Annotated in this window: 51 protein-coding genes (1 of these 51 cut by a window edge); 36 read left to right on the top strand and 15 right to left on the bottom strand. The window is 54.5% G+C overall.

Annotation, left to right across the window (positions count from 1 at the left end):
* From secD to HY913_08665, 6 genes are all read right to left on the bottom strand, one after another.
* A protein-coding gene (secD, locus tag HY913_08690; protein ID MBI4963341.1) for a protein translocase subunit SecD crosses the window boundary here: on the bottom strand, nt 1-1,117 show its 5' portion. It extends 488 nt beyond the left edge of the window; 1,117 of the gene's 1,605 nt are visible here — the first part of the coding sequence; its start codon is at nt 1,115-1,117; the stop codon falls past the left edge of the window.
* Nucleotides 1,118-1,130: 13 nt separating this feature from the next.
* Nucleotides 1,131-1,469, bottom strand: a complete 339-nt coding sequence (yajC, locus tag HY913_08685) for a preprotein translocase subunit YajC (GenBank protein MBI4963340.1) — start codon at nt 1,467-1,469, stop codon at nt 1,131-1,133.
* A complete protein-coding gene (tgt, locus tag HY913_08680; GenBank protein ID MBI4963339.1) occupies nt 1,462-2,580 on the bottom strand; it encodes a tRNA guanosine(34) transglycosylase Tgt in 1,119 nt (372 codons plus the stop codon). The genes yajC and tgt overlap by 8 nt, the downstream gene beginning before the upstream one ends.
* 288 nt (nt 2,581-2,868) lie before the next feature.
* A complete protein-coding gene (locus tag HY913_08675; protein MBI4963338.1) occupies nt 2,869-4,041 on the bottom strand; it encodes an acyl-CoA dehydrogenase family protein in 1,173 nt (390 codons plus the stop codon).
* Between the two features lie 368 nt (nt 4,042-4,409).
* The gene (acs, locus tag HY913_08670; protein MBI4963337.1) at nt 4,410-6,368 is read right to left on the bottom strand and encodes an acetate--CoA ligase; all 1,959 of its coding nucleotides are present in this window, start codon (nt 6,366-6,368) and stop codon (nt 4,410-4,412) included.
* 382 nt (nt 6,369-6,750) lie between these two features.
* On the bottom strand, nt 6,751-8,655 hold the full coding sequence (locus HY913_08665; protein MBI4963336.1) for a propionyl-CoA synthetase: 1,905 nt from the start codon (nt 8,653-8,655) through the stop codon (nt 6,751-6,753).
* A gap of 849 nt (nt 8,656-9,504) precedes the next feature.
* Here HY913_08665 and HY913_08660 point away from each other — a divergent pair.
* The 6 genes from HY913_08660 to HY913_08635 all read left to right on the top strand — a co-directional run bounded on the left by HY913_08660 (nt 9,505) and on the right by HY913_08635 (nt 14,196).
* On the top strand, nt 9,505-9,897 hold the full coding sequence (locus HY913_08660; protein MBI4963335.1) for a hypothetical protein: 393 nt from the start codon (nt 9,505-9,507) through the stop codon (nt 9,895-9,897).
* A 241-nt stretch (nt 9,898-10,138) separates the two neighbouring features.
* On the top strand, nt 10,139-10,453 hold the full coding sequence (locus HY913_08655) for a DUF485 domain-containing protein (protein ID MBI4963334.1): 315 nt from the start codon (nt 10,139-10,141) through the stop codon (nt 10,451-10,453).
* Nucleotides 10,454-10,467: 14 nt separating this feature from the next.
* Nucleotides 10,468-12,384 carry a cation acetate symporter gene (locus HY913_08650; GenBank protein MBI4963333.1) on the top strand — a complete coding sequence of 639 codons (1,917 nt, stop codon included), beginning with the start codon at nt 10,468-10,470 and terminating at the stop codon, nt 12,382-12,384.
* Nucleotides 12,385-12,626: 242 nt separating this feature from the next.
* A complete protein-coding gene (locus HY913_08645) occupies nt 12,627-12,905 on the top strand; it encodes a DUF4212 domain-containing protein (protein MBI4963332.1) in 279 nt (92 codons plus the stop codon).
* A gap of 54 nt (nt 12,906-12,959) precedes the next feature.
* On the top strand, nt 12,960-13,721 hold the full coding sequence (locus HY913_08640; protein ID MBI4963331.1) for a pentapeptide repeat-containing protein: 762 nt from the start codon (nt 12,960-12,962) through the stop codon (nt 13,719-13,721).
* A 124-nt stretch (nt 13,722-13,845) separates the two neighbouring features.
* Complete coding sequence (locus HY913_08635) at nt 13,846-14,196, top strand: hypothetical protein (protein MBI4963330.1); 351 nt, start codon at nt 13,846-13,848, stop codon at nt 14,194-14,196.
* 79 nt (nt 14,197-14,275) lie between these two features.
* On the opposite strand, the gene HY913_08630 is transcribed toward HY913_08635, so the two are convergent.
* The 3 genes from HY913_08630 to HY913_08620 all read right to left on the bottom strand — a co-directional run bounded on the left by HY913_08630 (nt 14,276) and on the right by HY913_08620 (nt 19,626).
* Nucleotides 14,276-16,165 carry a PAS domain S-box protein gene (locus HY913_08630; protein ID MBI4963329.1) on the bottom strand — a complete coding sequence of 630 codons (1,890 nt, stop codon included), beginning with the start codon at nt 16,163-16,165 and terminating at the stop codon, nt 14,276-14,278.
* Between the two features lie 18 nt (nt 16,166-16,183).
* Nucleotides 16,184-17,632: a protein kinase gene (locus tag HY913_08625; protein MBI4963328.1), complete on the bottom strand. Its 1,449-nt coding sequence runs from the start codon at nt 17,630-17,632 to the stop codon at nt 16,184-16,186.
* Between the two features lie 128 nt (nt 17,633-17,760).
* A complete protein-coding gene (locus HY913_08620; GenBank protein MBI4963327.1) occupies nt 17,761-19,626 on the bottom strand; it encodes a hypothetical protein in 1,866 nt (621 codons plus the stop codon).
* Nucleotides 19,627-20,208: 582 nt separating this feature from the next.
* On the opposite strand from HY913_08620, the gene HY913_08615 reads away from it, so the two are divergent.
* From HY913_08615 to HY913_08515, 21 genes are all read left to right on the top strand, one after another.
* Nucleotides 20,209-20,580 carry a hypothetical protein gene (locus HY913_08615; protein ID MBI4963326.1) on the top strand — a complete coding sequence of 124 codons (372 nt, stop codon included), beginning with the start codon at nt 20,209-20,211 and terminating at the stop codon, nt 20,578-20,580.
* 1 nt (nt 20,581) lies between these two features.
* A complete protein-coding gene (locus tag HY913_08610; protein MBI4963325.1) occupies nt 20,582-21,547 on the top strand; it encodes a CBS domain-containing protein in 966 nt (321 codons plus the stop codon).
* 169 nt (nt 21,548-21,716) lie between these two features.
* Nucleotides 21,717-22,073 (top strand): NADH-quinone oxidoreductase subunit A, encoded by a 357-nt coding sequence (gene ndhC / locus HY913_08605; GenBank protein ID MBI4963324.1) that lies wholly within the window; start codon nt 21,717-21,719, stop codon nt 22,071-22,073.
* Complete coding sequence (locus HY913_08600; protein MBI4963323.1) at nt 22,064-22,573, top strand: NADH-quinone oxidoreductase subunit B; 510 nt, start codon at nt 22,064-22,066, stop codon at nt 22,571-22,573. The genes ndhC and HY913_08600 overlap by 10 nt, the downstream gene beginning before the upstream one ends.
* The gene (locus HY913_08595; GenBank protein MBI4963322.1) at nt 22,570-23,088 is read left to right on the top strand and encodes an NADH-quinone oxidoreductase subunit C; all 519 of its coding nucleotides are present in this window, start codon (nt 22,570-22,572) and stop codon (nt 23,086-23,088) included. The genes HY913_08600 and HY913_08595 overlap by 4 nt, the downstream gene beginning before the upstream one ends.
* Nucleotides 23,089-23,091: 3 nt before the next feature.
* Nucleotides 23,092-24,291, top strand: a complete 1,200-nt coding sequence (gene nuoD, locus HY913_08590) for an NADH dehydrogenase (quinone) subunit D (GenBank protein ID MBI4963321.1) — start codon at nt 23,092-23,094, stop codon at nt 24,289-24,291.
* Between the two features lie 19 nt (nt 24,292-24,310).
* The gene (locus tag HY913_08585) at nt 24,311-24,655 is read left to right on the top strand and encodes a serine kinase (GenBank protein MBI4963320.1); all 345 of its coding nucleotides are present in this window, start codon (nt 24,311-24,313) and stop codon (nt 24,653-24,655) included.
* 20 nt (nt 24,656-24,675) lie between these two features.
* Complete coding sequence (locus tag HY913_08580; protein ID MBI4963319.1) at nt 24,676-25,479, top strand: PHP domain-containing protein; 804 nt, start codon at nt 24,676-24,678, stop codon at nt 25,477-25,479.
* A 37-nt stretch (nt 25,480-25,516) separates the two neighbouring features.
* Nucleotides 25,517-26,062 carry an ATP-binding protein gene (locus HY913_08575; protein ID MBI4963318.1) on the top strand — a complete coding sequence of 182 codons (546 nt, stop codon included), beginning with the start codon at nt 25,517-25,519 and terminating at the stop codon, nt 26,060-26,062.
* Between the two features lie 33 nt (nt 26,063-26,095).
* Complete coding sequence (nuoE, locus tag HY913_08570; protein ID MBI4963317.1) at nt 26,096-26,611, top strand: NADH-quinone oxidoreductase subunit NuoE; 516 nt, start codon at nt 26,096-26,098, stop codon at nt 26,609-26,611.
* 110 nt (nt 26,612-26,721) lie between these two features.
* A complete protein-coding gene (locus tag HY913_08565; protein ID MBI4963316.1) occupies nt 26,722-27,108 on the top strand; it encodes a (2Fe-2S) ferredoxin domain-containing protein in 387 nt (128 codons plus the stop codon).
* Between the two features lie 66 nt (nt 27,109-27,174).
* The gene (locus HY913_08560) at nt 27,175-28,971 is read left to right on the top strand and encodes an NADH-quinone oxidoreductase subunit NuoF (protein MBI4963315.1); all 1,797 of its coding nucleotides are present in this window, start codon (nt 27,175-27,177) and stop codon (nt 28,969-28,971) included.
* A 79-nt stretch (nt 28,972-29,050) separates the two neighbouring features.
* On the top strand, nt 29,051-31,693 hold the full coding sequence (locus HY913_08555; GenBank protein ID MBI4963314.1) for a molybdopterin-dependent oxidoreductase: 2,643 nt from the start codon (nt 29,051-29,053) through the stop codon (nt 31,691-31,693).
* Between the two features lie 21 nt (nt 31,694-31,714).
* Nucleotides 31,715-32,749 (top strand): NADH-quinone oxidoreductase subunit NuoH, encoded by a 1,035-nt coding sequence (gene nuoH / locus HY913_08550; GenBank protein ID MBI4963313.1) that lies wholly within the window; start codon nt 31,715-31,717, stop codon nt 32,747-32,749.
* Between the two features lie 61 nt (nt 32,750-32,810).
* Nucleotides 32,811-33,245, top strand: a complete 435-nt coding sequence (gene nuoI, locus HY913_08545; protein ID MBI4963312.1) for an NADH-quinone oxidoreductase subunit NuoI — start codon at nt 32,811-32,813, stop codon at nt 33,243-33,245.
* 167 nt (nt 33,246-33,412) lie between these two features.
* On the top strand, nt 33,413-33,916 hold the full coding sequence (locus HY913_08540) for an NADH-quinone oxidoreductase subunit J (protein ID MBI4963311.1): 504 nt from the start codon (nt 33,413-33,415) through the stop codon (nt 33,914-33,916).
* Nucleotides 33,917-33,980: 64 nt separating this feature from the next.
* Nucleotides 33,981-34,283 (top strand): NADH-quinone oxidoreductase subunit NuoK, encoded by a 303-nt coding sequence (gene nuoK / locus HY913_08535; GenBank protein ID MBI4963310.1) that lies wholly within the window; start codon nt 33,981-33,983, stop codon nt 34,281-34,283.
* A 64-nt stretch (nt 34,284-34,347) separates the two neighbouring features.
* Entirely contained in the window at nt 34,348-36,270 is a 1,923-nt protein-coding gene (gene nuoL / locus HY913_08530) for an NADH-quinone oxidoreductase subunit L (GenBank protein ID MBI4963309.1), read from the top strand.
* A 20-nt stretch (nt 36,271-36,290) separates the two neighbouring features.
* Nucleotides 36,291-37,889: an NADH-quinone oxidoreductase subunit M gene (locus HY913_08525; GenBank protein ID MBI4963308.1), complete on the top strand. Its 1,599-nt coding sequence runs from the start codon at nt 36,291-36,293 to the stop codon at nt 37,887-37,889.
* Nucleotides 37,890-37,913: 24 nt separating this feature from the next.
* Complete coding sequence (locus HY913_08520; GenBank protein ID MBI4963307.1) at nt 37,914-39,359, top strand: NADH-quinone oxidoreductase subunit N; 1,446 nt, start codon at nt 37,914-37,916, stop codon at nt 39,357-39,359.
* Between the two features lie 532 nt (nt 39,360-39,891).
* Nucleotides 39,892-40,701, top strand: a complete 810-nt coding sequence (locus HY913_08515) for a phosphoribosylformylglycinamidine synthase subunit PurQ (GenBank protein MBI4963306.1) — start codon at nt 39,892-39,894, stop codon at nt 40,699-40,701.
* Nucleotides 40,702-40,796: 95 nt separating this feature from the next.
* Here the strand turns inward: HY913_08515 and HY913_08510 are convergent, their stop codons facing one another.
* Nucleotides 40,797-42,026, bottom strand: coding sequence for an ABC transporter substrate-binding protein (locus HY913_08510; protein MBI4963305.1), 1,230 nt, complete (start codon nt 42,024-42,026; stop codon nt 40,797-40,799).
* Nucleotides 42,027-42,867: 841 nt separating this feature from the next.
* On the opposite strand from HY913_08510, the gene HY913_08505 reads away from it, so the two are divergent.
* Nucleotides 42,868-44,631, top strand: a complete 1,764-nt coding sequence (locus tag HY913_08505; GenBank protein ID MBI4963304.1) for a formate--tetrahydrofolate ligase — start codon at nt 42,868-42,870, stop codon at nt 44,629-44,631.
* A gap of 672 nt (nt 44,632-45,303) precedes the next feature.
* Here HY913_08505 and HY913_08500 read toward each other — a convergent pair.
* The 3 genes from HY913_08500 to HY913_08490 form a co-directional block, all read right to left on the bottom strand.
* Nucleotides 45,304-45,594, bottom strand: coding sequence for a hypothetical protein (locus HY913_08500; GenBank protein ID MBI4963303.1), 291 nt, complete (start codon nt 45,592-45,594; stop codon nt 45,304-45,306).
* 520 nt (nt 45,595-46,114) lie between these two features.
* Nucleotides 46,115-46,894 carry a type III pantothenate kinase gene (locus HY913_08495; protein MBI4963302.1) on the bottom strand — a complete coding sequence of 260 codons (780 nt, stop codon included), beginning with the start codon at nt 46,892-46,894 and terminating at the stop codon, nt 46,115-46,117.
* A 516-nt stretch (nt 46,895-47,410) separates the two neighbouring features.
* Complete coding sequence (locus HY913_08490) at nt 47,411-49,546, bottom strand: radical SAM protein (protein ID MBI4963301.1); 2,136 nt, start codon at nt 49,544-49,546, stop codon at nt 47,411-47,413.
* A gap of 345 nt (nt 49,547-49,891) precedes the next feature.
* On the opposite strand from HY913_08490, the gene HY913_08485 reads away from it, so the two are divergent.
* The 4 genes from HY913_08485 to HY913_08470 all read left to right on the top strand — a co-directional run bounded on the left by HY913_08485 (nt 49,892) and on the right by HY913_08470 (nt 53,112).
* The gene (locus HY913_08485) at nt 49,892-50,743 is read left to right on the top strand and encodes a hypothetical protein (protein MBI4963300.1); all 852 of its coding nucleotides are present in this window, start codon (nt 49,892-49,894) and stop codon (nt 50,741-50,743) included.
* 20 nt (nt 50,744-50,763) lie between these two features.
* The gene (locus HY913_08480; GenBank protein ID MBI4963299.1) at nt 50,764-51,594 is read left to right on the top strand and encodes a TraB/GumN family protein; all 831 of its coding nucleotides are present in this window, start codon (nt 50,764-50,766) and stop codon (nt 51,592-51,594) included.
* A gap of 53 nt (nt 51,595-51,647) precedes the next feature.
* Nucleotides 51,648-52,388, top strand: a complete 741-nt coding sequence (locus tag HY913_08475; protein MBI4963298.1) for a hypothetical protein — start codon at nt 51,648-51,650, stop codon at nt 52,386-52,388.
* A gap of 322 nt (nt 52,389-52,710) precedes the next feature.
* The gene (locus HY913_08470; protein ID MBI4963297.1) at nt 52,711-53,112 is read left to right on the top strand and encodes a cupin domain-containing protein; all 402 of its coding nucleotides are present in this window, start codon (nt 52,711-52,713) and stop codon (nt 53,110-53,112) included.
* 184 nt (nt 53,113-53,296) lie between these two features.
* On the opposite strand, the gene truB is transcribed toward HY913_08470, so the two are convergent.
* Both truB and HY913_08460 read right to left on the bottom strand, forming a co-directional pair.
* A complete protein-coding gene (gene truB / locus HY913_08465) occupies nt 53,297-54,223 on the bottom strand; it encodes a tRNA pseudouridine(55) synthase TruB (GenBank protein MBI4963296.1) in 927 nt (308 codons plus the stop codon).
* A 105-nt stretch (nt 54,224-54,328) separates the two neighbouring features.
* The gene (locus HY913_08460) at nt 54,329-55,393 is read right to left on the bottom strand and encodes a histone deacetylase (protein MBI4963295.1); all 1,065 of its coding nucleotides are present in this window, start codon (nt 55,391-55,393) and stop codon (nt 54,329-54,331) included.
* Between the two features lie 352 nt (nt 55,394-55,745).
* Between HY913_08460 and HY913_08455 the strand changes: the two genes are divergently transcribed.
* The 4 genes from HY913_08455 to HY913_08440 all read left to right on the top strand — a co-directional run bounded on the left by HY913_08455 (nt 55,746) and on the right by HY913_08440 (nt 57,564).
* Nucleotides 55,746-56,081, top strand: a complete 336-nt coding sequence (locus HY913_08455) for a hypothetical protein (GenBank protein MBI4963294.1) — start codon at nt 55,746-55,748, stop codon at nt 56,079-56,081.
* Between the two features lie 68 nt (nt 56,082-56,149).
* Nucleotides 56,150-56,593, top strand: coding sequence for a VOC family protein (locus tag HY913_08450; GenBank protein MBI4963293.1), 444 nt, complete (start codon nt 56,150-56,152; stop codon nt 56,591-56,593).
* 83 nt (nt 56,594-56,676) lie between these two features.
* Nucleotides 56,677-57,099, top strand: a complete 423-nt coding sequence (locus HY913_08445) for a glyoxalase (GenBank protein MBI4963292.1) — start codon at nt 56,677-56,679, stop codon at nt 57,097-57,099.
* A gap of 75 nt (nt 57,100-57,174) precedes the next feature.
* Nucleotides 57,175-57,564, top strand: coding sequence for a tautomerase family protein (locus HY913_08440; GenBank protein MBI4963291.1), 390 nt, complete (start codon nt 57,175-57,177; stop codon nt 57,562-57,564).
* Nucleotides 57,565-57,671 lie beyond the last annotated feature (107 nt).

Raw genomic sequence — 57,671 nt, 5'->3', positions numbered from 1 at the left:
TTCGTCCCAGTCTGATGGAATCATCACCTAAGGACGGCCCGACGCTCCGGTTTTCAAGGATCTTCACCGGCGCGGGCAGGGACCCTGCTCGCAGCACGAGCGCCAGATCATGGGCCTCTTCAGGCGAGAAAGCTCCTTCGATGATTGCCGACCCACCCGAAATTTTGTCCTTGATTACCGGCGCAGAATAGACCCTGTTATCCAGTATGATCGCGAGTCGCTCCCGCACGTGCTCGCCGGTGATCCTCTCAAACTGCTGCGCGCCGATACGGTTCAAGTCTATATGGATAATCATTTTCCCGCCGCGATCGGGCTGGACTTTGGCGTCGGTTATGACATCACCGGTCATGAGTATCTGTTTTTTCACCAGGAAAGCGCTCTTAGTCACCACCCCGGTTCTGGGGTTGCGATTCAACTGGTAAAGCAGCTCATCACCCGAGGGAATGTCACCTTTTTCGGCAGCGGCCACGTCTCCTTTTTCGTCGACAAGTTTGAACTCAAGACGAGCCGTTCGTTTGATGATGTCGATGGCTCGGTTAATGTCCTCCCGGAGTCCCGGAAGCTGCACGACTATTCTGTCAGCCCCTTGCACGACGACATCAGGTTCAGCAACCCCGAACTGGTCTACACGGTTGCGGATCGTATCCACGGCCTGCCGGACCGCCCTTTGCTTTATGCTCTCCACGGTCTTGGGGTCCAACTCGAGTTGGATCTCAAAGCCTTTATCGGCCGCGCCTGATGAGACCTTCTTGAAACTGTGCAGCTTGTCGAGGACCTTCTCGTCAAAGAGAGGCTCCTGTCCGGGGTCTTTGAGATAGACGGATAGCGCGGTGGGAGAAGTCCTGACTACGTCGCTGTACCGAATTGACGCGTCTTTCATCAAGGCCGAAGCTTCTGAAATGGTCTGATCAGTGAGGGCCTCCACGGCCAAGTCCGACTGGACCTCCAGGGTTAAGTATAATCCCCCTTGCAGGTCCAATCCTAGCCGAACCGGGTTATTGGGGAGATGTTTCGCCCAAAACTCCGGTACAGGACCGAGCGAGGGATAAACGAGAAACAGGCTCACTACTAGAATCACACCTATAATGGCACCACGCCATTGAAGGCTCTGGATCATCTATAGTTACTCCTCAGGGGTTTTGATCGTCGGTGGAAAAGGTCGGCGCCAATCCCGCCACAGAGGCACGGGTGACCCGGACACGCACTTTGTCGGCGATTTCAAGGGTAACCACCTGCTCCGACAAGCCGGCTATCTTGCCGTACAAACCGCCTTGGGTAATCACAGCGTCTCCCTTTTTGAGATTCTGCAATAACTCTCTGTGCTCTTTGGCTTTCTTCTGTTGCGGTCTGATAAGCAGGAAGTAAAAAACTCCCAGAATCAGAACCATAGGTAAGAAACCCATCAGGGTGTTCATATCGCCACCGCCTGAGCCACCACCGGGGGCCATGGCGTATGCTACGTCAATCATCGGAATCCTCCATCCTGGCTAGAAACTCCTGGGCAAACCGGCCCAGCCTGTCTTCGGTCACGGCCTGTCTAATGCTCTCCATCATCTTATTGTAAAACGCAAGATTATGAATGGTAGAGAGCGTGAGGCCGTAAATCTCCTTTTCCTGAAAGAGGTGTCTCAGATAAGCCCTGGAATAATTTCGGCACAATGGGCACTTGCAGCAAGGGTCCACCGGCCGCGAATCCTCACGGTATCGGGCGTTTCTAATGTTTATTTGACCTACGGACGTGAACAGTGTTCCGTTGCGGGCATTTCGAGTGGGGAGCACGCAATCGAACAGATCAACCCCTCTAAGCACTCCATCCATAATGTCTTGTGGTTTTCCAACTCCCATCACGTAACGAGGAACAGTCGCAGGGAGCAGAGGCACCGTGACCTCTATCATTTCCAGCATGATCTCGCGAGGTTCCCCAACGCTGAGTCCGCCGATAGCGTAACCGTCCAGTTCCAAGGCAGTAAGCGACTCCGCGCTTAACCTCCTCAGATCCGAAAACATCGAACCTTGTACTATGCCAAACAAAGCAGGGTCAACTTTTTTTTTGGCTGACAAAGATCTGCGAGCCCAGCGGGTCGTCCTCATGGCTGCTTCCTGGGCTTCAGCTTTTTCAACCGGATATCCTTTCACGTCGTCGAGGCACATTATGATGTCCGAGCCCAGCGATTCCTGGACCCTTACACTCAATTCCGGGGTGAACATGTGGGAGCCGCCGTCGATATGAGACTGGAAAAGAACACCTTCATCGCTAACCTTCCGAAGACGAGCGAGGCTGAAGACCTGGAACCCTCCACTGTCCGTGAGAATAGATCCGGGCCACTGCATGAATGCATGCAGACCTCCGTGACGCTCCACCAATTCATGTCCGGGTCTAAGGTACAGGTGGTACGCGTTGCCCAAAATCATCCGGTATCCGAGACCCCAGACTTCCTCCGGCGAGACGCTTTTGACTGTCCCGCGGGTGCCCACGGGCATGAACGCGGGCGTAGGCACTTCGCTGTGAGACGTAACAAGCATGCCGGTCCGCCCCATACCGGAACGATCCTGGTGAATAATTTCGAAAGAAAAGCTCATGGCGCGGACCCCACAACTGTCCATAGGGCTTTCTCATCCAAAGTGATCTTGCAGGCAAGAAGTTTCCAGGTCGGCATTGTGGAAGTTACTCTGAACAGGAGAGAGCAGGGAAGACCGGATTTGCCGAGGACTGCATTCTCTTTCGTGGGGCAGGCTTTCCCAGCCTGCCGGTCCTAAAATCCCCACAATGGCAGGCTGGAAAGCCTGCCCCACGACTCGCTGGCAGCTTCGTTAGTGATGCTCACCTGTCGGGAACCGAATGATTACCTCGCATTCTCCTAGATGGTGCTACCTGTTGGCCTTTTTGGTACCGAGGGCATCGGCGGCGATGATCATTTTCATTATGTTGGTGGCGCCCTCCAGAATCTTGTACACCTTCCCGTCCCTGAGGATGCGAGCTATGGGGTACTCGTTGGAGTAGCCGTATGCGCTTAGCACTTCCAGCCCCAGATTCGGTACTTCGTCGGCTGCGCGGCACGCATAGTATTTCGCCAGCACTGTTTCCCTCATGTTATTGACCAGGCCGCGGTCCTTCTGAATTGCGCATCTCCAAACAAGGGCCCTCGCCGCCTCGGTCTCCGCCACCATCCTCGCGATAACTTCCTGGACCATCTGAAAATCCGCTATGGGGCGGCCGAACTGATTTCGCTCGTTGGCATATTTTATGGACACGTCGAGTGCTGCCTGGCAGGTTCCAACCGCTCCCGCGGCCGCGGTGAGACGCGTGCTTATCAGTTCCTTCATGAGATATCCGAAGCCGCCGCCCTCTTCCCCAAGGAGGTTGCCCGCGGGGACTTTGACATCCTCCATTATTATCTCACCGGTGGGGCACGACCAGAGGCCAAGTTTGTCCTTGATTTCGATGGAGGAAACTCCAGGGGAGTGCATGTCCATGACAAAGGCGCTCATGCCTTTGTGCTTCGACTTTTTGTCCGTCATGGCGAATACGACCGCCATGTCCGCGACAGGCGCCCAGGTAATCCACATTTTGCGGCCGTTCAGCACGTAATGGTCTCCGTTGCGCACTGCTGTGGTGGACATGGCCGCAGTATCGGAACCCGCATCCGGTTCGGTAATGCCAAAGCATCCCAGCATCTTGGCCGACATGAGTTCCGGAATGTACTTCTGTTTGACCGCTTCGCTGCCCCACTTGAGGATCGAGAGCGCGGTTCCCATGGTCTGCATATTAAACGCGACCCTGAGGGAGCCTGACACGCGGCCGATCTCTTCGGTGACTATTGCGTGTGCCAAGTATCCCATCCCATTGCCGCCGTACTCTTCGGGAACAGGGCAGCCGAAGAGGCCCAGTTCGGCCATCTGTTCCACCAGATCGCGCTGAAAGCGATGCTCGTTCTCATCTTTATCCGCCCTGGGCGCTATTTCATTGTCCGCAAACTTCCGGACCGTGTCACGGAGCATGATATGCTCCTCGGTAAGTTCCACATCATATTCGTCACTCATAGGATCAGCTCCTTACACGAAAGGTTCGCCGAGACCGGCAGTCCCGAGCCTGGGCGAGTGGACGCGCGGCACACCCGCATTTTTTTGCATTGCGCGCGGCAAGGGAGCGAGGTGTCGTGTGTTCGCCAGACTGAATAGTCAGGCCCGTCCGATTAACCCCATAAACCACCCCGCGGGTAACAACACCGAAACACCGACCTACGCGGGCAAAAGTTCATTACGCTGGAAGAAATAAGACCGTGCCCCCTGTAGGAAGGATATTGATCACATAGCAAATAGCTGTGGGAAGCGTCAAGGAAGTAGGTTCCCAGGGTCTACCGATACAGTCCTCTAAGAACGTACTCGTGAAAAGTGGGGCGGTCTTACGCTCAAACGCTGATGCGATTTCTTATCAGAGCTTTAATGACAGCAGGATCTGCAACGGTGCTTACGTCTCCCAGATCGTCTATCTGACCTGCAGCTATCTTCTGGAGCAGCCGCCGCAGGGTTTTCCCGCTAGGGGTTTTCGGCAAGGCGTCGGCCCATTGGATTGCGTCGGGAGCCGCGATTCCGCCTATCTTTTTCCTCAGTAACCCGGTCAACTCCTCCTTGAGATGGTCGGAGGTAGTTCCTCCGGAGTTCAGCCTTATGAAAACATATATGCCCTCACCCTTGATTGGATGAGGGAAACCCACTACCGCCGCCTCGGCGACCGAGTCGTGACTGATCAGGGCCGTTTCAATTTCCCATGCCCCGATCCGATGACTTGACACATTTATCACGTCATCGATGCGGCCCATCATCCAATAGAAGCCTTCCGCGTCTCGTTTAGCGCCGTCTCCGGTGATGAACAAGCCGCCGAATGGCGCGAAGTACGCTTCTTTGAAGGCCTCGTGATCGCGGTAGATAGTCCTGGCCATTCCCGGCCATGGGCGCTTGATAAAGAAAGCCCCTTCCTGGTTAGGGAATTTCGTCTCCGCCCCGGTATCAAGGTCCAGAATGACAGGCTCAACCCCAAAGAAAGGCAGCGATACGGAACCCGGCTTGATAGGGCCGACACCGGGCAGCGGCGTCATCATTGGGCCGCCGCTTTCCGCCTGCCACCAAGTATCCATAATGGGGCATTTCTGCCTTCCAACAACTTGGTAGAACCATTCCCATGCTTCCCAGGTCATGGGTTCACCCGCTGTGCCCAAGATCTGAAGCGACGAAAGGTCGTACTTGGCCGGGAGATCTCCGCCTTCTTTGAGCAAAGTGCGAATCACCGTCGGGACCGTGTAGAACTTGCTCACCCGGTATTTGGATATGATTTCCCAGTATCTTCCGTAGTCGGGAAAGCTCGGTACGCCCTCGAATAGAACGGTGGTCTGTGCGTTGAGTAGGGGACCATACACGCTGAAACTGTGACCGTTGATCCATCCTATGTCGCCGGTGGACCAAAAAGTGTCATGTTCCCGCAAATCGAAGATGAGCCGAGCGGTCATCGCCGTCCACAACAAATAGCCCCCATGAGTGTGAACCAGACCTCTCGGGTGCCCGATAGCCGCGCTTGCATACAGGATGAAAAGAGGGTCTTCGGCATCCATAGGCACGGGTTCAACAAACGAGGGTAGGGCGGGATCGGACGCAGCCTCATGAGCCCACATTTCTATGCTCTTATCAAGCTCCAGGTCGGGTCCCCCGCGTTTGAAAACGATTACCCTCTCGATTTCCGGCCGAAGCTGCCTTGCCTCGTCGACGCGCGCTTTGAGCTGTACCAGCCGGCCTGCCCGGAAAGCCGCGTCCGATGTCACGACCACTTTGGCCCCGCAGTCGCTGATGCGGTTGGCAAGATATTCCGCGCTGTAACCGCTGAATACTACGCAGTGAACGGCCCCTATTCTCGCACAAGCCAGCATAGTTACGGGTAGGTCAACGGTCATAGGCATGTAGATAATAACCGGATCACCTTTCTCCACTCCCACTGACTTGAGAACCGCGGCGAACTTGTTCACCGCGTTGTAAAGTTCGAGGTAGGTGACTGTCTTTGATTCGTCGGGGCCGTCCCCCTCCCAGTGATAGGCGATTTTGTTTCCCGATGTCTCAAGGTGACGGTCCAGGCAGTTATAAGAAGCGTTTAAGATCCCCCCCCCAAACCACTCGATCCTGGCCTCTTCCCAGTCATGGCGGAGCACAAAGTCCCACTGCTTGTACCAAGACAGGTATTCTCGGGCCTGCCCCGACCAGTAAGCGTCGGGGTCGTCCAGGGAATTCTTGTAAAGCTTCTCGTATTCCTCCACGGTTCGCACGTGAGCTGTCCCGCCGAATTTGGCCAGATGGCCGTCGTACATTTTGGGGTTTGCTGTCATGCCGTGACCTCGCCTGACACTCGGCTTCCGATCTGGTGTCCTACCAGTTTGCACTCATGGACCCGATCACGCCGTCTGCGTGATTGAACCCGGAGGCTCGGTAAGCTGAGAAAATCCCCCTGTACCCCACTTTTCCAAACAAGGAGGTACGGGGGATTTGATGAGATTGGTCCCTGGACCTTGACTTTTAAGGTTACCGCCATGATCAAACATCGGCATCACTTGGCGCGGTTAGCTTGCGCCGGCGCTCGGATGATTTCACGGAGAGGTTTTCCGGGGAGCCCTTGGTTGCATTAAGAAAGGGCTCCACTCCAAGCTGTCCTAAAGGACCCCCGATGTCGGCCTGACCGGGCTTGTGCCTTCGCACGAAATGCCACAGCCATCAGTGCGAGTGCCTCATCCCGTAGCCTATTTCTTTCAAGGCCTGTTCTATTTCCTCCAAAATAACCGGATCGTCGATGGTGGCGGGAACGGTGTAGTTCTCGCCGTCCGCTATTTTCCTCATAGTTCCTCGAAGGACTTTTCCTGATCTGGTCTTTGGCAATCTGTTGACCACGACTGCTTTCTTGAAAGAGGCAACCGCGCCGATCTCGTTGCGCACCATTTGAACCAGCTCGGTAACGATTTCGTCCTTGGACCTTGAAACGCCGGCCTTGAGGACAACCAAACCCAGCGGCACTTGACCCTTGAGGTCGTCACCGGCTCCAATCACCGCACACTCGGCTACATCCGGATGCGTGGCCAGCACCTCTTCCATCCCACCGGTAGAGAGCCTGTGGCCTGCCACGTTTATGACATCGTCAACACGGCCCATGACGAAAACGTAACCTTCCTCGTCGATGTAGCCTCCGTCTCCCGTAATGTAGTATCCCGGGAAAGGATCCATGTACGATTCCACAAACCGTTTGTCATCATTCCACAAGGTAGGCAGATTGGCTGGCGGAAGCGGCAGCTTGACCGCTATGATGCCATTCGTTCCGGGCCCCAGTTCCTTGCCCGTGGATGCGTCAAGGATCTTGAGGTTGTATCCGGGCATGGGCATGGTGGCCGAACCGGGCTTTATGGGGAATTGCTCGAGGCCTCTGAAATTGCCGCAAATGGCCCACGCTGTTTCGGTTTGCCACCAATGGTCTATCACCGGCCTCTGGAGCAGGTCGGTGGCCCAATGGTAAGTATCGGGGTCTAACCTTTCGCCTGCGAGAAACAGGGTCTCGAACTTGGAAATATCATGGGCCTTCAGGTACTCCCCTCTGGGGTCTTCTCTTTTTATGGCCCGTATGGCGGTAGGTGCGGTGAAAAGGGCCTTGACGCGGTGCTGAGAAATCACCCTCCAGAATGCTCCCGGGTCGGGAGTCCCCACGGGCTTGCCCTCGTAAACGATCGTCGTCGCGCCCATGAAGAGCGGCGCGTAAACGATGTATGAATGGCCAACCACCCACCCCACATCCGACGCGGCCCAATATACTTCGCCTGGGCCTATGTTGTAGATGTATTTCATGCTCCACATCAGAGCCACTGCGTGTCCGCCGTTGTCTCTCACAACTCCCTTGGGCTTTCCCGTGGTACCCGAGGTGTAAAGAATGTACAGCGGATCGGTGGCGGCCACAGAAACGCATCCTGCCGGCTGGGCCTTGGATTCCAGCTCTTCCCAGTCGAAATCTCGTCCCGCCTTCAAATCGGCCCCGGCCTGCGGCCGTTGGTAGATGACGCATTTATCCGGCTTGTGCTCCGCAATTTCTATGGCTTCGTCCAGCAACGGCTTGTAAGGAATAATCCTCTGGACCTCAATTCCGCAGCTTGCCGAAAGGATCACCTTGGGCGCTGCGTCGTCTATGCGAATCGCAAGTTCTCTCGGGGCAAACCCTCCGAATACCACCGAATGTATTGCCCCCAATCTGGCACAAGCCAGCATTGACATGAGGGCTTCCGGGATCATCGGCATGTAGATTAGTACGGTATCGCCTTTGGCAACTCCCAATCCGCGCAAAAATCCGGCGATCTTTTCCACCCTGCTCTTGAGTTCGTTGTATGTGAACGTCTTGACCGTGTCGGAGACAGGGCTGTCGTATATCACGGCAGGCTGATCTCCCCGGCCCTGGAGGATGTGGCGGTCCACCGCATTGAAGCACGTGTTGAGCATGCCGCCGGGGAACCACTTGACGAACGGCAGCTTGGATTGGTCAAGTACGCTGTCCCATTTCTTGTCCCAATCTATTTCTTCGGCGGATCGGCCCCAGAAGGCCTCCGGATTCTCCAAGGACTCCCTGTAAACCTCTGCGTATTTCATGACTCACTCCCGGATGATGTTTCGTGCAGAAACCAGTGGTGGTGTATGTCCAGCCGGTTCGCTCGTTTCCCTTTTCAGGGCTCGGCAGTAAGTTCGCCACGAGGCCGTATGAGCTATCGGACCGGCCACGCCTCACGGTTTGCATCTCACCCCCACTGGATGAAAACAGCGCTCCACAGGCCTTAACTCTGACACCCGCCATCGCGCCTTGTGCGGACACTGGTGTTCAGAGCGTCGGAGCTGAAATGATCGGAGTTACCTTGTCTGAAATACTGGGAAAATCGTTGTACTTGCATAACAGAGTTTTGCGCCACATTGCAACCTGACCCAAGGGGAAAACAATAATGACAGCTTTCGTCATCAATCGCAAGTATTGATTTCGCGTATCGGCGAGCATTCAGGCTTTCGACAACGGATTACTTTTGTGGAGCAGGCTCTTCAGGCAACCATTTAGGACAGGCAGGTTGGAAAGCGGGCCCCACAGCTTCACGCGGTGGTCGCGATAATTTTTGCATTGACAATCCCAATTGGCACACCTTATATGTAAGAAACTTGGAACTTCCTGCGATCACCATATTACCATCGCAACCCTGGAAGAGAATATGTGCCGGGGACCAGGAAGGATCAAGCGTGGCTTATCGGCATTTCAGCCTCGAACCGTTTGTAGAGTTCTCCAAGGCCTGAGCCGCAACCTGAGGCAAGGTGGGCACTGCCCAGGATGGCGCGGACACGGAGACCATCTAAGTGGTTCAGAAGAACAGGACGAGAAGGTCTAAATGGCAGATTCGGGTCTATCGGCCCCGGACGCGCGCATTGAATCGAGGCGCTCCAGGACGTGAAGGCCCGGCAATGTCAGGGTTTTTCGTAGAGCCCTTCCCTCTGGACTTCTGGAAACTCGAAAAGTCCTTTACCAGATCCCGCGTATTCAGTCCGTTTTACCCGCCGTGGGTTAGGCGCTTCGTCAACAACATCAGGTGTTTGCCTCTCTCGCCGTATCACAGGTACGCTTGCTACACCATAGTAGCTTTCCTCGTAATCCCGTCCGCATCCCTATCAGAATCCTTCAACCAAGATGCAAAAAGCCGTTCCACTAAACCGTGCGTCTGCTACGTGCCCGAGGGCTTTCTAATTGTGGCGGTTCTGCACACTGCCAGACGTCGGTATTCTCGATCGGAGTCACCTGAAATCCTGGGGCGAATCGTTTTTTTCATTACCGCAGTCGGCCGTTCTCCTCCCGCATGATTTGCGCCGTACCGGCGCGACCCCTGATGACGTTTCTCAAAGTTCAAAACCGTACCTGACGAATGCTTTACCTTCTTAGAGCGGACAGTGTGTAATTCCGGCAGTATTGCTGCTGGGACACGACCGTCCTATTAGGCTAGGCGGCTTGGGCGCATTGATGTACGCGTGCGTACGCCGAACGAACGAAGGCAGTAAGACGGCTCCTTCGTTCAGACAAAGAAGGGAAAAGGAGTACCTGATCGTGGCAGAAAAAAAGGAAGATTGGGCGGCAATAGCCAAGAACCCAAAATTTGTAGAACTCCACCACAGAAAAGCCTATTTTCTCTTCGGATGGTGGATTTTTTCAACTGTTTACTACTTCCTCCTCCCCATTGGGGCCGGTTCCGCGACTGAGCTATGGCGGTGGAAAGTGATAGGTAACATCAATTTCGGTTACCTATTTGCACTTTCACAGTTCTTTGTGTCATGGGCATTGGCCATCTACTACGCGGTCTGGGCCAACCGGGTATCCGACAGACTCACCAATGAGCTGTTGGACGAACTCAAACTCAAATGAGGAGGACTAGGTAAATGAGCAAGGTTTACACGGCGATCATTCTAGCCCTCTCTTTGGGCTTGCTTGTCAACTTCGCTGCGCCGGGCTATGCCCTTGCCGGACCTGAATCGGTCATTGCCAATGCGGTGGTGGCTCAAGCTCCGGCTGCTCCGACGAAAGTGCAAGCGAACAGGGCGATAACCATCACGATGTTCATCATTATCGTTTTGATCACGATGTACATCGTTTACTGGGCCGCGAAACGGACCAAAACCACGGCAGACTTCTACGCTGCTAGAGGAGCAATTACAGGAGCGCAGAACGGATGGGCCATAGCGGGAGATTACATGTCCGCGGCCTCGTTCCTAGGGATCGCGGGGCTCATCTGTCTCTACGGATACGATGGTTTCATGTACTCGGTGGGGTGGCTGGTCGCTTACGTGACCGTTCTTTTGATCGTTGCCGAGCCCTGCCGGAACGCGGGCAAGTACACAATGGGCGACATACTTGCCTTCCGCTCGTCACCTAGACCGGTGCGTGCAGCCGCTGCGTTTTCCACAGTGCTTGTTTCGATCTTCTACCTGACCGCTCAGATGGTCGGAGCAGGCAAGCTGATGGAGCTTCTCATCGGTATACCGTTCAAGCTTGCCATCACTGGCGTCGGCTGTCTGATGATCGTGTACGTAGCGTTGGGCGGTATGATAGCCACCACCTGGGTCCAAATCATCAAGGCCGGTCTTCTCGTGACAGGAGCGATCGTATTGTGTCTGTTGGTGTCGGTAAAGGCAGGGTTCAACCCGGTCCAGTTTTTCCATGACATCGCCAACAGCACCCAGATTCAGGAATGGGTCCGGGTATCGCTCCTGAAAGACGCTGTGGCTAAGCCGGGATTTGATTACGGGCAGCGATTCCTTGAACCGGGGTTATATCTGAAGGACGTGTGGGACCAGATCTCTCTGGGCATGGCCCTTGTTCTCGGAACCGCGGGCATGCCGCACATACTCATGCGTTTCTTCACCGTGCCGACTGCTCAGGCTGCCCGCAAGTCGGTTATTATAGCGATGTTTATCATCGGCGGTTTCTACATACTGACGACCATCCTGGGCTTTGGTTCAGCGATTCATGTTACCCCGCAAATCTCCGCTAGCGTGGACGCGGGGGGCAATATGTCCAACATGCTGCTTGCTCAGATGCTGGGCAACCAGATCTATCCTCTGGTAGGCGACATACTTCTGGCCTTCCTCTGCGCTGTGGCCTTTGCGACCATTCTCGCTGTTGTGTCGGGCCTCGTGCTCGCGTCTGCCGCGGCCATCTCACATGACATTTATGTGAGCGTGATCAAAGGCGGTCGCGCGGACCAGCGTGAGCAGGTGCGAGCCGCGAGAATCGCGTCCATTTGTGTCGGCGCTGTCGCGGTGGTCATTGGAATCCTGGCGGAAGGACAGAACGTTGCTCACCTAGTTGCCCTGGCCTTCGCAGTGGCGTCGGCCGGCAATCTGCCGACCGTCGTGCTGTCACTGTTCTGGCGGAAGATGAACACAGCGGGCATCGTCGCAGGCCTGGTAATCGGGACGGTGGTGTCGATACTGCTGGTTCTTGTTTCGCCCAATATGCAGTACCCCAAGGCCATTGCGGCAGGCCAGTTGAAGATCGCGGCGGAACTCGAGACCAAACAGAAGGCCGGGGCCGTGCTGACGGAAAAAGAGCAGGGCACGCTCAAGACCGCCAAAGCTGCCTATGAGAAAAACAAGGACGGAACGTCCTACATCTTTGGTTTGGATAAGCCTCTGTTTCCTCTGAGGAACCCGGGGATCGTATCTATTCCGCTCGGATTCCTCTCAGCGATCGTCTTTTCCTTGCTGTTCAGGAGGAAAGAGGAAGAAGACGCGTTTGATGAACTTTACGTGCGGCAAAACACGGGGGTCGGCATAGCCAAGGCTATCGGACATTAGACCCGACAACCTGCCGATGAAATTGGGGGAGGCTTGCCTCCCCCTTTTTTCTTTCCTCCATACCACCTCGCCGGTTGCTTTTTGTCTCGCAACATTCAAAAGATCTGGTAATCTGGAAAAATCTACAGTAACGAGGAAGAGAACGCTGATGTTGCCTGGGAATAGGTTCAGTTCAGCCATAATCGGCCTTGGTATTTTTTTTGGACTGAAGCCCGTAATGGGATGATTGCCATCGAGGCGTTATGATGCAAGACAGGTTGCGCAACTATTATCGCGGCAGTGTGAGCATCGCAGCGACCTGCGTTACGGTGTTGATCATAGTTACCTATGTCATGGGCATATTTCTCGCGGCTTCACTTAACGGCTTCCACATTGCCGGATTCCCCGTCGGTTTTTGGGTTGCGAATCTGGGATCTATATGGGTCGCATGCCTCGTTTCCAGGTTTACTGCTCCCCCGCCGGAAGAAATCCAGGAACTGGTTTACTCGCTTCGCTATCCACGGGAAGCGCTGCGGCCATAATTTGCGGGGGAACTTTGTTCCCACGAAATTCCCCCGGACGGGAGGTCCACGACAGTGTCAAAGAAGTTTGTCGACGCTCAGGAAGCCTGGCGAGACATCGCCTCCGGTATGGATGACGCGGCCCTTATGAGGAAGTACAACCTGTCCATGGCAGGATTGATAAATCTATTCATGAGGCTTCGCGATTCCGGCACAATCACCCCGTCCGAGCTTGAGGCGAGAATGCCTAACCCTGCGACAAAACTCAAAATAAGAAACCAGTTCACGGACGAGGTAATTTTCCGCGAGTCAGCCCAATCCGTGAAAGACCTGGTGGAGCGTGCAATAGGATTCGGAGTGGACTTGGCCGAAGCTGATCTGGCCGGCGCGAACTTGTTCGGCTTGAAAGGCGCGGGGGCAGGGTTGTCAGAGGCCGGCCTATTCAGAGTAAACTTGGGGGACGCGGACCTTTCACGCGCCGTTCTTTTCAGGGCCGAACTCTCCAACGCGGTGCTCAAGGGAGCGACCCTGAGGAGCGCCGAATTGTCGGAAGCCAACCTGTTTTCCGCTGACATTTCCAGCGGGGACCTCGCGGGCGCGAGCCTCGTTCGGGCTAACCTCGATGAAGCAAACCTGACGAACGCAGATCTGAGCAACGCGGATCTCACGGAGGCTCGCCTGGTAGGCGCCAACCTCTCGGCAGCCAACCTCTCGGGCGCGAAACTTGTGGGAGCGGATTTGGAAGGAGCGGACCTGACCTCGGCCAAGCTTGAAACTGCGGACCTCGACGGCGCAGACTTGACCTCGGCGAAATTGGCAAACACGGTGTTGGATTAACTTGGTCTGGCCATGCTGCGCCATGCCGCCTTCTTCCACCCGCGGATTTCGTCTCGGAACCACAACCGGCCCATAGGCATCTAATTAATAGACGGATAAATTGTTCATCAGGTAGGTGAAGAAAATGAACAGGTGGGGTTTGCTTATTACGGTGCTCGGCGCCGCGACGTTGTTGATCGTGTTCGGTTTTTTCTCGTTCCTTTCGGGCCAAAACTCTGAATCGCTTCCCGCAACGGAATGCCTTGAAGAACAAATAGAGCCGTTGCAGTGGGGCGACCCTGACAGTGACCTGGCAAGCTGTGAACAGCAGTGCAGATCGCGATACGGCGTTGACCAGTACACTCTCCAAGCGGGGGGTGGCGGCGGCGGTGGCTACTCCGGCGGCTACTATGTTTATGCACGGTGTATCGCAAGCTGCAACAAAAGGTTCTGGAACAACTTTGACAGGAGAATGGACGAGATCGGACGCCAGTAGCCGGGAAGAAGCAGAAGGATTTGGGCTACTGAATCACGTTCCATCGCTGCGATGTCTTTTATCCGGATGCCGACCGGCATTACGTCTGCCGGGGATTCATCGGTAGCCAGACCGTGAAAAGGGTCCCTTCTTCATTTGATTTCACGGATATGGAACCCTTGTGGTCCTCCACAATCTTTTTGGCCAGAGTCAGGCCGATGCCGGTTCCATAATCTTTGGTGGTGACAAAGGGGTTGAAGATTTTTTGGAGTTCGTCTGGAGGCATCACTTTTCCGTGCATTTCGATCTTCATCTCGAAATATGCGTCCGATTCGAGCAGACCGACTTCCTGCGCTTTTCCACTGGGAATGGAGACCCCGGTTTCAATTCGTATCAGTTCTCCGGGAACCGAGGCTTCCACCGCATTAGCCAATAGATTCCTGACCACCTGCTCGAACCCTTCGGCATCCACCACGATCTCTTCAGCTTCGTCATCCAGATTAGCCTCCACACGGATGTTTTTCTCCTGTAACCTCCCTGCGTTGATGTCCAGCACGTGCTGGATGGCTCTGTTGGGATTCATTTTCCCGAGGTGAACGTTTCCGCGTTCAGTATATTCTACGAGGCCGCGCAAAATGTCCTCAAGCCTCTCAATCTCCTTGATGATTATCTGGAACGCTTCTTTCTGAGCGATCTCATCGATCTTATGGCTCGTTGTCAAGTCCTTCACCATCCTACGCGCGAATCCGCCGATGATGGCCAGAGGCTGCCTTAGCTCGTGAGCCACTTTTCCTGTGTGCTCCTCTATGGCCTTAGCTTTGCACGCCTGAAGCACATGCTCGTAGAGTTCATCAATTATTCTTATTTTTTCCACCAATTCTTCCTGGACGCGCTTCCGCTCGGTGATATCCTGGCGCATGCCCCAGAATTCCACCAGACGGTCTGCCCGAATAATTCCCACTAGAGTGATTTCGAAGAATCTGGACTCACCGTCGACCGCTGTCTCTCTCCATTCCAAAGAGCTGGTTGTCAAGCGCTTCTGAACCCATGTTTGGAGCAACTGACGATTCTTGGCCTCCACCGGGAACACGTCATGCAAACTGGCCCCCCTTAAATCATCCACACTGCGGAGCCCCTGTTGCTTGGCAAATTCGATGTTCGCTCCGGTCACCTTAGCGTCTGCAACCAGCGGAAAAACATCATCCATCGGCAGGTCGCACGGAACCGGCCTGACAAGGGCGAATTCCGCGATACCAATCGGGAAGACTGTTACGAGCTTTTTGTACTTCTTGTTGAGATTTAGCTCTCTCTTTTCCGTTGTCAGATCTTCTATAAGTACCAGAACCGATCTTTCGGTCCCAAAGCGTATGGATCGAAAGCTCATGCGGCACCAAATCTCGGTTCCGTCAATATTCAAGCGGCCTTCTCTGAACGCGGGCGTCCTACGCAGGAAAACGTTTGCCAACTCCTCTTCGGCCCGCCGAATAGCATCGGGATCAGGAAAAAAGGAGTAGATACAAGAGCCCAAGATCTTGGAAGTATCCTTGGTCAGGTTTAGGAATGCTTTATTGGCGAATTGTATGAACCCTGCCAGGTCAACCATGAGGATAGGCATAGGAATTGCCTCAAGCAATTTTGCAAAAGAGGCCAGACGTAGCCATCTGAGGTCGAAACTGCCGGACTCGGTGACGTCTTTGCTAAACAGCCCCCCATGCTCCATATCCCCCGGCCCATGCCGCGTGGTATCCAAAATTCTCGGGGAGTCCTTGGCTCCCAGCAAGTCATCTATGGTAGGCAAATCAGAATCTTCAAGGTCCCAATCCGGGGGTTCGAAAGACCCAGGAGAAGCGTCGTCCCATTCCGCGGAGGACAGATCGATTTCCGAATCCGACCTTCTTTCCTTTGGGATGCATCTGAGGTGGAGCAATTCTTCACGCAAGCTTGACAATTCGCTTAGAAGTTCTTCTCTGGTTTTGTCCTCGTCCCTCATGCGCTTCACCCGTACCGATCAGTCCTGGTCACCGGGCTCCTTCTGAACGTCCTTGAAGTCAGCCTCTCGCAAGACCGCTCCTATCTTCGTCAGTTCTTGACCAAAGTCGTCCACCAGTTTCTTTAAGATGGCCTGGTGCTCATCGCGGTAAAACAGAAACAGACTGATCATATTGAATTTTGCGGCCGGTGTCGTCGAACGTAGGATACCCAGCTTTTGAGCGAGAGGCTGAAGATCGTGAATTATCTGGTTCACATTTTGATATCTGGCTTCGGGCTCTTTCCGCGTTGCTACGGTGAGGAAGCGATGCAGCTCCTCCGGCAGGTCAGGAACCGCAGAGCGAGGATCACGAATGTCCTCAAATAGGTGCAGGCTCAACAGTTTGGAAACATCCTTGTCATAAAAGGCGTTTTGGCCGGTGATTATCTTGTAAAAGGCTATCCCAAGGGAATAAATGTCCGAACGCTCGTCTACGGGCCGGCCCTTGATTTGTTCCGGCGACACGTACAGCGGGGTACCTTCAATCCGGTCATAGGACGTTCCAGGGGCACAGGCCAGACCGAAATCAAGGATCTTGGCCGTTCCGTCAGGCTGCACGCAGATGTTGGCAGGCTTTATGTCACGGTGTACTATGCCGCGCTCGTGAGCGTAGGCCAAGCCCGCGCAAACCTGCAAGAGAAGATTCACAGCCTGCGAAATGGGGACCCTTTCCATCCCTTTGAGCATCTTCTCGACCGAGATCCCCTCCAAGTATTCCATAATTATAAAGACCGTGCGAAAAAGCTCTTCGATGTCGTACACCTTGACGATGTTTTGATGGTTAAGGCTGGCTATGGTTCTGGCTTCATAGCGGAATTGGTCCAAAAAAGCCGGCTCCATAGCGAGGTTGTGTTTGAGCATCTTTATTGCCACAGGCATTTCCAGACTCGTGTGCCTGCCCTTGTAAACCATGCTCCAGCCGCCTTGGCCCACAACTTCATTTATGACGTACTTCCCCACCGTACGATCAGCCGTGACGCGAGATCGAGCAAACCGGCCGGTCACAATCCCGGTAAGGAAATGCCGGACCTCGGGGTATTCCGCGCAGATCTTCTCGAACTTCTCTCTCCCTATCCGCCAAAGGGTCATATCCGTCTGAGCGTCCACATGAGCGCTGCGGATCTCTCCTGTCAGCACCGCCATCTCGCCAACCGTGTCACCGGCTCGAGATATGGCGAGAGGGTAGAAGGCTCCGTCTTTTTCCAGAGTCACGGCGCAGGTGCCGTCCTGGATAACATAGAAACAATCGCCCTCATGCCCCTGCGTAATGAACCGTTCCCCCGCACGGGCCGTCTCCCGTTGCATAGCGGCCAGCAGGTGGAATTTTGCTTGTTTGGGTATGGCGTCAAAAAAAGGGGTGCGGATCAGGAATTTCAAGTCCGGCTGGGACATTCCTTTCGCGTTTGCCTCAGGCTCGGGGTTGCTCATATAAGGCCTCGCACGCTCAAGTGAAATGTTCTTCCATTCTATATTAAAAAACGGCAAAAAGCAGGATTGTTTAACGAAGCGGTGGAGGAAAGTGGCTGCAATGCGCGTCCAGAATGGCCATCTGAATTTCAGGGCGGCCCGTTGCGCAAGAACCAGGTGGTCCTGGTTTTGCCTCTGGAATAAGCTACCTGAAGGAGCAGTTTCCCGAAGTTGTGCTCTTCCAGTTTCCCGGCCCGGATCAAGGCGTTTATGAAATGATCGTATATCCTGTCTTTGGTCGAGCCGGGATTAGCCGCGAGATAATCGCGAATTATGGTTAGGGCTTGCTCGTGAAACCCCGCCATCGGTTTTCCTGGCCCCGGACGAGGCCGAGCACTCTCGCCAACCTTCGGCTTACGGAAGTTTACGATCAGGTCGCGTTGTACCGGCTTGTCATTCACTCTTTGGTTGTACGTATTGCTCCCCGTGTCGATCGACAGCGGCAGGTCGGCGCTCCCTATCTCGAATCCGGCTTCGGCCATAACGGCCTGCACCAGTGGCCATGTGCCCCCGGATGAATCGTGGTAGCAAAGAGACAGCCACCGCGCGGGTCTGAGAACCCGGTAACATTCCCGCATGGTCGCTTTCATCATATTAGCCCAATAGTCGGCCGTCAGACCGCGAGTTCGATTCACTATGATTTCTTGATCGTGCCATGCCGTGCTGAGTCCCAGCCAAGCCTCCCACATGAAGTTCAGCTCGCCGTACTGAATCGAACCGCCATAAGGTGGATCGGTAAAAATGTAATCCACCGAACAGGAGGGGACCTCCTGCATGCTGGTCGCGGACTGGGTCGAAATACATACTTCCTGTGATCGGATCGTTTCGCTGATGGTTCGCTTGGACACGAGCATTCTTGCAAAGATTTTGCGAAGGCTGTGCAGCACGTTCCTGTGCTTGGACATCGGAGGCAAGGCCCAATTCCCTGGAATGTAGCCGCCACCTCCGCTAAGGTGCTGAGCTTTGCGGCTTGCTGCCAGCATTCCGGAAGTGATCACGGCCCTCAAGTCCTCATCATTTCCCGCAGCTTGCATGAGCGCTGCCAGGGCCCACAGATTTCGGTAACTGAACAGGTCCGAGACCTTCCGAAAATCGCGACTTGGGCGCCATTCGTCGCCCCAAGGTCCGGTGGGATCCGGGACGTTCATCATGAAGTTTTCCGGGTACGGGTAAGGAATCGAAGTTTTTTCTATTTCTTGAATGCGAGGAACGTCTATCCGGAGAAACGCCTTGCGATCCTCTTCCGCCCCTACGAGCGAGCGGGTCGCCCTCTTTGGTTTACACGAAGCCATGCAGGAAAACGCAACTCCTACCGGCTCATACCCTACGATGCTGAGCCTCGTAGAAATAGGGCTGATGACCCGGTGCTCCGAAAGACACGCCGGGCAGCACGGGGGCCGCTGCAAAGACGCCTCATACAGGGAGACCCTGCGGCCGCATCGCGAGCATTCATATATATTGGAATAGATCACATGGTGGATAAGGCCCGGCCCTCCACAGCGGTGACAGACCGTCCCGTACAAGAATTCGATGTCCGCGGACACCCTTGCGCACATGTCTTCAAATTTGCGCGCTAGTTCATCAGCATCGCATTTGGAAACATAAAAGCGACTGATAAACGTCGCAGCAGGCGAAATGTCAATCGCTACGGCCTTCCTCCCTCGCATGAGAGCGGCCAGAGCTGTGGTACCGGACCCACAGAAAGGGTCCAGGACCAGATCGCTTTCGTGAGTGTAATGCTCGACATAGGCCTGTACCGCATCGTGCGGCTTCTTGCCCAAATGATACGGATGCATGTGGTAGACGGGTGAGTTCTTCGTTGTTTCAATGGGGACGGCAAATTCTTGGACGCAGTAGTCGGCCCCCTGCGCGTCGGATGGTCGTTCGGCCAAATGAGACTGCACAAAGGCCCGGAGGTTGGGATTGGGCCTGTCGCGTGAGTAATCCGGCTTCATTCAAGGCGCCTCTTGACTATCATACACCGGTCGCAATGGAGTGTCGTGATATTATAGCAGTTTTAGAAAGTTTTCACGGATTACCTGTCGGGTGCCACGGACCTAGGCTCCGTCAGGTCCGTGCCGGCTTTCTTGGAAAACAGCAAGGTCGTCCCCAGCACTGAACACCAAACTGAAAAGCGAGCCGATGGCACGTCAAAGCTGGGGATCTTCCAAGTTGTCGTGGCGATAGAATTGGCGGGAAGCACGAACCTGGTGAGGCCCAGGTCCGTGGCACCCAATACAGAAGGCATCGCTTGACAGAAGGGACTACTATAATCTTTCTCAAAAGGCCTTCCCGAGTGAGGTCGCCCCGCGCCTGCGGGACAACCGCAAATTAATCCGTGTTTACTTTCGAGAGCGACTATAGTTCATTCTCAGTGGAGGCGATGCCGATTCGAGTTCGAATGCCGGACAGTCAAGGTTGATCGGGTATTGTTTTTGCTGATCGGTATCAGCCGCAATCCCGCGCAGATGCTTGACAATATGCGCCGGTACTGGTCAAATATGCGTTCCGGATTACCTGCCGCGTGTGGAGAATAAATGACTATCGGGGACCTCGTTGAGATATTATCGGGAAGAATCCTCGTGGAAAATCATTCATTGGACGAAGAGGTTCCCAGGGGCGGCGCGGCAGATCTCATGAGCGATGTTCTCGCCTTCGGCACCGATCGTATGGTCCTCATGACAGGACTGACTAACCCACAAGTAGTGCGAACCGCGGACATGGCAGGGGTAAACGTCATAGTCTTTGTCCGAGACAAGAAACCCCCTCATGAAACCATCGAGATGGCGCGGGATTCCGGAGTGACCCTTGTTAGCACGGGGTACACCATGTACGAGGCCTGCGGCCGGCTCTATGCGGCGGGTCTGCCCGGCCGCGGCCCGGTGAAGATCGAAAACGATTCCTGGTAGCATGACATCCCACGAAATAACATACGTCCAAGAGCTGATCTACACCACCAGAGTGGAAACGGTAATGGCCACTAATGTGGTGGTGCTCTCCCCTTCCATGACAATGGCCGAAGTCAAGACATTGATGAAGAACAAGAGGATTTCGGGAGCGCCGGTGGTAGAGGGAGATCGAATAGTGGGTATCGTCACCATGGCCGATGTGATCCAGGCCATGGAGTGCGGGAAGCTCGATTCACCGGTCACGGATCATATGGTCCGAGAGGTTATGACCGCTTTCAAAGACGCGTCGGTTGTTGAGGTCGTGAATAATCTCGGAAGGGAAGGCTTCGCTCGACTGCCGGTGGTGGACAGGGATGGCAAGTTAGTCGGCATTCTTACTAATGGAACACTGATCAGGGCGTTGCTTCGGGAGATGGATATAAGTTTCCAGAAAAAGGAGACGGAAAGGATCCAGACCTATCGCGCAAGCCACATATTCCAGGACATCCTGTCCGATGACACGAGTGTTGTGTTGCGCTTCATTGTGGATGAAAAAGACTTCTCCAACGCGGGAAAAGCGTCCAGCATGATAAAGAAATCTCTGCAGCGCCTGCAGATTCCGCCGCCCATAGTGCGCAGGGTCGCGGTAGCTGTTTATGAGGCGGAGATGAACCTTGTGATCCATACGGACGTGGGGGGCGAAATAAATGTGGATATCCGGCCGGATCGGCTTTCAATTTCCGCCATAGACCATGGCCCGGGTATAAAAGACCTTCAGCAAGTGCTTCAGCCCGGATTTTCCACCGCGCCGCAATGGATTCGCGACATGGGCTTTGGCGCAGGCATGGGGCTGGCCAACATTAAACGGTGCTCGGATGTGATGAAAATGCTTTCCGAGCCCGGCGCGGGAACGAGACTTGACATTGTTTTCATTTTTGGAGAAAATACGTCCGGTGTTGTTGGGGGACCTGGCGGGAAAAAATCTTGACGGGCTCAATACGATAACGGCATATATCAGGAATGTCGTATATGCATAGATCATAAATAAGGCTTGTGGCCTCCGATCTCATGCCCCCTCGCATCAACCGCCGTTTATAAAAAACACATCCATTTAAGCCTCCGCATGGCGGAGGATAGGTCACGGTCGGAGAAGAAGGATGATTAACAGCTACCTTCCCGTCCTGGTGATTCTTCTGGTCTCTGCGTTCATCGGTTTGGCCATAGTCGTTCTCTCCACTTTGCTTTCCCGGAGAAACCCGACGCCGATCAAGCTTATGCCGTACGAGTGCGGCATGGACCCCATCGGCGGAGCGCGCCGGCGCTTCTCAGTACGGTTCTTCATCATGGGAATGCTTTTCATAGTGTTCGACATCGAACTTATATTCCTTTTTCCGTGGGCTACCATCTATGACAAGCTCATGGTCTTTGGATTCATAGAGATGTTCGTCTTCGTGCTGGTCCTGCTCGTAGGCCTGGTCTACGTCTGGAAAAAAGGTGCTTTGGAATGGGAATAGAACGACACTTAAACGATACTGTTCACGTCACCAATCTGGAATGGTTCGTAAACTGGGCGCGCAAGTCTTCCATGTGGCCTTTGGGCTTTGGTTTAGCCTGTTGTGCCTTGGAAATGATAGCCACCTTTGTCAGCCGGTACGACCTGTCCCGTTTCGGGATGGAAGTCGCTCGGCCTTCCCCACGACACGCCGATCTGATGATAGTTTCCGGCACGGCCTCTAAGAAGATGCTTCCGGCCATCCTCAGGATTTACGAACAAATGGCCGAGCCGCGCTGGGTCATAGCGATGGGCGCGTGTGCGTGCACGGGCGGAATTTACAAGAACTACGCTGTGGTTCAAGGAATCGACCGGTGGCTGCCTGTGGATGTGTACATACCGGGATGCCCTCCTCGGCCCGAAGCGCTTCTCGATGGAATCCTCCAACTGCATGCGAAGGTCATGAAAGAGCAATCTATCCACAACCCACGCGTGACCAACATCAAGGTGGCCGGCCGATGAACCAGGAACAGATTGCCGAGAAGCTCTTGGACAAGTTCGGTCTGGATGTGGTTCAGACAGCGGTCACATTCCTAGATCAGATCACGGTTACCGTTGCCAAGGAAAAAATCTTGGAAGTCTGCACGTTCCTCAAAGAAGATCCGGAACTCGCTTTCAACTTCCTATCTTTTGTGGCCGGCGTGGACAGATACCCCAAGACCCCCCGATTTGAGATGGTTTATCAGCTTTCTTCTCTGACACGCAGACACCGTTTCAGAATAAAGGCGTTGGTAGAGGAATCCGAGCCCGGGTCGGCAATTATCGACTCGGTCTTCAGCATCTGGCCCACAGCCGACTGGCACGAAAGGGAAACGGCCGAGATGTTCGGCATCACCTTTCGGAACCACCCCGATCCGAGAAAGTTGCTGCTCCCTGAAGAGTGGACCTGTCATCCGCTCAGGAAGGATTTCTCCCTGTACGGGACGGATGAAGATACCCCGGACCTGCCTCATAAGGCAGGGTCGCAAGGAATATAGCTCATGCCAGAACAAGTGAGCCTAAAAGACTCTTCCAGAAGTGAGACCATCGAACTCAACCTAGGCCCTCATCATCCGAGCACTCACGGAGTTTTCAGGGCTGTGGTCCAGCTCGACGGTGAGATGGTGGTGGACATCGTTCCCCATCTCGGCTACTTGCACAGAGGTTACGAAAAGACTTGTGAAAACAAGACCTATCACAACGTGATCCCCCTGGCGGAACGCTGCGACTACATGGGGGCTTCGAGTAATTCGCTGTGCTACTGCCTGACCGTCGAGAAGATGCTGGACGTTGAAGTCCCGGAACGGGCTCAGGTTATTCGGGTCATAATGGCCGAGCTTTCCAGGATCTTCAGCCACCTGTTCTGGCTCGGGACTCACGGGCACGACGTGGGGGCAATGACGCCGCTGTTTTACATGCTCAGAGAACGAGAAGAAATTATGAATCTCTTTGAGCTTACAGCCGGCGGACGATTGATGCCCAACTATTTGCGAATAGGGGGACTGATCAGGGACCTGGAAGAAGGATTCGTGGAAAGGGTCCGGGCCTTCACGGGGCACTTTGATCGCCGCGTGGACGAATACGAGACCCTTCTTACCAAGAACGCCATATACATGGACCGCACCAAAGGTATCGGTATTCTGCCGCTTGAAGATGCGATCGCTCTGGGGGCCAGCGGCCCGATGGTCCGGGGGTCGGGACTGGCCTGGGACATCCGCAAGAGCGAACCTTACAGCGGTTACGAGCAGTATCAGTTCGACGTGCCGGTGGAGACCGGGTGCGATATCTATTCACGGTACCTGGTCCGCGTCGCTGAAATGAGGCAAAGCAACCGCATCCTGAAGCAAGCCGTCGACAAGCTACCGGAAGGTCCCATCAGAGCCTCACAGCCTGGTGTGATATTTCCGCCGCAGGAAGAGATCTACACCAAAATGGAATCACTGATCCATCACTTCATGCTTGTGGTTGAAGGGGTCAAACCACCGGCAGGCGAGTACTACCAGGTCATTGAATCGCCTCGCGGAGAGATGGGTTGCTATATAGTCAGCGATGGCGGTGCGAAGCCTTATCGGTTGAAATGGCGTGCCCCTGCATTCGTGAATCTTGAGACTTTAGCCAGGATGGCCAAAGGGTTTTTCTTTGCCGATCTTATAGCCATACTCTCCAGCATTGACATCGTGCTGGCGGAGGTTGACAGGTGAGACAAATCCAGGAGCCTGCATGAAGCTCGGTGAACTGGTGGAAGAGCTGAAACTGGATGTTCGTACGGCTGGCGCCGAGATGGATCGCACCGTCGAAGGCGGTTACGTGAGCGATCTGCTCAGTGACGTGATTGCCAATGCCAAAGAGGGAGACGTCTGGCTCACCTTGCAGCTCCACCAGAATATTGTGGCCGTGGCTTTCCTCAACAACTTGGCCGGAATAGTTATCGTAGGAGGACGGGAGCCGGACCCCGACACGTTGAAGAAAGCCGAAGAGCAGGGAGTTCCGATTATGGTGAGTTCTTGGCCTGCCTACGAGTTGGCCGGTAGGCTCTACGAGAAGGGCGTCCGCAGAAGAGAATAAATAGAATCCGGGGCGGGCCCATGGTGCCGCTCAAGAAACAGAAAAGAGGCCAAGGGGTCAACCTCAAGACTTACAGAATTGACCTGCACATTCACACGGTCCTGTCCCCGTGTACCGAGATAGCGGACATGACTCCCAGGGCGATTGTGAAGGTAGCCCTGGAACGGGGACTGGACATGATCGCGGTTTGCGATCACAACTCCGCAAGAAACACGGCCGCCACCAGACGTGCGGCGGCAGGCAGCGGATTGGTGGTGCTGGCAGGAATGGAGATTGCCTCATCGGAAGAAGTCCATTTTGTGGGGCTCTTCCCGTCCGATGAGGAAGCCGCAACCGCCCAGGAAGAAGTTTATGCGCATCTGTTCGGAGAAAACGACGAAGATGTATTTGGCTGCCAGGCAGTGGTCAACGAAGACGACGAAGTCGAAGATTTGGACCAGAGGCTTCTCATAAGCGCGACTACCTTGAGCGCAGAAAGAGTTGTGAGACTCATCCACGACCGCAACGGACTGGCCGTGGCATCACACGTGGACAGGCAGTCTTACGGGATCTTTAGTCAACTGGGATTTATTCCCGATGGTTTAAAGCTCGATGCCTTGGAGATTTCAAGTAGGACCGATTCCGATACGACCCTGAAGAAGTATCGCCAGTGCACGGGCTACCCGCTGATAACGTCGTCGGATGCCCACTACCTGGAGGATATCGGCAAGGCATTCACGATCGCCAGGATGGTTCAACCGTCCTTTGAAGAGCTTAGGAAGGCCCTGGCCGGAGTGGAGGGCAGAGCGATCTCGGAACTTGGAAGGATGGCTCGACGCGAGTAGGCTTTGAGGGACCGTCCGGGCCGATGGCGAACACGACATGCAGGATCTTTCACTGCACATTCTGGATGTCGCCGAAAACGGAATAATCGCAGGCGCCGACTCGATCAGGATTACGGTCGAGGAGAAGCGGAGCGCAGACGAGCTTACGATAGAAATCGAGGACAATGGTCGCGGAATGGATCCGGGCTTGCTTGAGAGAGCGTTGGACCCGTTCGTTACCACGCGAACGACTCGTAAAGTAGGCTTGGGCCTCTCGTTGTTTCGGCAGGCGGCAAGGGAGGCAGGTGGCGACCTTACCATAGACTCCGCACTTGGTGTGGGAACGAAGGTGAGGGTCATAATGAGCCACGGCCACATAGACCGAAAGCCCCTGGGCAATCTGGCCGAGACGATGGTGACCCTGATCGAAGGGAATCCGGACGTTGATTTCTTTTTCAGGCACCGGAAAGACGGAAAAGAGTATTCGCTGGATACTAGAGAAATTCGATCGGAGTTGGAAGAGGTTCCACTGAACAGTCCGGAGGTGATACGCCTCATCCGAGAAAACCTTGCTTCGGGCCTGCAAGAAGTAGAGGCGTCATGACAAAGCTGAAATTACTCACGGAGCGAAGATAAAGTGAAAGAGCGGGACGCGATACTGAAGAAGAAGGTTGAATCTTCCGTGGAGGTCATTCCTCCCGAAGAGCTTGCCAAACTAGATGGAATCGTTGACAAATATGGCGGGCGAGCCGGTTATTTGATCCCCGCGCTCAAGGAAGCCCAGGACCTTTACGGATACCTCCCTATGGAGGTTCAGCGGGCGCTGGCCGAAGGTATGCATATTCCGGCTTCTCACATTTACGGGGTGGTAACGTTCTATTCGTTCTTTACGATAACCCCGCGCGGCAGGCACACCATCAGACTGTGTCTTGGCACCGCCTGTTACGTCAAGGGCTCCAAGGAGATGCTTGAAAACATCGTCAGGGAGGTTGGGATCAACGTGGGAGAAACCTCGGAAGACGGCCGATTCACGCTGGAAGCCGTAAGATGTCTGGGCGCTTGCGGTCTGGCTCCGGTCATGCTTATAGGTGAGGACACGCACGGAAATATCCACCCACCGGACACAGTGAAAATCCTTGAAGGATATCAATAGGTCGAAAAGAGGCAGGACGAGATTTCAATCCCGTTGTGAAGCCTGCATGGCGGCCGAGAAAGCGGGACACTCTCCAGTCTAGAGGAACGTATCCTGCAGGAGGAAGCATCTTGGCAAAGATTTCGATTGAAGACCTCAAGAGGATCAAGGAGCGAGAGCGCTCAAGAATGGTCCTCAGAGAAGGTGATTTTCGGGCGAAAATCACGGTGCACATGGGAACCTGCGGGATTGCCGCGGGAGCGCGGGATGTCATGACCACCTTTCGCGATCTTCTGGCTAAGCGTGACATGATGGACGTCATGCTGACGAACTCCGGTTGTGCCGGATTGTGTGCGAAAGAGCCGATGATCACCGTCGAAGTAGTGGATCAGGCCCCGGTCAAGTATATCCTTGTGGATAAGGAAAAAGCTCTCCGCATATTCGAGGAACACGTTGTGGGAGGAAATCCTGTCGAGGATTACGCTCTGGCCAAAGGAAGCGAAACACAAGCCACATAAACTCTACCCGAGAGGAGATTACTCCGGGTTCCAGTAGCCTTTGGAGGGCCCGTTGGAGAATAGTAGATGAGTGCCAGCCCCGTTTCCAGAATGCAGTTCATGATGTGCGCAGGCACAGGATGTATGGCCAGCGGCTCCATAGAAGTGAAAGAAGCACTACTAAAGGAGTTGGCCAAAAGGAACTTGCAGGATGAAGTCCAAATCATCATGACCGGATGCAACGGCTTCTGCGCCATGGGCCCGCTCGTGGTGGTCTACCCTGACGGAGTGTTTTACAACCAGGTCAAGCCCGAACACGCGCCATTGATAGTGGAAGAACACGTGCTCAAGGGGAGAGTCGTCGAAAAGCTCCTCTTCAAGGAAGAGGCGGCAAAAGACCGCGTCCCCTTGATGAGAGACATAGGCTTCTTCAGCCTTCAGAGGCTCATAGTGCTGCGCAACCGCGGCCTTATCGACGCGGAAAACATTGACGAGTACATCGCCCGGGACGGTTACGCGGCCCTGGGCAAAGTTCTGACGGAGATGACTCCGGAAGATGTTATCGAAGAAATCAAGAAATCCGGACTCAGGGGACGAGGCGGCGGCGGCTTCCCAACAGGCTTGAAGTGGGAGGAGTGCCGCAGGTACGAGAGCTTCCCCAAGTTTACCATCTGCAACGGAGACGAAGGAGACCCCGGCGCGTTCATGGACCGGTCGGTCATGGAGGGGGACCCTCACTCGGTTCTGGAAGGGATGGCCATTTCCGGATACGCTATAGGCGCGGAACAAGGTTATATCTATGTGCGAGCTGAATATCCCCTTGCAATTCAGCGGCTCCAGAAGGCCATCGAGGATGCTCGCGATTACGGGCTTCTTGGAAAAGACATACTGGGCAAAGGATTCAATTTTGATATCGGGATCTACCCCGGTGCAGGCGCATTTGTTTGCGGGGAATCCACAGCCCTGATGTTTTCCATCGAAGGCAAACGAGGCATGCCTCGAATCAAGCCGCCCCGGAGCGCTGAAGCAGGCCTTTGGAATCAGCCCACCAACCTTAACAACGTCGAGACCTTTGCCAACCTCAATCCGATTATTCTCAACGGAGCGGACTGGTACGCCTCGATAGGTACGGAGGGCAGCAAGGGCACGAAGGTTTTCGCTTTGACCGGAGCGGTCAACAATGTGGGACTCGTTGAAGTTCCGATGGGGACTACATTGAAGACCCTCATTTTCGATATAGGCGGAGGAATTCCCAAAAAGCGCAAATTCAAGGCCGCGCAGATCGGCGGTCCATCCGGCGGCTGTATCCCTTCCGGAAGCGAAGGCGTGGAAATAGACTACGAATCCCTTCAGAGCGCCGGCGCCATGATGGGGTCCGGTGGTGTCGTGATCATGGACAACCTCACCTGCATGGTGGATACTGCGCGGTTCTTCATCGATTTCTGCGTGGAGGAATCGTGCGGAAAATGCGTGCCATGCCGTGAGGGCCTCAAGGTCATGTACGACAAGCTCACCGACATCGTCGAGGGAAGAGGCGAGGAAGGCGATGTGGAGTTCCTCTTCGAGTTGGGGCATCACATCAACAACACATCTCATTGCGGTTTGGGCAAGAGCGCTGCAAATCCGGTCCTTTCAACCATACACCACTTCCGACACGAGTATGATGCACACATACGGGACAAGCATTGCCCCGCGCTGGTGTGCCCAAGTCTTATAGATTTCGTGGTCATTGAAGAGAAGTGCAAGATGTGCGGTATGTGCTTCAGGAACTGCCCCTCGGATGCGATTATTTGGGAAAAGAAAAAAGTTGCTCGCATCGATACGGAAAAGTGCACCAAGTGCCGAACCTGCATCACGAACTGCAAGTTCGATGCTATCAGATAACTGGCGACCTCGGATGACCCCTGCCACCCGGTAGGGGGCGCCGATGTCCATTCTCAATCCTTTGTGTGAGTAAGTTTCTATGGTTACTCTGACCATTGACGGCGTTGAAGTTACTGTCGAACGCGGAGCCAGTATTCTGGAAGCCGCTCAAAAAGCGGGAGTCCGCATTCCAACTTTGTGCAATGATAAGCGGCTGGTTCCCTATGGGTCCTGTCGATTGTGCATGGTGGAAGTCACTGCCAGAGGGCGAACGCGGACCATGCCGGCCTGCTTCAACCCCGCGCGTGACGGCATGGAAGTGGCAACCCATACTCCCAAGCTGATCGCCGGGCGCCGCATCCAGCTCCAGCTTCTGCTCAGGAGCCATCCGCTTCTTTGCCCGAGTTGCGATGCCGCGGGCAAATGTGCGCTCCAAGACCTTGTGCACGAATATGAGGTGCCGGAGTTGCCCTTCTCAAGGGAATCCAGGTACTTCCATGTGGATAACGATTCTCACTTCATCCGGTTCAACATGAACCTGTGCATCAAGTGCGGAATGTGCGTGAGAATCTGCGACGAAGTCCAAGGCGAAAACGAACTCAGCTTTATCCACAGAGGGATGGAGTGTGAAGTGTCCACGGACTTCGGCCGTCCGCTGAATTGCGAATTCTGCGGCCAATGCGCTCAGGTCTGTCCTGTTGGAGCCATATGCTCCAAGTGGCTGGTGGGGACGGGTAGAGAATTTGAACTTAAGAAGACAGACACCACATGCTCGTTTTGCAGCCTCGGATGCACTCTGACCTTGGGTGAAAAGGACAAAAAGATCGTCTGGGTCAGTTCACCACCGGACAGCCCCAATGAAGGGAGCCTTTGTGTCAAAGGGCGTTACGGCTGGCCGTATGTTTACTCCGAGAACAGGCTGAGCAAGCCGTTGATACGAAAAGACGGGGCTCTGCAAGAGGTTGAATGGAACGAGGCGCTAAGCTTTGTGGCCCAGGGATTCGACAAGATCAAGAAGGCTGCAGGACCGACGAGCTTGGCCGCGTTGGGTTCCGAAAGGCTCACCAACGAAGAGGCCTATATATTCAACCGCTTCGTGAGGACCGTTTTGGGAACGCCCCACTTGGATCATGCGGGCGGTTACGCGTACAGGCCCTTGACTGACGCCTTCGAAGCGGCTCTGGGCTACCCTGCCGGCACCAATTCCATCCGGGAGATCAGGAACGCGGGCGTCATACTGTTGCTCGGAGCAGATCTGTCCGAGACCCATCCTGTCGCGAAGAACGAAGTCATAATCGCTACATCGCGTCATCGAGCGCAAGTCATAGTGGTGGACTCGGTAAGGACCAAACTCACCGATCGGCCCGGTCTGTACCTTTTGATTCCCCCCGGGTCCGAGCATCTAATCGCCAACGCGATGTTGAAGTGGATCATAGATCAAGGGCTTTTCGACAAGACAGCTCTCGACCTCAAGGCTGAAGGACTGGACGAGCTGTCCGCGTCACTGGCCGACTATACAATAGAAAAAGTGGCCAAACTGACTGGCGTTGACCCCGAACTCGTGCGTCAAGCGGCAAAGATGTATGCAGAGGCCCCTCAAGCTACAATAGTGCTCGCCCAAGGCCTGAACCGCCTTGGGAATGGCGTGGAGACGGCTAAGGCCGCTGTGAACCTTGCGCTGCTGACGGGCCGAGTCGGCAAGGAATCCTGCGGCGTGCATGTTTTCGGAGAGAAGGCGAACTTCCAGGGTGCTGTAGACATGGGCCTTGCCCCGGAACTTCTCCCCGGTTTCCACCGTATTACGGACGAAGCGGCTCGGGGCAAGTTCGAGGCAGCGTGGAACTCGCCCATCCCCCAGGAAAGAGGCCTTGACGCGCGGCAGATCCTTGAAAAAGCCGAAACCGGAGACATTAGAGGCCTGTACGTGGTCGGCGAAAACCCTCTGGATACATATCCGAATCGTCCCCAGGTCGAAAAGGCTCTGGACAATCTCGAATTCTTGGTCGTTCAAGACCTGTTCCTCACGTCGACGGCTCAAAAGGCTCATGCGGTTCTGCCGGTGGCTTCATTTGCCGAAAAGAACGGCACTTATACCAGCGCGGACCGATTGGTACAGCGGTTGAGGGCCTCTTCCAAGGCCGGTTTGTCCAAGAGTGACCTGGAAGTCTTCACTGCATTGGCCGCTCTCATGGGAACCCCGTCTTTAACCGCTGCCGGTCCTGAACGAATTATGGAAGAAATAGCGGAACTCGTGCCTGTGTACGCGGGTATCTCATACAAGAGGCTCTCTAATGGCGGCTTGCCATGGCCTTGCGTCGACGCGGAGGACCCGGGGAAAAAGCTTCTCTACGAGGGCGGCTTCCCATCCGGTAAAGCTCGGCTCCTTCCCGCCGCGTCCACGGCAGAAGCAGGCGCTAACGATGGGCTTCCCATGTACCTCATTCCCGGCATTCTGAAATTCCATTCGGGTTCGCTCTCCGCGTCGAGCCCGGCTATGATGGAAGTCTGTCCGGAAGGCGTCGCGGAGATGAACTACAAGGACCTTAAGGCACTGGGACTGAACGGCGGCGAGACTGTTAAGATCACGGCCGCATCCGGCGCGTCCGTTAAGCTGAAAGTGAAAAAGTCGCGCAGGGCCCTGGAAGGTTCCGTGATAGTTCCGTACCATTTCCCCGATCTGAAAATGAATAATTTCACCCGGTGGGAACAGCCGGTGGTGAAGGTGCAGGTTGAAAAGGCTTAATAACCCCAAGAGGTTGCGTTAATGGAATTCGCGTTACCGATCATTCTGTTAGTCGTCAAGGTCCTGTTGGTCATTGGAGCTGTGCTGACTCTTGTGGCGTACCTGACACTTATTGAACGCAAGGTCCTTGGGTGGATTCAGGTAAGACTCGGCCCAAATCGTGTGGGTCCATGGGGCCTTCTCCAGCCTTTGGCAGATGGCGCCAAACTCCTGCTCAAAGAGGAGATAACCGTTTCCGGCGCCAATAGAATAATCTATCTTGCGGCCCCCCTGATCGTGGTTGTCTGTGCGCTGATCCCGTTCGGCGTGATTCCGTTTGCCAAAGGACTCGGCCTGGAGAGCATTCTGGGGTCTGATGCAACCAAGTACGATCTTAATACAGGAGTCGTAGCGGACATCAACGTCGGGATACTCTATATATTTGCTGTTTCCTCGCTAGGTGTTTACGGTGTGGTTCTGGGCGGTTGGGCATCCAACAGCAAATACTCCCTCCTGGGCGCGGTCAGGGCCGGCGCTCAGATGATCAGCTATGAGCTGGGTCTGAGCCTGTCTGTGGTGGGTGTGCTTTTGCTCGCCGGGACGTTGAGCCTGGTAGGCATTGTGGAGGCCCAGGATTCAGTCTGGAAGTGGTACGTTTTCCGTCAACCGCTTGGATTTTTACTGTTTCTGATCGCGGGTAGCGCAGAAATCGCACGCACGCCCTTTGATTTGATGGAGTGCGAAAACGAGCTGGTAGCGGGTTATCAGACCGAGTACAGTTCCATGAAGTTCGGGCTGTTTTATCTTGGCGAGTACGCGCACCTGCTTTTCCTGAGCGCTCTGATGACTACTCTGTATTTCGGCGGGTGGCAGGGACCGGTACTGCCCCCCATCGTATGGTTCATGGCCAAGACATTTTTCTTCGTGTTCCTGTTCGTGTGGATTCGGGGCACCTATCCCCGGCTGCGTTACGACAGGGTCATGAGCTTCGGCTGGAAAGTGCTGCTTCCAGCGGGTCTGTTCAACGTGATGGCGACGGCGTTTCTGTATACCCTGTGGTTGCAGTACACACGCTGACGCAATAAAAGGGATTTCGAGTCAAGGCCGCCGCGACTGATACTTTTTACGAGGTCTAAAGATGATTCTCCCATTGCTACAGGGATTGAAACTGACTCTTCAGTATTTCTTCTCCAAGAAAATTACTCTCCAATATCCGGAGCAGAAATGGGACGTGGCTCCAAGGTGGAGGGGGCGGCATGTCCTGACCAAGCACGCGTCGGGTAAAATTCGCTGCGTGGCTTGCATGCTGTGCGCGACGGTGTGCCCTGCGGAATGTATATCCATAGAAGCTGCCGCTGAACCGGACAACAGAAAATACCCGGAAAAGTATGAGCTGGACCTCGGGCGCTGCATTTTCTGCGGCTTTTGCGTGGAAGTATGCCCCAAAGAAGCTATAGAGATGAGCACAGCCTACGAGCTGTCGGAATACAGTCGAGAGGACCTGATTTTGAACAAGGAGCAGCTCCTGGAGCCACCAGTGGCCAGGTATGAGCCCGTAAAAAAGGCCGGCTGATCCCTTTGAGCGGTAGGTAGGTATTTCCCTGGTTAGGGAACGAGCTGAAACGAAAGATTCAAACAAAGACCCTTTATGTGTAGCCGGACTGGAGACCGCATCGAGTCCGTCTGAACGGGCGCAAAGACCGGCTTGATCCGTTCATTGCCGGAGGTTTTGGAACGTAAATGGAAGCTCTCATTTTTTACGTCTTAGCCGCTATCACTGTGGTCTCCGCTTTTTGTGTCGTACTTTTGCGCAGACCGATTCACAACGTCCTCTTCATGATCCTGATGATGATCGGCCTTGCCGGGCTTTTCATTCTGTTGCAGGCCGAGTTCGTGGCCATGGTGCAGCTCATCGTGTACGCGGGAGCGGTCATGGTGCTATTCCTGTTCGTCATCATGCTCTTGAACCTGGAAAGCTTGTCATTTCCGGACGACCCAAGGGCCGTGCGGTGGTGGGGCGGCATGGTGCTCGCACTGGGGCTCCTGGTCCTGCTGATTCCCGTTTTCAAAGCCTTTGTTCCCCATGTGGTCGGAACTCTGACGCAGCAGAATTCATCGGTGCTGTCGAACACACAGGTCATAGCGAAAGAGTTGTTCACCACTTATCTTCTGCCGTTCGAAATCGCTTCGGTGCTGCTCCTGGCGGCCATCATCGGCGCGGTGGTGCTTGCTCGAAGAAGGTAGAGAAGACACGGAGAAATGCTGAGCGCGGCTTGTCCGCTCTTTACTGATTTTAGGAAAAGCAAATATGGTTACGTTACAGCACTATCTAATTTTGTCGGCGATTCTTTTCGCGGTCGGGGTCATGGGCGTGATGTTTCGTCGAAACCTCATCGTGATCCTGATGTCCCTGGAACTGATGCTGAATGCCGTGAACCTCACTTTTATAGCCTTCTCTCGATATCTGGGCTCCATAGAGGGGCAGATATTCGCTCTGTTCGTGATGGTGGTGGCCGCGGCAGAAGTAGCAGTGGGACTGGCAATCGCTGTGGCGATTTTCAGACTAGAGGGCACCGTCGACGTAAATGACATCGACCTCATGAAATGGTGAGGAGGTTCGGGCCCGCGCCGATCCGTGAGCTTTTCCTCATCTAACATCGTGTTGGGAGCCTCGAATGATTGATCTGGTATGGCTGATACCCGTTTTCCCGCTGATAGGGTTCCTGATCAACGGCCTCTTTGGGCGGAGTTTCCCCGAGAAAGTAATCGGGTGGATAGGCGCGTTGTCCGTGGGCGCCTCCTTCGTAGTGGCCGTGTCGATCTTGCTGCAACTTCTGGGGATGGACCCTGCCGCGCGCTCCGCGCAGAAGGATGTATACTGGTGGATCCTTTCCGGCGAGCTGAAAATTTCCTTCGGCTTTCTCGTGGACCCGCTGAGTACGGTCATGATGCTGGTGGTCAGCGGTGTGGGTTGCATTATTCACGTGTACTCCATCGGATACATGCATGGGGAGCTGGGATTTCGCCGTTATTTCGCATATCTAAATCTCTTCGTTTTCAACATGCTTATCCTGGTCTCTGCCAACAACTTCTTGCTGATGTTCGTGGGCTGGGAAGGTGTGGGACTCTGCTCCTATCTGCTCATCGGGTACTACTACGAAAAGCAGTCTGCCGCGGACGCAGGCAAAAAAGCCTTCGTCGTCAACCGGGTCGGTGACTTTGGCTTTCTTATTGGCATGTTCTTGATATTCGTAACCTTTGGCACCTTGAATTACACTGAGGTATTCGGGGCCGCGACCGATAAGTTGACCCAGGGTGGCGCTCTGGTAACCGCGATTACTCTGCTCCTCTTCGTGGGGGCTACGGGAAAATCGGCTCAGATCCCGCTGTTCACCTGGCTCCCGGACGCCATGGAAGGTCCCACGCCTGTCAGCGCGTTGATCCATGCTGCAACCATGGTCACCGCTGGCGTTTACATGGTGTCGCGCTGCAGCATCTTGTTTGCTATGGCTCCTATTTCGCTAACGGTGGTGGCTGTCATTGGCGGTGCCACGGCCCTTTTTGCAGCGACAATCGGCATCACCCAGTTCGACATAAAAAGGGTGCTAGCTTATTCGACCATCAGCCAGCTCGGGTACATGTTTATGGCCTGCGGCGTCGGAGCTTTCGCTTCAGGTATCTTCCACCTCATGACCCACGCGTTTTTCAAGGCTCTGCTGTTCATGGCGGCGGGGAGCGTCATGCACGCCATGTCCGGTGAGCTGGACATGCGAAAAATGGGCAATCTCAGAAAGAAACTGCGGTGGACCTACGGGACGTATCTTTTCGGCACCCTGGCAATTGCCGGGATCTTTCCCTTTGCAGGGTTCTTCAGCAAGGACGAGATACTGTTCTTTTCGCTTCAAAGGCACATGGGTTTCTGGATCCTGGGCGCGGTCGCGGCTGTCATGACATCTTTCTACATGTTCCGATCGGTGTTCATGACCTTTTGGGGCGAGTCCAGAGTGGAACCCGAAGCCGCGCATCATCTTCACGAATCCCCGCCGATCATGATCGTGCCGTTGGTGATATTGGCCGGCCTGTCATTGGTGGGCGGTTTTGTGGGCCTTCCGATTTGGGAAGGGGCCAATCGCTTCGGAGACTTCATGGCTCCGGTGTTCGCCCCGGCCCAGGCTATTCTTAATCACGGCCACCACGCGGAACACCCGAGCGTGTGGCTGGAAGTGGGCCTCATGGCAGTCTCCTTAGGTATAGCCGTGTTCGGGTACAAGTTGGCCAAGCGATTGTACCTCACCAATCCGGAATTGCCGGACCGTGTGATAGAGAAAATCCCCGAGGTGCACAGCCTCGTGTACAACAAGTATTGGATCGACGAGCTTTACGACTTCCTCTTCGTGAACTCCATCGTCAAATTCTCTCGATTCCTCTGGAAGGGCTTCGACAACCACGTGATCGACGGAATCGTCAACGGAGTGGCAACGGTCACCAGAGGCTTTGGGAGCATATTGAGGCGGCTGGAGTCCGGGCTTGTCAAAGACTACGCTCTGTCCATTCTGGTAGGAGTCCTGGTGGTAATCGGTTATCTGGTCCTTAGATAGGACATGGAGGAATACCGTTCATGGAGAATGTTTCCTTCCCTTTACTTAGCGCGATCACATTCATTCCTCTCCTAGGAGTGGTGATTCTGCTGTTCATCAACAGGCAGTCCCACGAGGCCCTTCGATGGGCCGCGCTGGTTACGATGTTGGTTGACTTTGTGGTCAGCCTTGTGGCCTATGCGCATTTCGATTCCACGAGCGCGGCCATGCAGTTAATTGAGAATCGTCCCTGGGTCAGGGACTGGGGCATCTCCTACAAAATGGGTATTGACGGGATAAGCCTTTTCCTCGTGTTGCTCACAACTCTGCTCGGGCCGCTGACGATCCTGGCGTCTTGGAAGGACATTCAGCACAGGGTCAAGGAATTCCTGGTGTGCTTGCTGTTCCTCCAGGTGGGCATGATCGGCGTGTTCGTGGCTCTTGACCTGTTCCTGTTCTATGTGTTCTGGGAGATAATGCTCATCCCCATGTACCTGCTGATCGGCGTATGGGGCAATCCGGCCAGGAAACTGTACGCGGCCATAAAGTTCGTCCTGTACACAATCGTGGGCAGCCTACTGATGCTTGTCGCCATCTTGGCCCTTTACTTCATAGCAGGGAAGGGCACGGGTGTTTACACTTTCGATCTGTTGAAGCTCTATGAGTTCCCGTTTCCCCTGCAGGCGCAATTCTGGATGTTTCTGGCTTTCTTTCTAGCGTTTGCAATCAAAGTCCCCATGTTCCCGTTTCATACATGGCTCCCCGACGCTCACACCGAAGCCCCGACTGTGGGCAGTGTGGTGCTGGCGGCCGTGCTCCTGAAGATGGGGACGTACGGTTTCATACGCTACGCTATTCCGTTGTTTCCCAACGCGGCTATGGACGCGGCCTGGTGGGTTTGTCTGCTGGCCGTGATCGGCATCATCTACGGCGCGTGGGTGGCCATGGTCCAGGATGATGTGAAGCGGCTGGTTGCGTTTTCGAGTGTGAGCCATCTCGGGTTCGTGATGCTGGGCATGTTTGCATTGACTGTCCAGGGCCTGGAGGGGAGCATAATCCAGATGATCAATCATGGGTTGAGCACTGGGGCTCTCTTTCTAATCGTCGGGATGATCTACGAGAGACGGCACACCCGAATGATCGCGGAATTCGGCGGCTTGTCGAAGGTGATGCCGCTGTTTGCCGTATTCTTCATGATCTTCACGCTCTCCTCGGTTGGTCTTCCAGGCTTGAACGGCTTTATCGGTGAATTCCTGATACTGCTGGGCGCGTTTAAGGTGTACCCCGTGTACGCAATAATCAGCGCTTCCGGTGTAATCTTTGCCGCAGTTTATATGCTGTGGATGTTCCAGAGGGTGATGTTTGGCGTGATTACCAACCCCAAGAACAGGGTGCTCGAAGACATGAGCCCCAGAGAAGTCTTGGTTCTCATGCCACTGCTGGTTTTCGTCGTCTGGATCGGGGTTTATCCGAACACTTTTCTCAAGCCGATGGAGCCTTCCGTTAAAAACTTCATCCAACAGGTTGAGCGCAAGAAGGCGGCTGTCTTGAACGTAGAGAACGCGAAAAAGCGGTCCGCGGTCGATACGGGCGGGTTCTCGGTCACCGCTTTAAATACCGAGTCGAAATCTGAACGTTGATCAATGGTATGAGGAGCAATCGGGATGATTCCAGTACCCGAGATTAATCTTGGAGGCATTCTGCCGGCGGTGATTCTGTGCCTTGCCGGTTTGGTGGTGATGTTGGCGGGCTTGGTCGTCCGCAAAGGAATAGTCACCGTGTCGGCAGTGATAAGTATTGCGGGCGTATTGCTCGCTGTTATGGCTAACAGCCCTCTCCGGGTGTTGAACAAAACGGCTTTTTCGGGGCTGATCATCCTGGATGCCTACTCCTGGTTCTTCAATATCTTGATCCTGCTTGCCGCGGGTCTGACGATACTGTTCTCGGTCCGTTACTTCACGGACGAAGGCCTGCCGTTGTACGAATACTTCGTTCTGTTGCTATTCTCCAGCGCGGGCATGATGTTCATGATTTCGGGGAACCATATTCTTACGATTTTCATTGGTCTTGAGACCCTGTCTATCTCGATATACGTGTTGGCCGGTATTCTGCCTGGGAGCCCAAAATCCAGAGAAGCCGCGCTGAAGTACCTTTTATTAGGCGGGTTTTCCAGTGGGATCTTTCTCTACGGCGCGGCGCTGCTTTACGGCGCGGCCGGGTCTCTTTCTTTGCCGGCACTTGCCAAATTCCTGCAAACCGGGCCCGTCGGTAAGATGGCCATGGCGGGAATGGGGTTGTTACTGGTCGGCTTCGCTTTCAAAGTAGCGGCAGTGCCATTCCACATGTGGACGCCCGATGTGTATGAAGGAGCGCCGTCTCCTCTGACGGGGTTCATGTCGGTGGGAGTCAAAGCGGCTGCGTTTGCCGCGTTTGTTCGTGTTTTCTTTGAGGCAATGATGCCCCTGCAAATCAATTGGGTCCACATCTTGTGGGTCCTCGCCGTGTTGACCATGGTGTTGGGCAACCTTGCCGCGCTCGTGCAGGACAACATCAAGAGAATGCTGGCCTATTCCAGTATCGCTCACGCGGGTTACATCCTGATGGGAATGGTGGCAGCAAACGAAGCAGGCACCTCGGGAGTGCTTTATTATTTGTTGGCATATACCTTTACCAATCTGGGCGCCTTCGGTATTGTCGCCATCGTGGGCAACAAAGGAGAAGCCAACGTTCAACTCGATGATTATCGAGGACTGGCAAAGGCTCACCCTCTGTTGGCGCTCTTGATGTCCATATTTCTGTTTTCCTTGGCAGGAATACCGCCTACCGCAGGGTTTGTGGGAAAATTCACCATCTTCGCCGCGGCCATTAATGCGGGATACATTTGGCTTGTCGTCATCGGTGTCCTGACGAGTGCTGCGTCGGTGTTTTACTACTTCCGGGTGGTCATGAAGATGTACATGGAGGTCCCGGAAGCAGCGCCGGCCAAACTCCAATTCGGGGCAGCCATGGCCCTCGGCCTGACCATCGCTGTTGTAGGCGTGATGTACATAGGTATTTTCCCCACCACTTACCTGAACCTGGCCGTGGAATCCGTTAAGCCGCTGTTCTAGTCGAGACATGGTTTAGTGTTCATTGGCCTTCAAACAATGACACGCTTGGTCCTGGTGGGACAGGCATCCTGCCTGTCACTTTCAGGGAGGCGGGGGCCTCCCCCACCGTTCCTTGTCTCGACATGTTATACCAATGGGCTTTCTAACAGGATATACGAAATCGCTTGCCAATGAGAAGGATCGGAACCTCTGTATGAGCGGATCCGTGTGTCCGTCCGCTCTTTGGGCGCACACGCAGGTGCGCCCCCTACCAAGTCATGTTACTGCCTTGAATGCGAAATGGTATTATACCAATGCGCTTTTGTACAAGTGAAGATAGCGGGCACGGAGGCCCGCCGCCACCGCATTATGGTAGCGGCCGGCGTCCCTGCCGGCCATTCCTAATGTCACTTCGTTGAACGCGCATTGGTATTACCCGGCTGATCACGAATTGGTATAATATGAATGCACATTCCAACAGGGAATGTCCGGGGGAGACGGCCAGCGATTTCCTCGCGTGTAAGCACCTCGACATAAAGAGAAGCGAACAGAAATGAAACTAAATGCCTTAGTGCCTACCGGTCATGGTATCAACTGCGAGCTTGAGACTCGGCGCGCCCTGGAACTCGCGGGTTTTGACCGTATTGACCTGGTCCACCTGAATCTTCTGGCCGCGGGCGAAGCCGATCCCGCGAATTACGGAATAATAGTCTTCCCGGGTGGATTTCTGGACGGTGACGATCTTGGTGCGGCTCAGGCTTGCGCCAATCGAATCAAGCATTCTCGGATCAACGGGGATCGGCTGATCGATCGGCTAATTCGGTTCGTGCAATCCGGCGGGCTGTTGCTTGGAATATGTAACGGATTTCAACTCCTTACCAAATTGGGAATGCTCCCGGCCGTGGAAGGAGACTACACCCGACGAGATTTGACCCTGATGGGCAATGACCAAGGCCGTTTCGAGGACCGATGGGTGAATCTCATTGTGGATCGCAATTCTCCGTGCGTCTTTACGCGGGGGATTGAACGCCTCTATCTTCCTGTGCGGCATGGCGAAGGCAAGATCGTGGGGCGCGATCCCGAGTTCACACGGGGAATCGTAAACAGGCATCAAGCCGCGCTCAGGTATTCTTGGCCGGACCGTGATGATCCGACCACGGAATATCCCTACAATCCCAACGGTTCAGAGATGGCCATAGCAGGGGTTTGTGATCCCACCGGCCGGGTGTTCGGCCTGATGCCCCATCCGGAATGCTTTGTCCACAGGACAAACCACCCCCGCTGGACGCGCGAAGAGCTTCCGGAGGAGGGGGACGGATTGGCAATATTCAAGAACGCGGCAGCATTTCTGAGGGAAAGCTAGAGAAACGCGCCCCTTTTTGGACCCTGGCGGGTCGGTAGTCATCCTCCTGGGACCGTGGGAGCGCACGAAAAACTGCCCGCGCTCTGCTTAACGGATCAGCGGGGCATCTTGCAGCCGGTCTGTTCTACGGGCATGGTGATCTCATCCCCGGGAAATACCTTCAAGGGTTTCAACAGCCTGCAGCGGTACTTGCTGTCGAAATCGGAGGTCAAGCCCCAAGCCGCATCAAGGACCGCCTGGTGATCCTCGGCTCGAATGAGGGTCTTGCCGATAGGAAGGTCCAGAACCAACCCCTCCAGGGCCTTGATCACGCTTTCCTTATTCGTGGTTCCCGCCTTCTGCAATGCTGCGACATAGGCCTTCACTCCGGAATACCCGCCGTGTGCATTGTAATCCGGGGGAAATTTGTATTTGCGGTAGTAAGCGTCCACGAAATCTTGGTTCACTTGTGTTCTGTTCTGCTGGAACCAGTAGAAGCCGCCGATCCAGATCCCTTTTGGCATGTCAAGCCCGAGTCCGTACATCACGTCCACTGAGCTGCCGATATTCACCAGGACCTGCCGCTTTCCATCAAAGAACCCCAAAGGTGCGGCCTGTCTGACGAAGTCAATCAGATTGCCTGCGAACAATGAAATCAGGACCCCGTCTGCATCGGTATTAATCGCCTTCTTGATGTACGGAGCGAAATCCGTGGTCGTGATCGGAGCCCAAACCACATCGGACTGTGAAGCAAAGGCAGTGTCCGACCGCTGCGGCTTGAGGTATTTCTGGAAGTATTCCCAGCACTGGTACCCGAAAAGGTAATCCGGTCCTATTGTTGTCCATTTTTTTGCCGGGAGACTCGATGCAAGAATGGCCGCTGCCTTAATGTTCTGAGGGCCGTTCATGGAAATCCTGAACGTGTACGGATTGCATTTCTCTCCTGTCACATCCGGATTCATCGCGAGCGTGATGATCAGCGGCGTCTTCAAGCTCGGGACTACGGGAACCACGGCATCTGCAACTCCACTAGACGTGATACCCATTAGTACGTCCACTTTGTCGTCGGCTACGAGTTTCTTCACCAACTCGACCCCGCGAGCCGGATTCATTTGCGTATCCTCATAGACCGCGACCAACTTCCGACCTAGCACGCCTCCTGACGCGTTGACTTCCTCAATAGCGAACTCCGCGCCCTGTTTTGCCATGTGGCCGAAGTTAGAGAGCCGTCCGGAGAACACGTAGATAAATCCGATCTTCACGGGTTCCTGGGACAAAGCGGGTGCTGAACTGAGAAATGCTGAAAACGCGAGGATGGAAACGAGACCGTACACGATTTTTTTCATGACCTCCCCCTGGAACAAATTGTTGAAAGTTGGGACGTTGAGAGCGCTTGGAGAACGACGACCTGTGCTCGGGAATTGCGCGGCATTGGACGCATGAGCCCCGCGGCTCGGTTCAATACTGGCACCGTGGCCACATTATGCCCTGTTTGTGGACCTGGGTCCCTACGATCAATTCTGTTAGTGCTGGCAGTTCCGATGCCGTGAAGGGTCAAGCCCGGAGATTTCCACAGGCGGCATGCACAGCCGCGTTGCGCCCTTATTCGGTGGGCGCCAAGCCAAACCCGGCACCACAAACTCGCCCCCTTGACGAGAAGAAGAGAGATGTCAAAGCTGTTGCAATCGGGGTACCACTTATGAGGTGTCACATAAATGTATTGTTTTTCGGCTGATGTCAACAAATTATTCTGTACAACGGCAGTGCGTGAATCACGGAAGGCTTGGCGGCAAGGCACCGCATGTGGGAGCGTTTCCCCCTTGTGGTAGTCTTACACCCAAATGCCGCGATTGTCCTCGGAAGAGGATACGGTTCAAGTCCGGGAATGTCATGGCATCTTGCAGCCACTTCGTACCTACTCTCTATGTGTGCACCCGAATGCGCGCATGGGTGTAACCGTTCCGATGGGAAAGCCTGTTCTGCGAATTACCGACATCGCCATTGATGTCGCTTTCCATGCGCACCTGAACGAGTATTCGTGTGCACTCTTTTTGCTTGCAATGTTCCGACATTAAGACTAATATAATGTGGTTTTCTCGCCGGATCTCAATAAATCGAAAATCCATTTGAGCAACCGATTGCAGCGGGGCAGCCTGCATACGGTGATCATTCGCACAGGAGGTATCGATGGCTCTTGACCCCACAAAGATGGCTGATTGGCAGATTGCCGAAGAAGCCGAAAAAACAATGAAAACCGTCTATCAGCTCGGAGAGGAGTTGGGACTGACCAAGGAAGAACTTCTCCCGCATGGGCACTATGTGGCAAAAGTTGACTTCTCGAAGGTTCTCAAGCGCCTTGCCGGCAAACCAGACGGTAAATACATTGACGTAACCGCCATTACCCCCACGCCTCTGGGCGAGGGCAAGTCCACCAGCAGCATGGGGTTGGTGGAAGGCCTGGGCAAACGAGGCAAGAACGTCGTGGCGGCCATTAGGCAGCCCTCCGGCGGTCCCACCATGAACATTAAGGGCTCAGCGGCCGGAGGCGGCTTGGCGCAGTGCATACCTTTGACGCCGTTTTCTCTGGGGCTCACCGGCGACATTAACGCCATCATGAACGCTCATAACCTGGCTATGGTTGCGCTCACCGCCCGCATGCAGCACGAATTCAATTACGATGACGAAGAATGGGCCAAGAGAGGCCAGCCAAGGCTGGACATTGATCCCCGCAACGTGGAATTCGGCTGGATCATGGATTTTTGCGCCCAGGCCCTTCGCAACATAATTATCGGTATTGGCGGGAAAATGGATGGATTCATGATGCGATCCTCGTTCGGGATCGCCGTGTCCTCCGAGATCATGGCCATCTTGGCTGTTTCTACGGATCTCAAGGACATGCGCGAGAGAATGGGACGCATCGTGGTGGCGTACAACAAGAAAGGCCAGCCGGTAACCACCGGAGACCTGGAAGTTGACGGCGCGATGACCGCTTGGATGGTGGAAGCCCTGAACCCGAACCTGCTGCAGAGCATCGAAGGCCAACCGGTCTTCGTACATGCCGGTCCTTTTGCCAACATCGCAATCGGGCAGTCCTCCATCATCGCGGACAGAGTGGGTCTCAAGCTGGGAGATTACCACGTGACAGAATCGGGGTTCGGTGCGGACATCGGCTTTGAGAAATTCTGGAACCTCAAGTGCCGTTTCTCAGGGTTGAAGCCCAACTGCGCCGTCATAGTAGCCACCATTCGCGCCCTGAAATGCCACGGAGGCGCTCCTGTTCCTCGGCCGGGCCTTCCGATGCCGAAGGAATATGAGGGCGAGAACGTGCCATGGGTGGAAGCAGGTTGTGCGAACCTGGTTAAGCATATTGAGACGGTCAAGAAAGCCGGCATTAACCCGGTTGTTTGCATCAACTCTTTCTACACGGACTCCAAGAATGAGATCGCTGTGGTGAAACGCCTTTCCGAAGCTGCCGGCGCCCGGGCCGCTGTGTCCGCACACTGGCTGAAGGGTGGCGACGGCGCGCTGGAATTTGCAGACGCAGTGGTAGACGCGTGCGAAGAAAAGAACGAGTTCAAACTCCTTTACGACCTGAGCCTGCCGCTCCGCCAGAGGATCGAGCTGATTGCCAAAGAGGTCTACGGTGCAGACGGAGTCAGCTACACCGCGGAGGCGGAAGCCAAGGCCAAAAAGATGGAAGCGGATCCGGAGCTGGCCAAGCTGGGGACCTGCATGGTTAAGACGCATCTCAGCCTTTCTCACGATCCGAACATAAAGGGCGTGCCGAAGGGGTGGATTCTTCCTATTCGAGACATCCTAACTTACAAAGGCGCCGGTTTTATGGTGCCCGTTGCCGGTGCCATTTCCCTGATGCCGGGAACAGGGTCCAACCCCGCATTCAGGCGTGTGGACGTAGACGTGGAAACAGGGAAGGTGAAGGGCGTGTTCTAAACGATTCACCAAATCACCTCATTTGTTATATGCATGACCCCGCCGATAAGGGTAACCCCCGGCGGGGTCTTTTTTCGTCCCGAGGACCTGGCTCGGAATGCATACCGGGAGGCTCTGCCTCCCCAATCACATTGAAATGACGCAGCTTCCTGGTAGAGCCTAGAAGCCAGATATAGAACAAGTAACCCCGCCGGCGGCTGCAATGCCGCCGGCGGGGTTACCGCCTGAATGACCATGTTTTCCGGACTTACCCTTTCCTGAGCAAGCCCAGCCTAAATCTCACGTCAACATGAAAGTTAAACCTCCGGGACCCCATCGCCATATCCCGGAGGTTTGAGCCCCGTTCGCACCGGGGGGAGGCGCTACGAGGGCTCGTCCTTACCATAATCACTGATTCGGTAAGAGCAAGGCGGCAAGGTCAAACCAGAAGGCATGGATCGCCAGCAACCACAGATAAGAACCGACGTGGGAGAGATCGTAGAGATTGGGCGAGATACCGAGTCTATTCGGTCAATTGAGCGTGGTGGGCGCCCTGGTCATTTTGAGGCTTCCGGAAACGCGAACTGTTCGCTACATCATCTGGCATGGCCAGACCGTGAGTAACAATGACCGTCCGCGCCCACTACGCAATTAGGGGCATGGGTTTATGTGCCTGGATTCCTGACGATCGTGTCAGTAACCATAACCGCCAAATCCGAATCCGCCGAAGGGCCTGAAGCCGCCAAATCCAAAGCCGCCTCGTTTGCCCATTCCATAGCCGCCACCCCAGCCGTAGCCGCTGTAGCCGCAACCGTAGCCACCATAGTAGGGATAATATCCATATCCGGAATAGGTGGCGGGATAAGCGCTGTAGTACCCCCCGTAGCCTCCGCCGTACCACCTGGCATCAGATGTCAACGGCAGCATGGCTCCCATCATCAGGACGGAAAGTACCATAATTCCAACCAGCAGTGACTTATACATTACTCATCCTCCATACAAGTTCGTAATTTCGCGAGACTCTTCTCGCTTGTCGGTTTTGAGCACAATAATTCGTGGCGGTTATTCCCTCCTCGGTGACACGATCACAAATAAGTGGAAGGAAAGACTCACCTACCCATAACAGTTTTAATTGATCCACAAGTTGTCAAGCACACGAACCCCCCATTTATTTGTTTAGTGACACTTCGATGTTTGAAAGGTTTCATTCTGGTGGGCGGACGAAGAAGTGTAGCGTTTTTTCAAATTCCTTTCCGAACGAAACATTCCGGTTGTCCCGCCGAACCCTCAATCGTGGTCCTTGCCAACACCCGGGATCGTGCCGCGTTCCAGGACATTTATTTCGGCCTTGACTACTGTGGCGACGTGAAATGGACTTTGCGGAACACGTCCGGAGGGCACGGCGTGCCGTGCCCGAAAAACTAGGTCAAGTTAGATAACGAAATAGTGTTCGCTCAATTCGTGCAGAAAACGGTGAAGGCAGCCGGCGCCTCGCTCTTTTCGCTCAGCCTTTTTGGGGAGGGTTGTTTCTGTAGTAAATGATACGAAGTCCTTCCATGGTCAAGTCTTCATCGATGTGATCCACCAGTCGCGTCTGGGCACAGATGGTCTTCGCGAGTCCACCCGTAGCCACCACCTTCGGCCTGGCGCCTAGTTCCTCGAACATGCGCGTAAGAATGCCGTCCACCAATGAAGCATAACCGAATACGATGCCCGATTGTATGGCCGTAGCAGTGTCTTTGGCAATGACCCTCTGTGGCGCGACCAATTCCACCCTAAAAAGCTTGGAAGCTTCGTGGAACAAGGCTTCTGCGGCGATCTTCACCCCGGGCGCGATCGCTCCTCCTTCATACTCGCCGGCCTTATTTATGTAATCAAAGGTGGTAGCCGTTCCGAAATCCACGGCTATCAAATCGCATCGCCACCTTTCGTACGCAGCCACGGCATTGACGATTCTGTCCGCGCCGACCTCCCTGGGGTTGTCGTACCTGATGGGCATTCCCATCTTGATACCTGGTCCGACAAATAAAGGAGTTACCTTGAGGTAATTCCTGCATAGATCGTCGAGGGCCCCAATTAGAGGTGGAACCACGCACGAAATTATGGCCCCGTCTATACGAAAACGCGGCATGTTCTCTATCGCAGCAAGGTCGTGCAGGATCATTCTGTACTCGTCCGCGGTGACGTCTTCGAGAGTACGAATCCTCCAGATACCGACTCGTGTATCACCCTCGTAGACCCCTATGACGGTGTTGGTGTTTCCGACATCAATGGCAAGGAGCATGAGCTTGGCACTCTCCGTTCTGACTCGTACGAGCGGGTTCTTCGGACCCAAGATTGTTCCAGTGAATCATGGATTATCCTTCGACTCCGGCGGGCGTGTCAATCCGGTTGCGGAACAAATTTCAAATGCCGCACGAACAGTCTTTGTAATCGTTTACCAGGCTCGGATTCATGCACCACGCGGGGTGGGAGCGGGATGTCGCCGCTACAATGGACCGCCGCTCCGCCGGGTATATAGCAGTTGCCAAAATTTTTGTCCGATTCGAGAGGACGCCATTCCGTCATTCCTGCGGAAGCAGGAATCCAGTCCCGCGGCACGCGGGATTTCCTGGGTTCCCGCTTTCGCAGGAACGACGGGCGTTATAACGCTCCGGCAAAGTAGGCCCCGTCGATACCAACCAAAAAACCAGACTGATTATCTTCGGGCCAAACGGACATTACTTTTGGCAACCGGTATAACGACTCAACATGTAATGATTGCCGTGATTTGTTACGAGTTTTCTTCTATCTTCCCGTATTATATGCCGTAGAGATAGTGGCAGATGGTGCACCCTTCCGGCGCTTTGGGCATTTTCTTGAGAGCCTCTTCGAGGAGTCTCTCGGGCGTCAAGCGGGCACCCCTTGTGAGCCCCGCGAGAAAAGTCTCTTCATAGGCCCGGATTCGCTCTTGGAACGTTTCCCTGAAGAGCGCGCAGGATTCAGTTTTCCACATATCGAAGAGATCGTTGTCCGGCAGACTACCGTACCGCACGGACGGCATGATCACATCCCGCCCCAGAAACGTCGTCGGACCGCCGTTGGCCAAGCTTATGCAAGGAGCCACTGTCCCGTCATGGCGGATGAACAGCGAATCCGTGGGGTCCTGTTCGCAAACCGGCCGTTCAGTGGGAGTCAAGGACAAAGCGGTTGTTTGAACGTGCAGCTTCTTTGCCAGGCTGCGCGCTCTCGCAAGGGCCTTTTGAAGTCTCTTGATTTCTCCGGTTTGCTTGGGTCCGAACAATCCGTGACCCTTCCCGTAGTCACCCCGTATTACTTCGCATTGCTTGAAATTCACCTGGTCCACTCCCAATTGGGAGGCCAACCTCACTATGTCTTCCAGTTGATGGAGGTTTTCCGACATCATCACAAAATTGATCATCACCATGGGAATTTCATTGGTTCTCAGTTTGGCAACGCTTGCCAAGTTTTCGCAAACTTTCTCAAAGCTGGACCCTTTCCGAATTCTTTCGTATTCCTCCTTTGTTGCTCCGTCAACAGACACGCAGATCCAGTTCAAGCCTGCATTGAACAGCTTTTTTGCCATTGCCTGGTTCAGCAACAGGCCGTTTGTCAGAACTCCGGTTTCGCATCCCGCGGATCTTGCATCCGCAATCCATTCAGCCAGTCTGGGCTGGAGCAGCGGCTCTCCACCACCGGTAAAGTCAACGGATCGAGCGTCCTTGAGGTGCGGCTTAATTGCCTCCCAGACCTCTTCGCTCATGGTGCCGCGATCTCGGGCGTTCTCTCTGAACTCTTTCCAGGGGCACATGATGCACCGGAGATTGCATGCCAGGGTCGATTCGACCTGCACTAGACGCCAACGCCTCTTCCCGGTGTCCCGAGCGGTTAGACTCTCGCTCCTCGATGGTCCGGTGAGACCGCTTACAAAGGTGTGCCAAAAAGTCGCCAAGGAAGAAAGCAGTCTGCCTCGGCCTTCCAACGCGGTCACTGGGAGCTTCGTTGAAGGAGACCCTGACTTCATGGAGTTTGCCATAATACCGGGTCCGATTTGTTGGCCTGTGCGGGGAAACGACATTCCCTTATCAATATCCATCACCAAACTGAATAGCCCTTTGGCCCTTCTTCTCACAAAGGCAGACGTATACGGCAGAAACTGCACAGAGCCCCATTTCTCCTTGAACCGCCTGACACCGGGACTAATGCCCAGTCCGAGGTTCATGGCCTTTTTCCCTTCGGCCTCGGCCAGGTGAGCCATCTCATAGAACAGCAGGTCGGACGCACCCGGCACGTTGAATTCGAGTGAACGGAAATTGAACAGATAAAAACAATAATCAGCCGAGCCAAGATCAACAACGTTAAACGCGACCAGGCGGTCCCCTTTCCTCGCTTCCAGGACACGCGCGGTCGAGGAATGGTTCAGATACTGGGGTATCTTACCGAAGATCTCTCGGTGGCCCGGGCCAAGGTCTCGTTCGGCAAGGAATGAGCGGACCAGCCTGTCATGGTCCTCTCCGAAAGTCCCTTCGAGGACTGAAAGCTCCCGGCGGGCCCTCCTAATCATGTAAGCCAGGTCGGCCGTCAGTGGCTTCAGGGGCAGCTCCAGTCTGTAGTACGTGTCCTCAACAAGCCCATTCAATTCAGTCGCACCAACCCATAACCTCGGAGCGATGATCGCGGCGGTAAACGGGCGGAACCGCCGACAGGCCGATTCGTAGGCTTCCGGGGCCTTGTCGGTCGCTTCATTGAACGGATATCCCACAAAAATCAAATGCCCCGCCCGGAAGAAGCACAGGTGATCTTCGTGGAGAAACGGCTCCTCTCCGGAAATCGCTTCCACATAATCCGCAATATGTTCCGGCACATACGAATGATCGCACAAAAAAGTCTGTTCCTGAGGGGTCAGCATCTGCTGATCAATCGCCTCTCTAAGCACGCTGGGCTCTTTACCGTCGAAAACTGCCGATGAAGCCTACCTCATTGTTCAAAGACCGCGGTGGCGTGAAGTCCATTGAAGTCCAATGCGGTGCCCTCTACGTTGACACTGTATCAACATGTTAGCCCTTTACGACTGCGTCGGTCAACGCCGCGCCCCGGTCCTCTGTGACGCACGCGGCTCGTTGATTGTGTGAACTCCACCTTGAAGTGATCGTGGCTTTGGACACCGACTATTCGGTTGACTGGTTCGAGAAATTGACGGAACATTGTTTTCCGATCACTCGGCACGTCGGGTGGTTTGGAGGGTATGTCAAGCGCTGTTTGGCCTTTTCGTAACTGAAGCATGATCACGAACGCGGAAGAAAGCGAGATCCTCAGTCGAGCCTATGTGCCTGAGCACATCGTCAAGCTGATGACCCTGGTTTCGGGTGGAGAGCCGTTTCTATTCCGCGACTATTTTTGTTGCCGGAAAGGCGACTTGGTAATTTTCGTCGGGTACCCCTTGGAAACGGAATTCCGAGTGGACGAATTAGAGCGTGATTTTAATGAATTAGTCAAGGCCTTTCGTCCGGCAAAGGTTTCGCTCGTCTCGCCCGAACTGCCGGTGTCGTTCAGCAAATCCTGCACTGAGCGCAACAGCGATTACTATTATACCCTGGACTTGCATGCCACGTCTATTCCACCTGACGCTCGTAGAGCCGTCAGGAGGGCCGTGGGTGGCACAGTGGTCGAGCGCGGAAGGCGCCTTGGCCAAAGCCACCATGACCTGGCATGTGAGTTCGTTGACCGGGTTGATCTGCCGGAACGGGTCGGAAAGCTGCTGTTCGGAATGTGGGATTACGTGGGGCAAGCTGAGGATTCGCTCGTGTTGAATGCCTGGGGTCCGGGAAACAAATTGGCCGCGTTTTATGTGATCGACCTTTCGGCAAAGCGTTTCGTCACCTATGTAATCGGGTGCCATTCCAAAAAGAACTACGTCCGGGGCGCGTCCGATTTGCTTTTTCTTGAAATGATCAGGATCGGCAAAGAACTGAACAAAGAGTATATTCATCTTGGCCTTGGAGTGAATGAAGGGATTCGCCGGTTCAAGAAGAAATGGGGTGGTGTTCCTTCCCGGAAATACGAAATGTCCGAACTCATGATTAGAAAGCCTTCATTTCTGGACGCCATCGTTTCCTATACTACGAAACCGTGAAGCACCGAGACGACAAGAGCATGCTCTTCCGAAGATTCAGAGACAAACGTTTCAAGATGGTTTGGCAGCTCCAAAAGAACCGCCGGAGGTCTTTTCTAGCGGGCACTGCGCATTTCTTTCCTCATAGCTTCAAGAAGTCTCTCGCTGAATTGCTGCGAGGCGCCCGCACAGCCTTGTTCGAAGGGCCTCTTGACGAAAGCAGCATGCAGCAAGTAGTCAAAGCGGGCTTGCACGACGATACGGAAGAATGCCTATTACATGGGCTTGACGAGCAGACTATACTGAGAATTACTAACGTACTCGCCCCAACAGGCTCAGACAGGGCATCTCTGACGGCTCTCCAATTCATGGCCACTGCACCGGAAAGTTTCGCGTGTTCCCTGGTGAAAGGAATGAAACCGTGGATGGCATATTTCACACTTTATTACAGGTTCCTGGAAAAGAATGGATGGAAATACTCCGTTGACATGGAAGCTTATGGCCTTGCACGAGACATGAGCAAGAATGTAGTGTTTCTGGAAACTATAGAAGAGCAGATTGAGGTACTCGAGAGCCTTTCGCCGGAGCAAATAATCGACTTCCTGAGGCGAATCCACCACTGGAAATCCTATACTCGGGATTTCGTGAAATGGTACCTCGAAGCCGACCTGGCCAAGTTTTCGGGGAATCCTTACAGGTTTCCAACCCGTAACCCCTGGATAATCGAGCGCCGCGATGCCATTTTGTACCAAAGGATGCTTGAGTATCTGCGGGAGGGCGACGCTGTGGCGTTCGTCGGAGTGCCACACGTCGCGGGCATTCTGCGCATGCTGTCCGCTGAAGGGTATGAAATCGGTAGAATGGACGCGTGATTTTCCGTTGGCCTTTCTTGCGTCACGATTCGGCATGGAGGTGAACCTCGGTAATGCCCCGGTCTTCAATAAAAATTAACTTGGTTGCCGCGAGCGCCAGGAAGGCTCTGGGATTCCTTGGCTTTCTGGCTATGGTTACATGGTTCGGCGGAGGCATCCCGGGCCAGCTATGGGCGGAACCGGCGAACCCGTTCGGATTGGACGAAAAGCATCCGCTCCAGGTGGACTCCAAGGCCGGCGAAGTGCGACTGCTGGCTGAACTTCAGCCTCAGGCTTTTTCCGGCGGTTGGTTAAAATCGACACCCAACTATCACGCTGTTGTGTGGAAGGGTGGGGGAGCGGCCGGCGAGGCGTTGCTGTCCTCTTATGCCGACGACAGTTCTTTTTACGACGCCCTGGTGTCCATCGGTGCGATTCCCGGAAACAACCTGACCATGGCAGCATGGAACAAGCGCAAGGACCCGAATAGCACCGCTCCGGACACTCGTGTGGAAGGCTCGCCGGTTGATGTATTTGTCTGGTGGGACGGACTGCCTTCTCCGTTGCCGCTGGCCGGACTTCTGAACGACTCCGCTGGCAAAGGTATCGACATGCGTTTCGGTGGAAACAAGGCCCTTATTCCTGAATGGCATTCCGGCTGCATAGCGTGTCTGTACAGTTGTCCGGGCGGGAAAGTCAGCAATCATGCGTACACCATAAGGGATTACGTCAAAGGAACCACTCTGTTCTCGGTCAACCAATCCGTGGTCCCTAAAGAAAAACACCAGGCTGTGGTAATCTTCCGCAAGCGGTGATGGAGCAGAGAATACAGGAAATTTCCGGGGAGGACGTTTTTGCAAAAACGCCCTCCCCGGACCCCTTCCCAAAAACTCCCATGTCATGGCATGTTATGTCATACCGATTCGCCATAAAAAATATAACATTGCCGAAAGTTGTCATTGCGAGGGCGTCGAGCCCGAAGCAATCTCAGTGGCGAGAGATTGCCTCGTCGCTTCGCTCCTCGCAATGACAGCTGCTATCCTTGATGTTACGAGAATAATAGCGAACTGGTATCACGGGGTTTCACTACCGACAGATTCCACGTTGAGGCTCCAGATATAAGAATGGCGAGAATTTATGAGTGAAAAAATCAGACTTACTTTCCTTCCCTCCCGCGCAGAAAAAGACAGCCCTAGAAGAATTGTCGAACAGCGCGGGGAGATGGCAATCTTGCATCCAGTGGGGCCTGTGTACAATCCGGTATACTTCGATCTACATCCCGGTGAGGGCAACATCCGGGGCAGGCACTATCACAAGTCCAAGACCGAAATGTTCTATGTTATTTCAGGTCATTGCCGAATCAGTTACTTTGATCTGGAAACCGGGGCAAAAGGGAGCCTCGAAATGAGGCAAGGTGACATGGCCACAGTTCTGCCTAACTGCGCACACCAACTCGAAGCCGTGGAATTCTGCCAGGTAATTGAATTCTCCACCGACGATGTGGATTATTCAGAGGATACGATGCCTTACGAACTGTGAAAACCTGGGACGAATTTGAAACCCGTGGGCCAAGGTGCAGGCCTCATCGTTTCATACCAATGCGCTTTCGTACAAGTGAAGATGGCGGGCATCGCGCGTCCCGCGGGACCGCCACCGCATTATGGTAGCGGCCGGCGTCCCTGCCGGCCATTGCTGATGTCACTTCTTTGAACGCGCATTGGTATCATTTGTTCTCCCAAGTATTGAAGACCTTCACCGGTCGCAGAGAGATCTCCGCGCCCTTGGGTTCGGGTCGGATCAGAATTACAAGGCCGTCGTTTCCGGACACGATCTTGTAAAGTCTTGCCGGAGGCACCGACGGATCCTCGGCAACCGGGAGGCGGGCTCGCGGCAGGACCACGTCGGTCCCGCGCATCAGTCGCCGAACTTCGGCTATGGTTACCTGCAAATCGGGGATGTGGGACAAAGCTCGAGCCAGGCTTATCATATGCTTGGCAATTATTTCCTTGCCTCCGTCGGCAATGGCGTCAAGCTTCAAGGCGTCTTCCACGCGGAACGGGCCGCTTGCCATGCGCCGCAGGGACTCCAGGCGGCCGCCCACATCCAGGTCACGGCCGATGTCCCGTGCGAGGGAACGAGCATAAGTCCCTTTGGAACAAATCAAGTCTAAGGCCAGAAGCGGCAGTTCCCAGTCTTTTAAAACCAGAGAGAATATTTCAATCTTTCGAGCCGCGAGATCCGGAAACACCCCTTTTCGTGCCAGCTTGTAAAGCGGAACGCCATTCTTCTTAATCGCGGAATAATGCGGCGGAATCTGATCCATCACGCCTCGATAACTGTCCACGACTTCCTGAATGCGCTGCAAATTCAATCCGGAAGGGTCTCCTGTCCGCACCGCCACGCCGTCGCGATCGCCGGTGTCGGTTTCTTCTCCAAGCCGCACCACGAGTGCATATGTCTTGCGGTTCTCATCGAGGTAATCCAGGGCGCGGGTCCCGGCCCCTATCAATACAACCATCAAACCGGAAGCGGCCGGATCGAGCGTCCCGGAATGACCGACTTTGGCCGGTTTCAGCAGTCTCTTGATGATACGCAGCACATCGTTGGAGGTAATACCTTCAGGCTTGTCGATAAGTAATATCCCATGCATTTCTATTTCCGTTCGTCAGACCTGTTCACCAGGCCCGGGTTCGTACCAGGGAATTATTGGGAGAGAAACCCTCTTGCACAAGAAAGCTTTCCCTTGCAATTGATCTCAAAACTGGGGGAGGGTCGGCCAGTATTTGCGCTGGATGGCCAAAATGTCTTTCAACCTGGCCTTGAATGTGGAGTTCAATAGGGGCCAGGGAGGCTCGAACGGCACAGGTTGTGAATCCGGGTTATAAGAGCTGAGGCAGGCAAGGACCCGTTGCACGGAATTCCTGAGCGCGTCGAGGTTGTAGCCTCCCTCAAGGGTCAGGATGAGTCGGCCGTTACAAAGCTCCGCGGCCAGATGCACGAGGACCTGAGTCATCTGCTCGTACCCTTCATCCGTGATACTCATACCACCCAGCGGATCTTCATGGTGAGCGTCAAAGCCCGCGGAGACAAGGATAAGTTCCGGCCGGTACGCACGCAGCACCGGGGCCACCAGAGTGTGAAACACCGTCAGGTATTCCGCATCGCCGGCCCCTGCCGCCATAGGCACGTTGATTGTGTACCCCTCTCCAGGTCCATATCCGACCTCTCTGATTCCTCCTGTCCCTGGATAATGCGGAAATTGGTGGGTGGAAACGAACAGCACTCGGGGGTCCTCATAAAAGGAATCCTGGGTCCCGTTCCCGTGGTGAATGTCCCAATCCACGATGGCTATTCGTGTCAGTCCATGTCGATTCATGGCGTACCGAGCGGCTAGAGCCACGTTGTTGAAAAGGCAGAACCCCATCGCTCGGCGACGCTCCGCATGATGTCCCGGCGGTCTGACCAGTGCGAAGCCGTTCCGAACCTTACCCTCCGTCACCGCGTCGATAAGGTTAAACAATCCTCCCACTGCACGAGCCGCGGCTTCCCAAGAGTATTCGCAAGCCGAGGTGTCCGGGTCCAGAAAAGTATTTGCGCGACCGGCTGTGGCAGCGATGGTGCTGACGTACCTTGGATCGTGGTTGGTTTCGATCTCCTCCATGGCCGCCTGCCGAATAGGTATCTCATCCAAATTGAGGCGAGGCTCCATCCCGTCTATCATTTGGTAAATAACTTCAAGTCGTTCGGGGCACTCCGGATGAAAGGCTCCCATGTCGTGCTTCAAGTAGATCGTATCCCTGACAATGCCTGTGGGTTTCATACTATACGCCGCCTTTTGGTAAGATCCTGGGTCTATTTGGGTGGCCGGACGGATAGGCCTATCGAAGAAAATCCTCACGTGAAAATAAACTATTACATTAGAAAATTAGCATTCTGAGCCCGATCAGTCAACGCTTTTCACCCGCGCTATGATGCGTGCTACGTGTCTTCATCGGAAACTGACGAAACTTTGTCCAGCCATAGGCAGTCTACCTTTATGAGTTGATAGAGGTCGGATAATTACGGCCGGGCCATCTTGCAGGAACGAATTAAGGGCATGCATATGCCCTCCACAGGATGCGCCCGGTGATTGAACCGGCTAAGGATTCAATTGTGCTGGCGGAGGTGATTCTATGACTCATCGCACGGCTCATTACATCATCTGGACGGCAGTAGTAGTCTTGCTGCTGATAGGCTTGATTGGTCCGCCAATTCCTAATTCCAGCCCTCCCGGTTTGTCCGCTTCGGGGTGGCTATCTGCGGGCCTGTTTAGCGCCGGTGTGCTTTCCGCGGGGCTTTTCTCCGTGGGTATCTTTTCTGCGGGCCTCTTTTCCGTGGGTGTCTTCTCGGCAGGCGTTTTCTCTTTAGGTATTTTTTCCCTCGGGACATTCGTGCTCGGAGTTTGGGTCGTAGGGCAGTTTGTCTGCTCGTGCCTGAAGGCGAAAGAGCAGACGCGGGCGCCGGAATGACGTGATCACCAAATCGGAATCCGTTTCCATGACCGTTACAAACGGTCCGGCAAAAAGGAGCTATTGACATGTCAGTGAAGCCAATACCGGAAGGCTTTCGTTCCATTACACCCTTCTTGGTCGTCAAAGGTGCGTCAGGACTGATCGACTTCCTTAAGACCGCTTTTGGAGCAACTGAGCTTTTCAGAATGGATCACCCTGACGGCAGTGTTATGCACGCGGAGATCACGATCGGCGACTCAATTGTGATGCTGGGAGAAGCCATGAAAGAGTTTCCTCCAATACCGTGCATGCTCTATCTTTACGTGGCGGACGTTGATGCTACGTATCGAGCCGCGCTGGATGCGGGCGCGGAGTCCATGGAAGAGCCCAAGGATCAGTTTTGGGGTGACCGGGCCGCCGGTGTCACAGATCCGGCTGGAAACAAGTGGTGGATAGCCACGCACGTTGAGGACGTTGTACCCGAAGAGCTTGCAAGGCGTGCGAAGGAAGCCCAACCGGAGTGCAAGTAACAGTTGAAAACCTGGGTCAGACCGGTTACAGGACATGTCGAAACGCGAATTTCGTCCGGCATCCCAATTGATGGAGGACTTTGATGAAAGTCTTATTTGTAGCCGGTTTTGGCCCCATCGTTCCCGACGTGACGGCGGGTCGGGAGTTTTACGCATACATACTCGGATTGCCGCTAAAGGCCGATGGATCGTATCTCCACTCTTCAGACATCGACGGTGTGAAAGAATTCGCTCTGTGGCCGCTTGCCGAGGCTGCCCAGTCGTGCTTCGGCACGGACACATGGCCCGAAGAATTTCCTGTGCCGCAAGGATGGCTCGAATTCGACGTGGAGGACATCAACGAGGCAACTGCAGAATTGCAGGCCAAAGGCTACAAACTGCTCGTCTTCGCCCGGACGGAACCCTGGGGCCAGACCGTAACCCGGCTGCTAGGACCGGAAGGCCTACTGGTAGGGATATCGCACACGCCCTGGCTCCGCGGCGAGGGCAAGTCGCCGCTGGAATAGTCAGGGCCAGAGAGCGAAACGCGACCACCTGCGGTGGCAAAAGACAAATAGGCTGGAGGGACAAGGGGAGAACCTATGCCAAGCACCACTATTGAAGTCTTGCACCGATACTCTCGAAACGAGGAGGAGGGGATAATCGAGGCCGTCCATGAAGCGATGGTAGAGGCCCTGAAAATTCCCCTCGGAGACAGAGCCGTTCGTCTTCTCGTTCACGAGCCGCACCGTTTCTCGGTTCCCGATGGAAAGTCGGATCAATTCACCTTGATCAGTATCGACCTTTTCTCGGGCCGCTCTCTAGCTGCGAAAAGGGCGCTGTATCAGGCAATCGTCCGAAACCTGGCCAAGTTCGAAATCCCGGCGGACCACATTAGAATTACCCTGCGGGAGACCGAGCGTGAGAACTGGGGAATCCGCGGCGGCATTCCCGCGTCGGAGGTTGATCTCGGGTTCAAAGTGGATGTCTAGAACGGTTTACCTATTCCACGAGGCTAGGTGCCCCATAAGCATTCCAAAGACAGTTACAGTTCCTTCTCGTTAATGCACTAATCAGGTATCTTAAGTAACCACCTCAT

The organism is Desulfomonile tiedjei (assembly GCA_016212925.1).
Taxonomy (GTDB): Bacteria; Desulfobacterota; Desulfomonilia; order Desulfomonilales; family Desulfomonilaceae; genus JACRDF01.
This window is presented reverse-complemented; position numbering and strand designations above follow the sequence as displayed.

Excerpts from the sequence above, each read along its gene's own strand:
- yajC (MBI4963340.1), bottom strand. The coding sequence starts at position 1,469 with ATGATTGACGTAGCATACGCCATGGCCCCCGGTGGTGGCTCAGGCGGT.
- tgt (MBI4963339.1), bottom strand. The coding sequence starts at position 2,580 with ATGAGCTTTTCTTTCGAAATTATTCACCAGGATCGTTCCGGTATGGGG.
- HY913_08675 (MBI4963338.1), bottom strand. The coding sequence starts at position 4,041 with ATGAGTGACGAATATGATGTGGAACTTACCGAGGAGCATATCATGCTC.
- acs (MBI4963337.1), bottom strand. The coding sequence starts at position 6,368 with ATGACAGCAAACCCCAAAATGTACGACGGCCATCTGGCCAAATTCGGC.
- HY913_08665 (MBI4963336.1), bottom strand. The coding sequence starts at position 8,655 with ATGAAATACGCAGAGGTTTACAGGGAGTCCTTGGAGAATCCGGAGGCC.
- HY913_08660 (MBI4963335.1), top strand. The coding sequence starts at position 9,505 with ATGTCAGGGTTTTTCGTAGAGCCCTTCCCTCTGGACTTCTGGAAACTC.
- HY913_08650 (MBI4963333.1), top strand. The coding sequence starts at position 10,468 with ATGAGCAAGGTTTACACGGCGATCATTCTAGCCCTCTCTTTGGGCTTG.
- HY913_08645 (MBI4963332.1), top strand. The coding sequence starts at position 12,627 with ATGATGCAAGACAGGTTGCGCAACTATTATCGCGGCAGTGTGAGCATC.
- HY913_08635 (MBI4963330.1), top strand. The coding sequence starts at position 13,846 with ATGAACAGGTGGGGTTTGCTTATTACGGTGCTCGGCGCCGCGACGTTG.
- HY913_08630 (MBI4963329.1), bottom strand. The coding sequence starts at position 16,165 with ATGAGGGACGAGGACAAAACCAGAGAAGAACTTCTAAGCGAATTGTCA.
- HY913_08625 (MBI4963328.1), bottom strand. The coding sequence starts at position 17,632 with ATGAGCAACCCCGAGCCTGAGGCAAACGCGAAAGGAATGTCCCAGCCG.
- HY913_08620 (MBI4963327.1), bottom strand. The coding sequence starts at position 19,626 with ATGAAGCCGGATTACTCACGCGACAGGCCCAATCCCAACCTCCGGGCC.
- HY913_08615 (MBI4963326.1), top strand. The coding sequence starts at position 20,209 with ATGACTATCGGGGACCTCGTTGAGATATTATCGGGAAGAATCCTCGTG.
- HY913_08610 (MBI4963325.1), top strand. The coding sequence starts at position 20,582 with ATGACATCCCACGAAATAACATACGTCCAAGAGCTGATCTACACCACC.
- ndhC (MBI4963324.1), top strand. The coding sequence starts at position 21,717 with ATGATTAACAGCTACCTTCCCGTCCTGGTGATTCTTCTGGTCTCTGCG.
- HY913_08600 (MBI4963323.1), top strand. The coding sequence starts at position 22,064 with ATGGGAATAGAACGACACTTAAACGATACTGTTCACGTCACCAATCTG.
- HY913_08595 (MBI4963322.1), top strand. The coding sequence starts at position 22,570 with ATGAACCAGGAACAGATTGCCGAGAAGCTCTTGGACAAGTTCGGTCTG.
- nuoD (MBI4963321.1), top strand. The coding sequence starts at position 23,092 with ATGCCAGAACAAGTGAGCCTAAAAGACTCTTCCAGAAGTGAGACCATC.
- HY913_08585 (MBI4963320.1), top strand. The coding sequence starts at position 24,311 with ATGAAGCTCGGTGAACTGGTGGAAGAGCTGAAACTGGATGTTCGTACG.
- HY913_08580 (MBI4963319.1), top strand. The coding sequence starts at position 24,676 with ATGGTGCCGCTCAAGAAACAGAAAAGAGGCCAAGGGGTCAACCTCAAG.
- HY913_08575 (MBI4963318.1), top strand. The coding sequence starts at position 25,517 with ATGCAGGATCTTTCACTGCACATTCTGGATGTCGCCGAAAACGGAATA.
- HY913_08560 (MBI4963315.1), top strand. The coding sequence starts at position 27,175 with ATGAGTGCCAGCCCCGTTTCCAGAATGCAGTTCATGATGTGCGCAGGC.
- HY913_08555 (MBI4963314.1), top strand. The coding sequence starts at position 29,051 with ATGGTTACTCTGACCATTGACGGCGTTGAAGTTACTGTCGAACGCGGA.
- nuoH (MBI4963313.1), top strand. The coding sequence starts at position 31,715 with ATGGAATTCGCGTTACCGATCATTCTGTTAGTCGTCAAGGTCCTGTTG.
- nuoI (MBI4963312.1), top strand. The coding sequence starts at position 32,811 with ATGATTCTCCCATTGCTACAGGGATTGAAACTGACTCTTCAGTATTTC.
- HY913_08540 (MBI4963311.1), top strand. The coding sequence starts at position 33,413 with ATGGAAGCTCTCATTTTTTACGTCTTAGCCGCTATCACTGTGGTCTCC.
- nuoK (MBI4963310.1), top strand. The coding sequence starts at position 33,981 with ATGGTTACGTTACAGCACTATCTAATTTTGTCGGCGATTCTTTTCGCG.
- nuoL (MBI4963309.1), top strand. The coding sequence starts at position 34,348 with ATGATTGATCTGGTATGGCTGATACCCGTTTTCCCGCTGATAGGGTTC.
- HY913_08525 (MBI4963308.1), top strand. The coding sequence starts at position 36,291 with ATGGAGAATGTTTCCTTCCCTTTACTTAGCGCGATCACATTCATTCCT.
- HY913_08520 (MBI4963307.1), top strand. The coding sequence starts at position 37,914 with ATGATTCCAGTACCCGAGATTAATCTTGGAGGCATTCTGCCGGCGGTG.
- HY913_08515 (MBI4963306.1), top strand. The coding sequence starts at position 39,892 with ATGAAACTAAATGCCTTAGTGCCTACCGGTCATGGTATCAACTGCGAG.
- HY913_08510 (MBI4963305.1), bottom strand. The coding sequence starts at position 42,026 with ATGAAAAAAATCGTGTACGGTCTCGTTTCCATCCTCGCGTTTTCAGCA.
- HY913_08505 (MBI4963304.1), top strand. The coding sequence starts at position 42,868 with ATGGCTCTTGACCCCACAAAGATGGCTGATTGGCAGATTGCCGAAGAA.
- HY913_08500 (MBI4963303.1), bottom strand. The coding sequence starts at position 45,594 with ATGTATAAGTCACTGCTGGTTGGAATTATGGTACTTTCCGTCCTGATG.
- HY913_08495 (MBI4963302.1), bottom strand. The coding sequence starts at position 46,894 with ATGCTCCTTGCCATTGATGTCGGAAACACCAACACCGTCATAGGGGTC.
- HY913_08485 (MBI4963300.1), top strand. The coding sequence starts at position 49,892 with ATGATCACGAACGCGGAAGAAAGCGAGATCCTCAGTCGAGCCTATGTG.
- HY913_08480 (MBI4963299.1), top strand. The coding sequence starts at position 50,764 with ATGCTCTTCCGAAGATTCAGAGACAAACGTTTCAAGATGGTTTGGCAG.
- HY913_08475 (MBI4963298.1), top strand. The coding sequence starts at position 51,648 with ATGCCCCGGTCTTCAATAAAAATTAACTTGGTTGCCGCGAGCGCCAGG.
- HY913_08470 (MBI4963297.1), top strand. The coding sequence starts at position 52,711 with ATGAGTGAAAAAATCAGACTTACTTTCCTTCCCTCCCGCGCAGAAAAA.
- truB (MBI4963296.1), bottom strand. The coding sequence starts at position 54,223 with ATGCATGGGATATTACTTATCGACAAGCCTGAAGGTATTACCTCCAAC.
- HY913_08460 (MBI4963295.1), bottom strand. The coding sequence starts at position 55,393 with ATGAAACCCACAGGCATTGTCAGGGATACGATCTACTTGAAGCACGAC.
- HY913_08455 (MBI4963294.1), top strand. The coding sequence starts at position 55,746 with ATGACTCATCGCACGGCTCATTACATCATCTGGACGGCAGTAGTAGTC.
- HY913_08450 (MBI4963293.1), top strand. The coding sequence starts at position 56,150 with ATGTCAGTGAAGCCAATACCGGAAGGCTTTCGTTCCATTACACCCTTC.
- HY913_08445 (MBI4963292.1), top strand. The coding sequence starts at position 56,677 with ATGAAAGTCTTATTTGTAGCCGGTTTTGGCCCCATCGTTCCCGACGTG.
- HY913_08440 (MBI4963291.1), top strand. The coding sequence starts at position 57,175 with ATGCCAAGCACCACTATTGAAGTCTTGCACCGATACTCTCGAAACGAG.